The sequence below is a fragment of the Streptomyces sp. NPDC002490 genome (genome assembly GCF_040296045.1).
Classification (GTDB): Bacteria; Actinomycetota; Actinomycetes; order Streptomycetales; family Streptomycetaceae; genus Streptomyces.
Map to the genome: position 1 here is coordinate 1 of NZ_JBEOWM010000010.1, position 57,012 is coordinate 57,012.

General features: G+C 72.6%; 48 protein-coding genes, 1 tRNA gene and 1 pseudogene (1 of these 50 only partly in view). 24 read left to right on the forward strand and 26 right to left on the reverse strand.

The window, feature by feature from the left end:
• Nucleotides 1-104 precede the first annotated feature (104 nt).
• Together ABT092_RS08660 and ABT092_RS08665 are read right to left on the reverse strand one after the other, a co-directional pair.
• Nucleotides 105-2,537 carry a peptidoglycan recognition protein family protein gene (locus ABT092_RS08660; protein WP_351241300.1) on the reverse strand — a complete coding sequence of 811 codons (2,433 nt, stop codon included), beginning with the start codon at nt 2,535-2,537 and terminating at the stop codon, nt 105-107.
• 283 nt (nt 2,538-2,820) lie between these two features.
• On the reverse strand, nt 2,821-4,104 hold the full coding sequence (locus ABT092_RS08665) for a M6 family metalloprotease domain-containing protein (protein ID WP_351241302.1): 1,284 nt from the start codon (nt 4,102-4,104) through the stop codon (nt 2,821-2,823).
• 359 nt (nt 4,105-4,463) lie between these two features.
• On the opposite strand from ABT092_RS08665, the gene ABT092_RS08670 reads away from it, so the two are divergent.
• Together ABT092_RS08670 and ABT092_RS08675 are read left to right on the forward strand one after the other, a co-directional pair.
• Nucleotides 4,464-5,144: a TetR/AcrR family transcriptional regulator gene (locus ABT092_RS08670; protein ID WP_351241304.1), complete on the forward strand. Its 681-nt coding sequence runs from the start codon at nt 4,464-4,466 to the stop codon at nt 5,142-5,144.
• 297 nt (nt 5,145-5,441) lie between these two features.
• A complete protein-coding gene (locus ABT092_RS08675) occupies nt 5,442-6,995 on the forward strand; it encodes an MFS transporter (RefSeq protein ID WP_351241306.1) in 1,554 nt (517 codons plus the stop codon).
• 120 nt (nt 6,996-7,115) lie between these two features.
• Here the strand turns inward: ABT092_RS08675 and ABT092_RS08680 are convergent, their stop codons facing one another.
• Nucleotides 7,116-7,712 (reverse strand): MarR family winged helix-turn-helix transcriptional regulator, encoded by a 597-nt coding sequence (locus tag ABT092_RS08680; RefSeq protein WP_451363993.1) that lies wholly within the window; start codon nt 7,710-7,712, stop codon nt 7,116-7,118.
• Between the two features lie 195 nt (nt 7,713-7,907).
• On the opposite strand from ABT092_RS08680, the gene ABT092_RS08685 reads away from it, so the two are divergent.
• Nucleotides 7,908-8,717, forward strand: a complete 810-nt coding sequence (locus tag ABT092_RS08685; RefSeq protein ID WP_351241310.1) for a dioxygenase family protein — start codon at nt 7,908-7,910, stop codon at nt 8,715-8,717.
• Between the two features lie 768 nt (nt 8,718-9,485).
• Nucleotides 9,486-10,496 (forward strand): sigma-70 family RNA polymerase sigma factor, encoded by a 1,011-nt coding sequence (locus ABT092_RS08690; protein WP_351241312.1) that lies wholly within the window; start codon nt 9,486-9,488, stop codon nt 10,494-10,496.
• 131 nt (nt 10,497-10,627) lie between these two features.
• Here ABT092_RS08690 and ABT092_RS08695 read toward each other — a convergent pair whose 3' ends face one another.
• On the reverse strand, nt 10,628-11,662 hold the full coding sequence (locus ABT092_RS08695) for a helix-turn-helix transcriptional regulator (protein WP_351241314.1): 1,035 nt from the start codon (nt 11,660-11,662) through the stop codon (nt 10,628-10,630).
• A gap of 94 nt (nt 11,663-11,756) precedes the next feature.
• On the opposite strand from ABT092_RS08695, the gene ABT092_RS08700 reads away from it, so the two are divergent.
• From ABT092_RS08700 to ABT092_RS08710, 3 genes are all read left to right on the forward strand, one after another.
• Nucleotides 11,757-12,203 carry a hypothetical protein gene (locus ABT092_RS08700; protein WP_351241316.1) on the forward strand — a complete coding sequence of 149 codons (447 nt, stop codon included), beginning with the start codon at nt 11,757-11,759 and terminating at the stop codon, nt 12,201-12,203.
• Between the two features lie 114 nt (nt 12,204-12,317).
• Complete coding sequence (locus ABT092_RS08705; protein ID WP_351241318.1) at nt 12,318-12,647, forward strand: hypothetical protein; 330 nt, start codon at nt 12,318-12,320, stop codon at nt 12,645-12,647.
• A 36-nt stretch (nt 12,648-12,683) separates the two neighbouring features.
• The gene (locus ABT092_RS08710) at nt 12,684-12,962 is read left to right on the forward strand and encodes a hypothetical protein (RefSeq protein WP_351241320.1); all 279 of its coding nucleotides are present in this window, start codon (nt 12,684-12,686) and stop codon (nt 12,960-12,962) included.
• An 803-nt stretch (nt 12,963-13,765) separates the two neighbouring features.
• Here ABT092_RS08710 and ABT092_RS08715 read toward each other — a convergent pair.
• The 3 genes from ABT092_RS08715 to ABT092_RS08725 form a co-directional block, all read right to left on the reverse strand.
• Entirely contained in the window at nt 13,766-14,512 is a 747-nt protein-coding gene (locus ABT092_RS08715) for a DUF6227 family protein (protein ID WP_351241322.1), read from the reverse strand.
• A gap of 842 nt (nt 14,513-15,354) precedes the next feature.
• On the reverse strand, nt 15,355-16,458 hold the full coding sequence (locus ABT092_RS08720) for a P1 family peptidase (RefSeq protein ID WP_351241324.1): 1,104 nt from the start codon (nt 16,456-16,458) through the stop codon (nt 15,355-15,357).
• 327 nt (nt 16,459-16,785) lie between these two features.
• Complete coding sequence (locus ABT092_RS08725; protein ID WP_351241326.1) at nt 16,786-17,985, reverse strand: low temperature requirement protein A; 1,200 nt, start codon at nt 17,983-17,985, stop codon at nt 16,786-16,788.
• 302 nt (nt 17,986-18,287) lie between these two features.
• On the opposite strand from ABT092_RS08725, the gene ABT092_RS08730 reads away from it, so the two are divergent.
• Nucleotides 18,288-18,470: a hypothetical protein gene (locus tag ABT092_RS08730; protein WP_351241328.1), complete on the forward strand. Its 183-nt coding sequence runs from the start codon at nt 18,288-18,290 to the stop codon at nt 18,468-18,470.
• 154 nt (nt 18,471-18,624) lie between these two features.
• On the opposite strand, the gene ABT092_RS08735 is transcribed toward ABT092_RS08730, so the two are convergent.
• The 6 genes from ABT092_RS08735 to ABT092_RS08760 all read right to left on the reverse strand — a co-directional run bounded on the left by ABT092_RS08735 (nt 18,625) and on the right by ABT092_RS08760 (nt 24,713).
• A complete protein-coding gene (locus ABT092_RS08735) occupies nt 18,625-19,128 on the reverse strand; it encodes a large conductance mechanosensitive channel protein MscL (RefSeq protein ID WP_351241330.1) in 504 nt (167 codons plus the stop codon).
• A gap of 162 nt (nt 19,129-19,290) precedes the next feature.
• Entirely contained in the window at nt 19,291-19,995 is a 705-nt protein-coding gene (locus ABT092_RS08740) for a hypothetical protein (RefSeq protein ID WP_351241332.1), read from the reverse strand.
• Between the two features lie 219 nt (nt 19,996-20,214).
• A complete protein-coding gene (locus ABT092_RS08745) occupies nt 20,215-21,093 on the reverse strand; it encodes an S-methyl-5'-thioadenosine phosphorylase (RefSeq protein WP_351241334.1) in 879 nt (292 codons plus the stop codon).
• Nucleotides 21,094-21,183: 90 nt separating this feature from the next.
• Entirely contained in the window at nt 21,184-21,507 is a 324-nt protein-coding gene (locus tag ABT092_RS08750) for an FmdB family zinc ribbon protein (protein ID WP_351241336.1), read from the reverse strand.
• Nucleotides 21,508-21,574: 67 nt separating this feature from the next.
• Nucleotides 21,575-22,870 carry an MFS transporter gene (locus ABT092_RS08755; protein WP_351241338.1) on the reverse strand — a complete coding sequence of 432 codons (1,296 nt, stop codon included), beginning with the start codon at nt 22,868-22,870 and terminating at the stop codon, nt 21,575-21,577.
• A gap of 319 nt (nt 22,871-23,189) precedes the next feature.
• Complete coding sequence (locus ABT092_RS08760; RefSeq protein WP_351241570.1) at nt 23,190-24,713, reverse strand: potassium/proton antiporter; 1,524 nt, start codon at nt 24,711-24,713, stop codon at nt 23,190-23,192.
• Between the two features lie 201 nt (nt 24,714-24,914).
• On the opposite strand from ABT092_RS08760, the gene ABT092_RS08765 reads away from it, so the two are divergent.
• Complete coding sequence (locus tag ABT092_RS08765) at nt 24,915-27,710, forward strand: penicillin acylase family protein (protein ID WP_351241340.1); 2,796 nt, start codon at nt 24,915-24,917, stop codon at nt 27,708-27,710.
• A 151-nt stretch (nt 27,711-27,861) separates the two neighbouring features.
• Here ABT092_RS08765 and ABT092_RS08770 read toward each other — a convergent pair whose 3' ends face one another.
• Nucleotides 27,862-28,098, reverse strand: coding sequence for a hypothetical protein (locus ABT092_RS08770; protein WP_351241342.1), 237 nt, complete (start codon nt 28,096-28,098; stop codon nt 27,862-27,864).
• 99 nt (nt 28,099-28,197) lie between these two features.
• Nucleotides 28,198-28,839, reverse strand: a complete 642-nt coding sequence (locus ABT092_RS08775; RefSeq protein WP_351241344.1) for a 5-formyltetrahydrofolate cyclo-ligase — start codon at nt 28,837-28,839, stop codon at nt 28,198-28,200.
• A 92-nt stretch (nt 28,840-28,931) separates the two neighbouring features.
• Between ABT092_RS08775 and galU the strand changes: the two genes are divergently transcribed.
• The 7 genes from galU to ABT092_RS08810 all read left to right on the forward strand — a co-directional run bounded on the left by galU (nt 28,932) and on the right by ABT092_RS08810 (nt 34,677).
• On the forward strand, nt 28,932-29,834 hold the full coding sequence (gene galU, locus ABT092_RS08780; RefSeq protein WP_351241346.1) for a UTP--glucose-1-phosphate uridylyltransferase GalU: 903 nt from the start codon (nt 28,932-28,934) through the stop codon (nt 29,832-29,834).
• The gene (glp, locus tag ABT092_RS08785; protein ID WP_502968406.1) at nt 29,716-31,164 is read left to right on the forward strand and encodes a molybdotransferase-like divisome protein Glp; all 1,449 of its coding nucleotides are present in this window, start codon (nt 29,716-29,718) and stop codon (nt 31,162-31,164) included. Before galU ends, glp begins: the two co-directional genes overlap by 119 nt.
• Nucleotides 31,165-31,311: 147 nt before the next feature.
• The gene (gene moaC, locus ABT092_RS08790) at nt 31,312-31,824 is read left to right on the forward strand and encodes a cyclic pyranopterin monophosphate synthase MoaC (RefSeq protein ID WP_351241350.1); all 513 of its coding nucleotides are present in this window, start codon (nt 31,312-31,314) and stop codon (nt 31,822-31,824) included.
• On the forward strand, nt 31,821-32,411 hold the full coding sequence (locus ABT092_RS08795) for a MogA/MoaB family molybdenum cofactor biosynthesis protein (RefSeq protein WP_502968407.1): 591 nt from the start codon (nt 31,821-31,823) through the stop codon (nt 32,409-32,411). Before moaC ends, ABT092_RS08795 begins: the two co-directional genes overlap by 4 nt.
• A gap of 26 nt (nt 32,412-32,437) precedes the next feature.
• A complete protein-coding gene (locus ABT092_RS08800; RefSeq protein ID WP_351241352.1) occupies nt 32,438-33,088 on the forward strand; it encodes a GNAT family N-acetyltransferase in 651 nt (216 codons plus the stop codon).
• Nucleotides 33,089-33,287: 199 nt separating this feature from the next.
• Nucleotides 33,288-34,499 (forward strand): SepX/GlpR family protein, encoded by a 1,212-nt coding sequence (locus ABT092_RS08805; RefSeq protein WP_351241354.1) that lies wholly within the window; start codon nt 33,288-33,290, stop codon nt 34,497-34,499.
• Nucleotides 34,500-34,603: 104 nt separating this feature from the next.
• A tRNA-Ala gene (locus ABT092_RS08810) sits at nt 34,604-34,677 on the forward strand.
• 145 nt (nt 34,678-34,822) lie between these two features.
• On the opposite strand, the gene ABT092_RS08815 is transcribed toward ABT092_RS08810, so the two are convergent.
• From ABT092_RS08815 to ABT092_RS08830, 4 genes are all read right to left on the reverse strand, one after another.
• Nucleotides 34,823-35,281: a Fic family protein gene (locus ABT092_RS08815; RefSeq protein ID WP_351241356.1), complete on the reverse strand. Its 459-nt coding sequence runs from the start codon at nt 35,279-35,281 to the stop codon at nt 34,823-34,825.
• 193 nt (nt 35,282-35,474) lie between these two features.
• Nucleotides 35,475-36,119: a hypothetical protein gene (locus ABT092_RS08820; protein WP_351241358.1), complete on the reverse strand. Its 645-nt coding sequence runs from the start codon at nt 36,117-36,119 to the stop codon at nt 35,475-35,477.
• Nucleotides 36,120-36,416: 297 nt separating this feature from the next.
• Nucleotides 36,417-37,493, reverse strand: coding sequence for a polyprenyl synthetase family protein (locus ABT092_RS08825; RefSeq protein ID WP_351241360.1), 1,077 nt, complete (start codon nt 37,491-37,493; stop codon nt 36,417-36,419).
• Between the two features lie 218 nt (nt 37,494-37,711).
• Complete coding sequence (locus ABT092_RS08830; protein WP_351241362.1) at nt 37,712-38,164, reverse strand: Lrp/AsnC family transcriptional regulator; 453 nt, start codon at nt 38,162-38,164, stop codon at nt 37,712-37,714.
• A gap of 142 nt (nt 38,165-38,306) precedes the next feature.
• Here ABT092_RS08830 and ABT092_RS08835 point away from each other — a divergent pair.
• Nucleotides 38,307-39,110: pseudogene (locus tag ABT092_RS08835) on the forward strand (DMT family transporter); the annotation flags it as partial.
• A 165-nt stretch (nt 39,111-39,275) separates the two neighbouring features.
• On the opposite strand, the gene ABT092_RS08840 reads toward ABT092_RS08835, so the two are convergent.
• The gene (locus ABT092_RS08840) at nt 39,276-39,758 is read right to left on the reverse strand and encodes a GNAT family N-acetyltransferase (protein WP_351241574.1); all 483 of its coding nucleotides are present in this window, start codon (nt 39,756-39,758) and stop codon (nt 39,276-39,278) included.
• Between the two features lie 81 nt (nt 39,759-39,839).
• On the opposite strand from ABT092_RS08840, the gene ABT092_RS08845 reads away from it, so the two are divergent.
• Nucleotides 39,840-40,643: an exodeoxyribonuclease III gene (locus ABT092_RS08845; protein WP_351241364.1), complete on the forward strand. Its 804-nt coding sequence runs from the start codon at nt 39,840-39,842 to the stop codon at nt 40,641-40,643.
• Here the strand turns inward: ABT092_RS08845 and ABT092_RS08850 are convergent.
• Both ABT092_RS08850 and ABT092_RS08855 read right to left on the reverse strand, forming a co-directional pair.
• The gene (locus tag ABT092_RS08850; protein WP_351241366.1) at nt 40,631-42,184 is read right to left on the reverse strand and encodes a flavin-containing monooxygenase; all 1,554 of its coding nucleotides are present in this window, start codon (nt 42,182-42,184) and stop codon (nt 40,631-40,633) included. The two genes, ABT092_RS08845 and ABT092_RS08850, sit on opposite strands and share 13 nt — an antisense overlap.
• Nucleotides 42,185-42,358: 174 nt before the next feature.
• Nucleotides 42,359-45,766: a S41 family peptidase gene (locus ABT092_RS08855; RefSeq protein ID WP_351241576.1), complete on the reverse strand. Its 3,408-nt coding sequence runs from the start codon at nt 45,764-45,766 to the stop codon at nt 42,359-42,361.
• A 346-nt stretch (nt 45,767-46,112) separates the two neighbouring features.
• Here ABT092_RS08855 and ABT092_RS08860 point away from each other — a divergent pair, with 346 nt between their 5' ends.
• The 3 genes from ABT092_RS08860 (at nt 46,113) to ABT092_RS08870 (ending at nt 49,963) form a co-directional block, all read left to right on the forward strand.
• The gene (locus tag ABT092_RS08860) at nt 46,113-46,703 is read left to right on the forward strand and encodes a TetR/AcrR family transcriptional regulator (RefSeq protein WP_351241368.1); all 591 of its coding nucleotides are present in this window, start codon (nt 46,113-46,115) and stop codon (nt 46,701-46,703) included.
• A gap of 188 nt (nt 46,704-46,891) precedes the next feature.
• Nucleotides 46,892-49,135, forward strand: coding sequence for an MMPL family transporter (locus ABT092_RS08865; protein WP_351241370.1), 2,244 nt, complete (start codon nt 46,892-46,894; stop codon nt 49,133-49,135).
• A gap of 243 nt (nt 49,136-49,378) precedes the next feature.
• Nucleotides 49,379-49,963: a hypothetical protein gene (locus ABT092_RS08870; RefSeq protein WP_351241372.1), complete on the forward strand. Its 585-nt coding sequence runs from the start codon at nt 49,379-49,381 to the stop codon at nt 49,961-49,963.
• A 37-nt stretch (nt 49,964-50,000) separates the two neighbouring features.
• Here the strand turns inward: ABT092_RS08870 and ABT092_RS08875 are convergent, their stop codons facing one another.
• Complete coding sequence (locus tag ABT092_RS08875) at nt 50,001-50,378, reverse strand: SsgA family sporulation/cell division regulator (protein ID WP_351241374.1); 378 nt, start codon at nt 50,376-50,378, stop codon at nt 50,001-50,003.
• A gap of 278 nt (nt 50,379-50,656) precedes the next feature.
• Between ABT092_RS08875 and ABT092_RS08880 the strand changes: the two genes are divergently transcribed.
• Complete coding sequence (locus tag ABT092_RS08880; protein WP_351241376.1) at nt 50,657-51,877, forward strand: serine hydrolase domain-containing protein; 1,221 nt, start codon at nt 50,657-50,659, stop codon at nt 51,875-51,877.
• Between the two features lie 77 nt (nt 51,878-51,954).
• Nucleotides 51,955-52,737, forward strand: a complete 783-nt coding sequence (locus tag ABT092_RS08885) for an SDR family NAD(P)-dependent oxidoreductase (protein WP_351241378.1) — start codon at nt 51,955-51,957, stop codon at nt 52,735-52,737.
• Nucleotides 52,738-52,906: 169 nt separating this feature from the next.
• On the opposite strand, the gene dapF is transcribed toward ABT092_RS08885, so the two are convergent.
• The 3 genes from dapF to ABT092_RS08900 all read right to left on the reverse strand — a co-directional run bounded on the left by dapF (nt 52,907) and on the right by ABT092_RS08900 (nt 56,701).
• On the reverse strand, nt 52,907-53,938 hold the full coding sequence (gene dapF, locus ABT092_RS08890; RefSeq protein ID WP_351241380.1) for a diaminopimelate epimerase: 1,032 nt from the start codon (nt 53,936-53,938) through the stop codon (nt 52,907-52,909).
• 114 nt (nt 53,939-54,052) lie between these two features.
• Nucleotides 54,053-55,381, reverse strand: coding sequence for an MFS transporter (locus ABT092_RS08895; RefSeq protein ID WP_502968411.1), 1,329 nt, complete (start codon nt 55,379-55,381; stop codon nt 54,053-54,055).
• Nucleotides 55,382-55,516: 135 nt separating this feature from the next.
• Complete coding sequence (locus ABT092_RS08900) at nt 55,517-56,701, reverse strand: macrolide family glycosyltransferase (protein WP_351241384.1); 1,185 nt, start codon at nt 56,699-56,701, stop codon at nt 55,517-55,519.
• 296 nt (nt 56,702-56,997) lie between these two features.
• Between ABT092_RS08900 and ABT092_RS08905 the strand changes: the two genes are divergently transcribed.
• On the forward strand, nt 56,998-57,012 hold the 5' end (the start) of the coding sequence (locus ABT092_RS08905; RefSeq protein ID WP_351241386.1) for a GlxA family transcriptional regulator. It continues 1,032 nt past the right edge of the window; the window shows 15 of its 1,047 coding nt (coding positions 1-15); the start codon lies at nt 56,998-57,000; its stop codon lies beyond the right edge, outside the window.

The window sequence follows — 57,012 nt, forward strand, 5'->3', positions numbered from 1 at the left end:
TTTTGCTGCAGAATCCTCACAATTATAAAAACTAGGGGGGGGGGGGCGGGGGGGCCGGGGGGGGGGGGGCGGGGCCCGCCCCCCCCCCCGCCCGCCACCGGGGCTCACTTCAGGTACACCAGGCCGTCCGTGGTGATGGCGGGGCGGCCCCGGGTGCCCTTCACCACGATCTTGACCGTGTGCCGTGCGGCGGACGACCAGTTCTGGGTCCAGATCGCGTCGCGGTACTTGGTGGCGGAGGACTTGAGGTCGACCGTCTTGGCGAGACGGCCGTCCACGAAGACGTCGATCTGGCCGGAGGTCGCCGCGCGGGAGACCACCAGGGCGGCGGAGCGGCCGGTGAACGTCCAGGTCAGCGAGGCGTTCTTGGTCGCGGAGGAGAGTGACTTGCCGCCGAGGTAGCTACCGGAGGACTTGGTGGACCAGGTGCCGGTCCGCTTGGCGGAGGACTCCTGGAGGATCATCGGGGTCCCGGCGAGGGAGGCGGCCGCGGTGTTGCCGGCCTGGTCGTGCGCGGTCATGGACCAGGTGGTCGCCGTGCCCGACTTCGCGGTGTGCGCGGCGCTGGTGGTCGTCGGGGCGTAGGTCCGGGCGCTGGGCGAGGTCAGGCGGACCTCCTTGAGGGCCGCCGTGTCGGTGGCCTTCCAGGACAGGGTCAGCGGTACGGCGGCCGTGTTCACGGTGCCGCCGCGCAGCGCCAGCTTCGGCTTGGTGGTGAAGGAGGGGGCCGTGGTGTCGACGGTCACGGTCGCCGTCGCGGAGGTGGTCGTCTGCCCGGAGATGTGGGTGGCCCGGACCTGCACCTTGTGGGAGCCGCGGGCCAGCGTCGCCTTCGCCGAGGTGGCGGTGCCCGTGGTGGTGGCGACGACCTTGCCGTTCACCAGCAGCTCGTGGCGACGGACGAACGCGGTCGGCGTGGACACCGACCAACGCACCGTCACCGCACCCTTGGTGTAGTGGGTCGAGCCGGCCTTGCCGGCGCCCGTCACCGAGGTGATGGCGAGTCCGCCGACCTTGCCGCCCGCGTAGCTGCGGATGGCGGGCAGCTGTGCGTACAGCTGCCCGCCGGGGCAGACGGTGTTGAAGCCGTCGCGGTGGCCCGAGATCCGGGGGAAGGAGTACGACCGGCCTGAGACGAACGCGGTGCCGGCGTGGCTGCGGCCGCCTGCCCCGGCCTTGAGCTGGACGGTGCCGGTCGGGTCGGCCCGGTACTGGCCGAGCTTCCACGCGGCCACGCGGGCGACGGAGGTGACGGCCGCGGCGGGGGCGGCCTGCCGGTCGTAGCTGCCGATGACGGCGATGCCGGCGGCCTCCCGGTTGAAGCCGTAGGTGTGCGCGCCGAGCACCGGCAGGTCGACGCCGCCCTTGCGGCCCTCGAACACGGTGCCGCACCGGTCGACCACGAAGTTGTAGCCGAGGTCCTTCCAGCCCTGGCTCTTCACGTGGTACGCGTGCAGGCCCCGCATGATCTTGGGGGAGTCGGCACAGGAGTAGTCGCTGGTCTGCGCGGTGTGGTGGACGAAGACGGCCTTCACGTCCGGGTTGTACTCGGGCCCCTCGGTGCTGAGGGTCTCGTCGGCGCCCCAGGTGGCACGTGTCATCACCGAAGGCTTGGGCGCGCTGGACGGCGGGGCCGGCGGAGCGGACGGTCCACTGCTCGGCGGGGGCGAGGCCGGGGCGGAGGTCGAGGACCGCGGGGCGGGGGCGGAGGACGTCGGCGCCGACGGGGTGGTGCCGGTGGTCGGCGGCGCGCTGGTCGGCGCGTCCGCGCCGGGGTCGTTCGGGGTGGGCTCGACGGTCGGCGGGGTGGCTGCCGGGGCCGAGGACTCCGCACCGGGCGCGGGTGGCACGGCCGGGTCGCCCGGCGGGGTCTCGGGAGCCACGGAGGCGGACGTCTCGGGCGCGCCCGGCTCGGTGGCCGGGGGCGACGCGGGTTCACCGGTCACTGCGAACGCCGCGGGTTCCAGCTCGGTCACCACGGTGCCGTCCGAGGCCGCCCGCGCGTTGGTCACCCGGGCGTCGCCCGGCCCCTCGCCCGGGTCGACCATGTCCAGTCGGAGCCCTTCGGGCAGGCCGGTGCGGGTGGTGCCGGCCCGGGTCAACCGCACCTCCACCCCGTCGGACGGGCCGACCCAGCGGGGCTCGCTGGCGCCGCGCAGCCCCGGCCGGCCGCCTCCGTCGTTGCGGGTCTCGGCCTCGGTGTCGACGCCGACCCACGGGGTCCACCGGCCGGTGGCGGTGGTGCGGGTGCGCACCTCGATGGTGCCGTCGAGTCGGACGTCGGGATCGGTCCAGGTGACGCCGAGCAGGCTGAACGGCTCGGTGGTGCGCTGGGCGAGGGCGGCGGAGCGCCCATCGGAGGAACGTTTCAGCGCGGCCCGGTGCACATCCGTCTCGACCGGGCCCCGCGCGGTCCTCCCGCGGTCGTCGCCCGGATCGGCAGGGGCCTCGCCGCCCAGGCCCTGGACGGTGAGCACTCCGGCCACCGTCGCGGTCGCCACGGCTGCGGCGATCCAGAGCGTGCGTTGCGGTTTCACGTCGTTCCCCCCGGTGAGAAGGCGTCCGACCCGGGTGTGGGACGGACGGAATCCAGCGGACGGCACACGGTGTCCGACGCGCTGTCGCCCACCGGGCGCGCCGCGGACGGCTCCCGGGAGGTGCCCGGGTGCGCACTGACGGTGGCGATGACGGGTCGATGGTGACGAATCGGTGAAATCGGTGGAGATCGTGCGCCGTGGTGCGAAGCGATACTCTCAGACTGTTGATCGTCTTTGCCACAGGGGTCACACAGGCGATCGAACGGGGCGGCAACACGTCAGTTCAGGGACGGGTCACCCGGACCGTGTAGTCGCCGGAGGCGTCGATGCCGCCGACCGCCACCCGCACCCCCGACTCCGGGTCGTGGAAGGTCTCCCCGGGGGCGAAGGGGGCGTCCGACAGTTCGGCGTGCACATTGGGCGACCGGGTGCAGCCACCGCTGTCGCGGGCCGCGTCGTACACGGTCACCGGCCCGCGCCCGGTGTCGACGGAGGCGTCCACCCGGTACACGAGCACGCCCGCCTTGCAGACGGCCTCGTCGTTGCCCTCGCCCGTGCGCACCTCGACCGCGATGCCGGAGGCGTCGCCCAAGGGGACGAACACCAGCTTCTCGCCGCCGGTGCGGGCCAGCGGGGACAGGACGTACTCCAGGGTGCCCCGGCCCGAGACGCAGTTGACCTGGTCGTCGTCCAGCCACCTCAGCTTCCACTTGTGCCAGCCCAGGAAGTCGTTGTTGGCGCCCCAGTCCTCGCTCATGATGTCCCAGTGGCCGACCGCGCCGCCGCCCTCCTGGGTGTAGAGGTCGGGCAGCCCGAAGACGTGCCCGTTCTCGTGCGGCAGCACCCGGAAGCCGGTCTCCCCGTACGAGCCCGAACCGTCGTCCTGCCGGCTGTACACGAACGACGCGTTCGCGACCGGCACGCCGTCCGCGACCGGCGCCTCGTGGTTGCCCGCGAACGTCACCGACAGGACGGTCTCCAGCGCGGACGGCCCGGCGTTCGGCGTCGTCAACACGTTCACCAGGTCGTACTCCCCGAAGTCCACCTCCGGGTCCGAGGCCGTCACGATGTCGTCCACCAGTTGGCGGTAGCCGGGCTCGAACGGGGCCCCGCGCTCTATCCCGTACTCGGCGAACGACCGCGGCATCCGCAGCCAGTCCTTCACCGGCGCTTCGGGGCGGTACTCCAGCCGTCCGTACGAACTGGTCGCGAACCACTCCCGGGTCTGCGGGAAGAACTCCGCGAGCCGCTGCGCCGCCGTCCCCTCGCCCGGCGCGTCCGGGAAGTCGACCATCAGGTTCAGCGCCCGGACCGTCCCCGTGGACCGCGCGTACCCGGACGGGGTGGGCACCCCCTCCGACAGTTGGACGTCGAGCGCGCCACTGATCATGCAGGGGCCGATCGTGGCGCCGCGCGAGGACTGGGCGCTCGGCCCGGAGGCGGTCGGCGAGCCGGGGGAGAGCCGTCCGGTGCTCGCCGAGGTGGTGACCGCGAGCGTGAGCGCCGTGACCGAGGCGAGGAACGCCGCGCGGCGCGGGCCGCGTATCCGGCGGCAGGACGGCTGCATACGTGGGCCTTCCCCTCGCGGCAGCCGTTCGGTCCGAGGCTGCGCCCTCTGCCCACCCTGTGCCGCGGGGACCGGGCGCGCGCGCTGGGCGGGCCCGATCGTGGGTTCCGCGCCCGCGGCACCCTCCCTCCCCCCGGTGTGGTGCAGGTCACGTTCCGTCGAGAAATAAGTGGGGAGCGACTCCCCGTTTGAGCTAGTGTTCCGGCGAAGCGGGGAGAAAGCCCCCGTTTCACGGGGTTGCGCGGAGGACCGCGGACGCCCCGGAACGGCCCGACCGGTCGACGTGGACCGGACGGCAGCCCACGGGCGGTCCGCACCGCCCCCGCACCAGCCCGCCGAGCGCGTGAAGGAGTACGCAAGTGGCCGTCACGACCCGTGCGCCCCGCTCCACCTCCCGCCCGCGGGCCGACGCCCTGCGCAACCGCGAGCGCATCGTCATCGCCGCCCGGGAACTCTTCGTCGAGAAGGGTCCCCAGGTCCGCTTCGACGAGATCGCCCGCCGTGCCGGCGTCGGCAACGCCACGGTGTACCGGCACTTCCCCGACCAGGGGGCGCTGGTCCACGGCGTGATGTGCCACGTCTTCGACAGCATCTCCGCCCTCGCCGAAACCGCCCTCGCCGACGACCGCGACCCCTTCGAGGCGCTGCGCACCTTCGTGCACGAATCCGCGGTCGTCCGGACCAGCGCCCTGTGCCCCATGCTGGTCGACGGCTTCGACCACGAGCACCCCACCCTCGTCGGCGCGCGCACCCGCGTCGAGGAACTCCTCGGCGCACTCCTCGACCGGGCCAAGGCGAGCGGCCAACTCCGGCCCGACATCGCGGTCAGCGACGTCCTGCTCGCCGTCTCCCAGCTCACCCGTCCGCTCCCCGGCCGCGACGCCGCCAGCAGCCACGGGTTCGCCCGCCGGCAACTCCAGGTGTTCCTCGACGGGTTGATGGCTCCTGCACGTTCCGAACTCCCCGGCACCCCGATCACCCTGGAGGACCTACGCACCCAGCCCTGCATGCTCGGCACGACGCCCCCGAAGGACCGGTGACCGCGGCGGCCACGGCCCCACGATCGACGGCGCACCCGCGACGACGTCCTCACCGATGACGACGCCCCGCCCGGTGCCCGCACCGCCTCCCGGAGTTCCGCGCCACCCTTCCGGAGTTCCGCGCCACCCTTCCGCCGACCGGTGACCGGTCGGCGCTCCGACCCGGCCGCACGGCCGGCCTCAGGCGCGCCAGCCCCGGACCGTCCGTCCGCCTCCTGCTTCCGCCCGTCCCGTTCACCACGCCCGTCCGGCTCTCCTGCTCCGTTCGCTCTTCGAAGTCCCTAGGTGGCTACCTCCATGTCCAGAACCGCCCCGTCGCGCCCCGCGGATCCGGGTCACCCGACCCCCGACCCGATGCGGTGGAAGGCCCTCGTCTTCATCGCCCTGGCCCAGTTGATGGTCGTCCTCGACGCGACCATCGTGAACATCGCCCTGCCCTCCGCCCAACAGGACCTCGGCATATCCGACGGCAACCGCCAGTGGGTCATCACCGCCTACGCGCTCGCCTTCGGCGGTCTGCTGCTGTTCGGCGGTCGCATCGCCGACCTGTGGGGCCGCAAGAACACTTTCCTCACCGGACTCGTCGGCTTCGCCGCCGCCTCCGCCATCGGCGGCGCCGCGCAGAACGAGGCCATGCTGCTCGCCTCCCGCGCCCTCCAGGGCGTGTTCGGCGCCCTGCTCGCGCCCGCCGCGCTGTCGCTGCTCGCGGTGATGTTCACCGACGGCAAGGAGCGCGCCAAGGCCTTCGGCATCTACGGCGCCATCGCCGGTGGCGGCGGTGCCGTGGGCCTGATCCTCGGCGGTGTCCTCACCGAGTACCTGGACTGGCGCTGGACCTTCTACGTCAACATCCCGTTCGCCGTGGCCGCCGCGGTCGGCGCCTACCTCGTCATCCACGAGCCCGCGGGCGCCCGCAACCGGTCCCCGCTGGACGTCCCCGGCGTGGTGCTGTCTACGCTCGGACTCGTCGCGCTGGTGTACGGCTTCACCCGGGCCGAGTCCTCGGACTGGTCCGACCCGCTGACCGTGACCATGTTCGTCTCGGCCGCCGTGCTGCTCCTCGCCTTCGTCCTGGTCGAGGCGAAGGTGAAGGCGCCGCTGCTGCCGCTGCGGGTGCTGACCGACCGCAACCGCGGTGGCGTGTACCTGGCGCTCGGGCTCGCGGTCATCTCGATGTTCGGCCTCTTCCTGTTCCTGACCTACTACCTCCAGATCGTGAAGGGCTACTCGCCGGTCAGCACCGGCTTCGCCTTCATGCCCATGATCGTCGGCATGATCACCGGCTCCACCCAGATCGGTGCCCGACTGATGACCCGCGTGCCGGCCCGTCTGCTGATGGGCCCCGGCTTCCTGGTCGCCGCGGTCGGCATGCTGCTGCTCACCCAGCTGGACATCGACTCGTCCTACGCGGCGCTGCTGCTGCCGGCGATGCTGCTGCTCGGCCTGGGCATGGGCACGGCGTTCATGCCCGCCATGTCGCTGGCCACGCACGGGGTCGAGGCCCGGGACGCCGGTGTCGCCTCCGCGATGGTCAACACCTCGCAGCAGGTCGGCGGTGCCATCGGCACGGCGCTGCTGAACACCATCGCCGCCTCCGCCACCACCGCCTACCTCAAGGACCACGCCGCTTCGGCCACCACGCGCTCCGCGCAGGAACTCGTCGGCCTGAAGGCCATGGTCGAGGGGTACACCAGCGCGATCTGGTTCGCGGTGGGCATCCTGGTCGCCTCGGCGGTCATCTCGCTGACGATGATCAACGCCGGGCGGCCCGAGGAGGGCGGCCCGGGCGCCCCCGCCGGTGCGGGCGAGGACGCCGGGGAAGAGCTGAAGGTGCCGGTGATCGCCCACTGAGTCCGGTCGGGGACGGGCCCCGGGACGGTCGGAGCACCGGCAGTCCGGGACCCGTCCCCCAGCACGGGGGAGGGCCCGGGTGCGGGAGGAATCCGCACCCGGGCGCTCGTGCGTGCGGGGTCACCGCAGCCAGGGCAGGTCCGCTCCGGCGTCCTTCGGCTGGAGTCCCTCGGCGACGATCTCCATGATCTCGCCGAGGGACTTCTGCTGGCCGGGGGTGAGTCGGTCGAACAGGGCCTGCTGGACCGCCTCGACGTGCCCCGGCGCGGTCCGCCGCAGCACCTCGTACCCCTGGTCGGTCAGGACCGCGAACTGGCCGCGCCGGTCGGACGGACAGTCCTCACGGGTCACCCAGCCGCTCTTCTCCAGTCGGGCCACCGCATGGGACAACCGGGACCGGGTGATCTTGGCGTTCCGGGCCATCTCGGTCATGCGCAGCCTCCGCCGGGGGGCTTCGGAGAGTTGGACGAGGAAGCCGTAGTAGAGGTGCGGCATCCCGGCGTCGCGCTGGAGTTGCCGGTCGAGGTGGTCGTCGAGCAGGGTCGTCGCGCTCAGGTAGGCCTGCCAGACGCGTTGCTGCTCGTCGTCCAGCCAACGGGGTCCGTGCCCGCGTTGCGTCGGGGGTTCCGTCGACGGGCGATCGGTCGGTGGAGGAGTCGGGGCGGGGGCGTCGGGGGCGGATCGGTCCGGGAGGGCTCCGGCGGGCGCTGATCGCACGGACGGAGCGGATGCCGGTGAGGGTGCCGTGGTCATGTGTCCCACTGTACGAGCTCCTTCTTGAACGTTAAACAAAATCGTCGTACTCTCGGAGAGGAAAGCTTGAGACTTCAAATACATCGCCTCGCCGAGCCGCCCGAGACCGGGGGGCGACGAGCGCCGTCCGCCCCCGGTCCACCCCTCCGGAGTCCCGCCATGGCCACCGCCGAAACCCGCCCCGCACCCCGCTCCACGGACCGCATGCCCGCGCTCTACCTCAGCCACGGGGCGCCCCCGCTCGCCGACGACGCCGTATGGCCCGGCCAACTCGCCGCCTGGTCCGCCGACCTGCCGAAGCCCCGGGCGATCCTGATCGTCTCCGCCCACTGGGAGGAAGCCCCGCTGGCGCTCGGCGCCGTCGATCCCGTCCCGCTCGTCCACGACTTCTGGGGCTTCCCCGAGCACTACTACGCCGTGCGCTACGACGCCCCCGGCGCACCGCAGCTCGCCGCATCGGTCCGCGCTCTGCTGCGCGCCCCCGGCGTCCCGGTCCAGGACGTACCGGACCGGGGCCTCGACCACGGCGCGTACGTCCCCCTCGTGGAGATGTACCCGGACGCCGACGTTCCGGTGCTCCAGGTCTCCATGCCGACCCTCGACCCGCGCCGGCTGATGGACCTCGGACGCAAGCTCGCCCCACTGCGCGACGAGGGCGTGCTGATCGTCGGCAGCGGCTTCTTCACCCACAACCTGGCCGCACTCCGTCATGCGGGCGGGGTGCCGGGATGGTCCGTCGAGTTCGACGACTGGGGGCACCGCGCGCTCGACGCCGGGGACGTCGACGGACTCCTCGACTTCACCGCCAAGTCCCCCGCGGGAGCCCTGGCCCACCCGCGCACGGAACACTTCGCCCCTCTCTTCGTGACGATGGGTGCCGCCGACGCGGTGGGCGACCTCGACGTGCAGCACAGCGTGATCGACGGCTTCTGGATGGGACTCGCGAAGCGGTCGGTGCAGTTCGGCTGAGTCGTCCGACCCTGCCTGCGTCGGCCCCGTGACCTCCCCTCCCCTCCGGGGCCGGCCGGCGCCGGGCGCCCGACCGTGCCGTCGCCGCCTTGCGGGCCGGGCCCGCGCGAGACCCGGGACTCCTGTCGGCTGCCCCTTGCGGACGGGCGGACCATGTCCGGCACCGTAGGGCAGGCCGTCGCGGACCGTAACGGACCGTGGACGTAGGTCCACGGGAGGAGGCGGCCGGGGAGGGCCGCCGCTCCTGTCCGGAGCCGGAGAGCTGGTGTCGTCGGCACGCGGTGGTCGAGGGTCCGGTCGCCCCGGTGGGGCGCCGCGCCCGCCTCGGGGCGCCGTGTTCTCCGCTCCGTGGCGGCATCGCGACAGCCGAACGGGCAGGTGGGCAGGGAGGCAACTAATCCGGGGCCCGGTTCGTCTTGAGGTGTGGAGGGCGGGAACCGGCGGCTGCTCCCGGAAGCGATCCGCCCGAGGGTGCTCCGCCAGGGGCGTTCCGCCTGGGGGCGTGAGAGGGGTCGCACCTCACGGCCCATGAGGCTCGACGGGCTCGGTAGCTTCCTCCGTCACCACGCCTGACCTGCGTTTCCGCCGGGGTCGGGGCCTACTGCGCCCGTGCGGCGAAGCAGGATACTGCATGATCAGAGAATTCGACGAGCCGATGGGGAATTCTGTCCCGATTCCAGTCGTTGTTTCCTTCGGAAGCTGGGCACCCGCAAGGGTGAGCAGACGTCCGCACAAGGACCCGTACCACTCGCTAGCAAGGGAGCACGCATGGCAACCCGTGCCGTCGCCCGTCGTCAGTCCGCCACCGGCGGGACCGACGCGGGGAGCAGTGTTCGCGCCGTAGGCGGCGAGATCGCCGATCGCGACCTGGTCGGCATGTACCTGGACGAGATCGCGCGTACGCCCCTGCTGGACGCTGCCAAGGAAGTCGAGCTGTCGCAGACGATCGAAGCCGGCGTGTACGCCCGGCAGATCCTCGACGGCGAGGTGGAGAGCGACACCGCGAAGAAGCAGGACGGCCCCTCCACGGAGGAACTGGAAGACCTGGTCGCCGCCGGCGAACGGGCCAAGGACGTCTTCATCCGGTCGAACCTCAGGCTGGTCGTCGCCGTGGCCCGTCGCTACCCGCGCAGCGGTCTACCGCTGCTCGACCTGATCCAGGAGGGCAACGCGGGCCTGGTCCGCGCGGTGGAGAAGTTCGACTACCGTAAGGGCTTCAAGTTCTCCACGTACGCCACCTGGTGGATCCGTCAGGCGATCACCCGCTCGATAGCCGACCAGTCCCGCACCATCCGGCTGCCCGTCCACCTGGTGGAGGAACTGGGCCGCATCCGCCGGGTCCAGCGGGAGTTCAACCGGGAGAAGGGTCGCGAGCCGGAGCCGCAGGAGATCGCCGAGGAACTGGGATCGACCCCCGAGCGGGTCACCGACGTCCTCGACTGGGCCCGTGACCCCGTCTCCCTGAACATGTCGGTGGACGACGAGGGCGAGACCCAGTTCGGTGACCTGCTGGAGGACACCTCCGCGGTGTCCCCCGAGCAGTCGGTGCTCACCCTGCTCCGCAGTGAAGAGCTCGACGACCTCATCGGCCGTCTGGACCAGCGCACCGCCTCCATCATCAAGATGCGGTACGGCATCGACGACGGGCGCGAACGCACCCTCACCGAAGTCGGCAAGGAGCACGGACTCACCCGGGAACGCATCCGGCAGATCGAGAAGCACGCCCTGCTGGAACTGAAGCGGCTCGCCCGGGACACCGGCTTCGACGCCGTCGCCTGACCGACCCCGCGGCGCACCCGTTCCCTGCCCCGGGTCGCCCCACGAACGAGCCTCGGCGCCCACCCCCCCGGCGCCGGGGCTCCCCTCTTCCCGCCCTCCCGCCTCCGGTCGTTCCCAGCCCCTTCTCCGGGTCAGGGACTCTGCCCGTCGCCCCCGTCCTCCCCACCCACCCGGTCCGCCCGGTCCGTTTCCCGAGGCTCGTCCCCTCCGGCCCGTACGAGCCTTCCGCCCAACTCCCTCACCGCCGTCACCAACGCCGGCGGACCCTCGACGTGGAAGTCACACCCCACCCACGCCAGCCGGAACGCCAGCCACTCCGGAGGATCCCCGGTGTTCCCGTGGAGCACGCACTGCTGCGGGCCCCGCGGCTCGGGCCGCCCGAACAGCTGTGGCAGTCGGTCCGCCACCACCTCGGCAGAGGCCGCGAACCGCACGGAGAACGCGTACGTCCCACGCCCCCGCTGCATGCGGTCCCGAAGGAACTCGGCAGCATCTCCCCGGGGCAGCTCCCGCGGAGCGAAACGGGCGCCGGTGGCGAACGGCTCCCCGGACACCCGGTCCACCCGGAAAGTGCGCCAGTCGTCCCGCTCCACGTCGTACGCCACCAGGTACCAACGGCGTCCCGTGGACACCAGCCGGTACGGTTCGGCCAATCGGCGGGACTCGGCACCCTCGCCGGACCGGTAGCCGAAGCGCAGTCGCTCCTGCCCCGCGATGGCCGCCGCGATCACCGTGAGGGTCTCGGTCGGGATGGAGGGGCCATCCCCGCTCGTCAACGGCACGGTGGCCGACTGGAGCACGCTCACCCGGCGCCGCAGCCGGGCGGGAAGCACCTGCTCCAACTTGGCCAAGGCGCGTACGGACGCCTCCTCGATGCCCTCCACCGCATGGCCCGCTCCGGCCCGCAGCCCCACGGCGATCGCCACGGCCTCCTCGTCGTCCACGACCAGCGGGGGCAGCGCCTTGCCGGCCACCAGCCGGTAGCCGCCGTCCGAACCCCGAGCGGCCTGCACCGGATACCCGAGTTCGCGGAGTCGGTCGATGTCCCGCCGAACGGTGCGGCGGGAAACCCTGAGCCGTTCGGCCAGCTCGCCGCCCGGCCATTCCCGGGGGGTCTGGAGCAGGGACAGGAGCTGAAGCAGCCGTGCCGGCGTGTCTGTGGTCATGTCTCACAGGCTGCCCCATGAAGAGGACATGATCTGACCTAATGGGTTCCTGGCTGCGTCCCTCGACCGCACCGACACCCTCCCCGCGTCACGGGTGCCCACGTCGACGTCCCGCACCGCCCCCGGGAACCGGGCCCCGGCCGACCTGCTGGTGACGGGCCCGGCTCCTGCGCCGGCGGCCGTCGCGGACCCCGCGGCGGCGGGGACCGGGGACGGAGCCTCCGCAGTGGGCGATCCCGCAGTGGGAGGGCCCGGTGCGGACCGGCGTCGCTGGATCGCTCGGGCGGTCGTCACGACCGCGGCCTTGAAGAACCTGGTCGACGTCACCATCGTCAACGTCGCGATCCCCACGGGCCGGGAAGGCCGGGGAGCCACCTTCGGCCACATCCAGTGGATCGCGGTCGGCCACGCCCTCGCCGCAGGGCTCATCACCGGCGGACGGCTCGGCGACATCCGCGGCCGCGAGCGGGTCCTCCTCACTCCGGTCGGGCTCGCCGGACTCCTGCTCGGTGCGTTCATCGTCGAACCGAAGGAACCGTGAGCTCTCGGGCCCGACCTGGTCGGCGTCGCGCTCGTCACCGGAGGGCTGTTGTTGCCGCTGTACCCCCTGCCCCGGGGGCGGGGACTCGGCTGGCCGCCGCGGGGCCGCGCAACGATGGTTGCTTCCGTCCTGGTCTCCGCGGTCCTGTCGGCCTCCTGCGCGGGTTCGTTGGCCGCCGGAGTGTCGGTCCAGGTCCTCGTGTCGCACTTCGGCCGCCGGGTGCTCCAGACCGAGGCTCCGACCACGGCGGCAGCCGGGCGCCCGTCCGTCCGGGCGTCCGACCGCTACGGCATGGCCATCAGGCCCCGACGGATGGTGCCTCCGCTCGTCCTGATGGGTGTCGGCAGGGGACTGGTCGTCGCCCCGTTGACCGAGGCGATCCTGTCCGAAGTGCCGTGCAGACCCGCCGGATCGGCGTCGGCACTGATCAACACCGTGCTGTAGACGGGCAATGCGCTCGGGCACGGGCCGGTCTCCGTCGTGCTCTTCGGAGCCGTCGACGGGCACGCCTCGCCCGACGCCCTGCGGGGAGAGCTCGTGCAGGGCTCCGCGGGCGCGCTGGGCTACGTGGCGTTCGTCCTGCTGGTCCTCGGCCTGATGTCCCTGCTGCCGTGCCGGCCCCACACCCACCTCGAAGGAGGAGAAACGGCCGAGGACGCTGCCGTCGACGACCGGCCCGCTCCGACACCGGCAGCGGCCCAGGCGGATGCCCCGACGGTCCAGCGGGGCGCCAACAGCCACCAGATCCCTGGCGGTTGAACCCGTCAGCCGCATTGCCGAGGCCGATCGGCAGGCTCGGCGCATCCGGTCGCCTGGTGGACGCCGCTCCCGCGTCCACCAGGCGACGCTACGACACGAGGGTGGCACGGGATCGCTCTGCACGACGGCCCGGTTCCGCCCCGACAGTCGCACACGCAACTGCTCGGTGAACCTGCGCCACACCCATCCGAACATTCGGTTGGCAGCTGTGGTGGTGATTCTGCACTTCATCGAGATTCCCCCGTGGTGGACGTGCGGAGCTGTCTGCGCGAGCGGTTTCGCGCCCTGGCTCCGATCCTCTGTGGCAACGGTAGCCCGGATCGTCCCTGCCCCGCAGAGCCTGTGGATAACTCCGAAGAGCCACCCTTTCCACCCTTCCGGTGACAGGTTCCGCACGGCGCCACCAGCCCATCGACATAGGGGGCTTGGGCGTGAGGGGCCGGCCGATCTGGGTGGCGCCGTGGGATCGCCTTGCGGGCCTTCCGGTGCGCACGGTGCTCTCCGGTCCGGCCCGTGTCGTCGTCCCTTTCGGCTCGTTGCCCTCGGCTGTGCGGGGACTCGCCCACCGCCCTTCGAGCAGTGTCCCGGGCGGACTTGTTGAGCAGGGCGGCGGCCCGGGACGTACGTGGCCACTTGCTGGTTGCACGTCCAGGGCGGCGAACAGGCCGGACGCGGCCGGTTGCCGGATCCCGTCGTACCGATGCTGTGCCCAGGCCGCGCGGTCGCGCGGATCCGAGGCGTCGTGGCGATACCCTCGGGGCACCGCCCGCAGGCAGGCGCGGGTGGTGCCCGCGAGGGCTGAGCTAAGCGGTTGCCCGTCGCTCCACTGCGGTCCGGGCCGCCGCCTCGCTGATGTACACCTCGCACATGTGCCGACCATCAGGCGTGTCCGTGTGCTCGACCTCCCAAAGACTCACTTCGAGCCCGTCGTTCAGGAGGAACGCGTGCTCGTAGAGCGAGAACGTGAACGCCGTGGCGCCTTCGGCGCTCGGCAGCGGTCGACCGAACGCCTGAGTGATCTGGTGGGCACAGGCGTTCCGCAGAAGCAGGGCCACGTCGTTGCCCGGTCGATCCGCGTTCTCGGCGCGGCGCAGTAAGCGCCGTGCGTGATCTGCGGAGTCATCGGTCATGTACTCCTGCCGCGGCGGCGGAGCGGGGGCCAGATGAATCACCACGGGCAGCTCGAAGTCCGGTGTCTCCGAGGGGAGGGGCAGCCGGGCTGTCGCGGTTCGCGCGTCCTCCTCGTCCGTGTACAGCTCGTGCACCAGTTGGTCGTGCCTGCCGGGGCTCGTGTTGTGCACGAGTTCCCACAAAGTGAGCGCGCTCCCGTCCGTGAGCAACCACGTATGCCGGTACGTCTCGCGGTGGAGACCTCCGCTGTGGTGGGCGGAGTGCAGAGAGCCGTTGTAGGCGAGCGCGCAGTCGAGACGACTCACGGTCTCGTCCGGCAACTCGAAGGAGTTGAGAGCGCGTCTGAGGAGCCGAAGGAGTTGCTCCTCGGGGGAATCGGACCCGGGTGGCTGGTGTGCCGGCTGGTGCGGACTGCTCAAGGCACCTCCCCGCGTTAGCTGCTAGTCACTTTGTGGGTGCATACCGTAGCCCCTCCGCGGGACGTCATGTCCAGGAACCCGTAAAACGTCCACGCCCCACGAGAAGTTCCTGCGTGATGTGCAACGTTGCTCGACTCCCGGGCGATGTCGCATCTAGGGGCCAGTCATTCCCACGTGTCACCGTCGTCCATACCTGGATGCGGCGGTCCGACGGTTTCAACGACGGTTATCGGACAAGGGTCTTCGGTGACCAACTGACTGCTCGGACGGGGGCCGTTCGCGTGCCGCTTACTTGGTCAGCGGCGGAATCGGATGACGTTGGGCTCTGGATGACCGGAAGTCATCCCCGGCTGGTGTGGGCACTGCTCAGCGCTTGGGGCGGCTGATGACGAAGCGGCGCCGCTCCGAGTGGCGATCAGGGTCATGCGGGGCTGCTCTTCCCGCGGCAACGCAACTCGGGGCGGGGAGGCCAGGGGTTGGACCCTGCACGGGAGCCGACTGACGGAGAGCGGCCTCGGTGACGGCCCTGACGATCATGGACTTGCCGTAGGAGCGCCCGGAGCGAAGGGATGCGATCGAACGACTCTCCGTTCCGTGCGGGCTGCCATCACATGCGCCTTCGCGTCCACCGGGGACACCGGCGAGTGGCTGAGGGCAATAGGCCCGCGGATGTCCCGAACTCCGTAGACAGTTCAACCTTTCAGGGTTCAGCCGCGGGACATGGCGATTCGCCGCCCGGTGGCTTCCGCACCTCGTAGGCAACCGTGGGCGCGGGGCCGTGCATGTCCGGGTGACGTAGTCGATGGCCTTCCCGATCGCTCGTCGTCCAGCGGATCGCCCCGTCAGCCTCCGTACAACTCCGAGTACGACGGACAGTCGCCCGCGGCTCCGCGGAAGGACTCGACGACACGAACTGCTTGGACGATCGCCCGGGTGACGACATCAGCGCTCGCGGCGAGCACGTCGTTCAGCGCCAGAGGGTCGTCCCCCGGGAGTGACCGACCGCCGGTGGCCAGTGCAAAGACGGTGTCACCGTCGTTCAACAGGTGCACAGGACGCACCGCCCGCGCGATCCCGTCGTGTGCCGTGCCGGCGAGCTTCTGCGCCTGCGCTCGCGACAGGGCCGCGTCGGTCGCCACCACGGCCAGTGTGGTGTTCAAGGGGGGTGAAGCAGGGCGCAGAGGAGCGAACCCACCTCGGCCGTCCGCCTCCTCACCGGACGCCTCGGCGAGCAACTGCTGGGCCCGCTCGTGCAATGCCCGGTCCGGATAGGCAACCCTGCCCTCGAAGTACTCCCCGTACAGCACGCCGGTCCGGGGGTCCACGGCCGACCCGGCCGCATTCACCACCACCAGAGCGGCGACGACCGGTCCCGAGGGCAACCGCAGGCTCGCCGTGCCCACGCCTCCCCTCAACCGCCCCACCACACAGCCCGTCCCGGCACCCACGTTCCCCACGGGAACGGGAGCGTGCAGCGGAGTGGCCGCCGCGGCCTCGACCGCGGTGCGACCCGTCGAGGCCCCCGGCCGAGCACGGAAGTCGCCACCACGGCCCAGGTCGAAAACGCAGGCGGCGGGGACGACGGGAACGACGTGCAACGGGTCGGCACCGACCCGTACGCCCCGCCCCCGTTCCTCCAGCCACGCCATCACACCGGCCGCCGAGTCCAACCCGTAGGCGCTGCCCCCGGTGAGCACCACGGCGTCGATCCGCCGCACCGCGTTGCGCGGATCGAGCGCGTCCGTCTCCTTGGTGCCGGGTCCGCCGCCGCGGACGTCAACGGCAGCGGTCACACCGCCCTCGGGAGCGAGGACGACCGTCGTCCCCGTCAGGTACCCCTTCCCCTCCAGGGTCGCGTGGCCGACGCGCAGGCCCGGTACGTCGGTGAGCGCGTCGGCCAACGGCCGTGTGGCAGTCGGGTCCATGTCCGTCCTGTGCTCGGTCATGCCCCCTGCCTACCACGCGGCGTGGCCAGCACGATCGGAGAGCCGACAGGACATGCTTCCCGCCCTGGTAGGTGAGTCGGGCGAGTGTGCCGATCGAGGACGCCGCGCCGCGGAGCAGGGCCAGGAGGGAGAGCGGCGGCGGGGTGCGAGCCGCGGTCGAAAGGGCCTCTTCGGCCGGCGAGTGCGCCTCCGCCGGGCCCGCCGGCGTGCCCGGCGCGGTCGGGGGACGGTCGGAGCGGTGTTTGCGGGGAGTCCCCTTCCGCGCGGCAGGCGACGCGTCGTCGAGAGCGGTCGGGGCACGTCCGGAACGGTCTGACTCCGCCCGCCTCAGCGCGCCGCACCGGGCTCCCGACGCGCTGCGCGGGCTGCCAGCGTCACCCCCGCCGCGACGGCCGTGGCCAGGGCGAGCCCCGCTGTCGGCACCGACCACCGGCCGGCGAGCGTGCACACCAGGACCACCAGGGTCGTCACCGGCAACACCAACTGCTGCGCGACCCCCGACTTGTAGTGGCGGGACACCAGGAGCCACACCGTCACCAGATACACCGCGGTGGGGACCGTCACCGAGGCGCTGGCGGCCAGCTGACTGATGTGTGCCTGGCCGGTGACGTGCTCCACGAAGATCTCGGCGCCCGCTCCGATCGCCGCTGCCGACCCGAGGATCAGATAGTGGCCGTACCCCCACAGGAACGCCTGACGATTGCCCTTCAAACGTCCGTGGGTCGGGACTGCAAAGTAGATCCACCACGCGCCGAACACGATCAGCAGCGTGCCGATCGAGGCGGGGATCAATTGGCCCAATTCGTCGTGCTCGTCGGCGGCCGACTTCACGGCGACCGTGGCGGCTGCGATCGACTCGCCCAACACGATGATGGTGAACAGGCCGTACCGTTCCGAGATGTGGTGCGGGTGCCAGGTCGTCGGGTGCTTCCGTTCGGCGAGCACCGGTACGCACAGCTCCGCCAGGGCCATGACCGCGAACGCCCACGGGCGCTGCCCCTCCGTCAGCAGCAGGACCGACAGCCACCCCACCTGGCACAGGGCGATGCCGATCGCGTACCGCAGCGCCATGGCGCGCTCGGCCCCGGTGCATCCACGAGCGGCCCTCAACCACTGGCTGACCATGGCGAGGCGCATGATCAGGTACCCGAGCCACAGGACGAAGAAGTGGTGCTGGAACGCCTCCGACACCCCGGCCGCGAGCACGAGCACACCGGCCATCTGAATCAACGTGACGACCCTGAAGAGGGCGTCGTCGTTGTCGTAGGCCGAGGCGAACCAACTGAAGTTCACCCAGGCCCAGTAGACGGCGAAGAAGACCATCGCGTAGTAGAGGACGCCTTGCCCCGCATGCCCCTCGACCACCGAGTGCACCAAGGACGCGCCGGCCTGTGCGACGGCCACCACGAAGCACAGGTCGAAGAAGAGCTCCAAGGGTGATGCCACCCGGTGTGCTTCGCCCCGCCGGCGGGCCGTCATGGGGCGCAGCGGCGCCCCGGCCGCCGATGCGGAAGGGGAGGAGGTCATGCCAGCAGCACAGCAGACCGGCCCGGCTCGCTCGGCCCGTCCGGGCCCCGTGTCGCCTCGGATACCGCCTTCCGGGTACGCCCGGGGCGTCGTCGCCCCGGGCCGTGTCCGGAGGGGGAGACGTGCGGGACGGAACGGTGGGGGCCGCTTCGGGGCGGTGTGCCTGCCCGCCGTAGCGGGCGACGCCGGGAACGGGGCGGGCACGGTGTGGGCCGGGGACGGAAGCGGGGTTCCCTGGAGTTGCGCCGGGCGTCGGGAGGCGGTGCCCACCCGGGTGGCGGTGGCATGCGTACGCTGGAGGCATGAGCACAGGCCCCGTTTCCCCGCCGCCCGAGTCCGGACACGGACTGATCTTCGAGGACCCGCTGGCGCAGCAGTCCTCGGACGACACGGACCGTGGCTGGGGAGAGCAGTCGACGGCCGTGGGGGAGGGCGCGTCGGACCTGGCGCGCTTCCTCGACGAGAAGCCACCGCACCACCTGTGATCCCCTGCCCGGGTGCCCCGTCCGCGGAGGCATCCGGGCGCGGCTCGGCCCGCCCCCACGCCCGGCAGGGGCCGGCCGGACGGGCGAGGGCCCCGCGAACACGGTCCGGCGAGGACGCCGACCGGGCCGCGGGGGGCTCGCCCCCGTCGCCCCGCTACTCCCGATCGGGACGCGGAGCGTTCCCCGGGCCCGTTCCCGGAGTCCGCTGCGCCACCAGGGCGTCGCGGATCTCCTTGAGGACCTCCAGCTCGGACACCTCGATCACTTCCTGCGTTCCCTCCTTGGCCGCCTTTCGGTCGGCCTGGCGCGCGAGGTACTTCGACATCGGCAGCACCATCAGGAAGTACACGACCGCCGCCGTGATCAGGAACGTGAGCGTGGCGCTCAGAACCGTTCCCCACATGATCGGAATGCCGCTGGTGGCCGTTCCGGTCTTGGCGTCGTAACTGCACGGGCCCTTCAGGCAGGAACTGTAGGCATCCAGGTTCTTCGTGCCGAACGCCCCGACGAGCGGGTTGATCACGCCCTTCACCACCGCGTTCACGATGTTCGTGAACGCGGCGCCGATGACCACGGCAACCGCCAGGTCGATCACGTTTCCCCGCATGAGGAACGCTTTGAAGCCTTCCAAGACGTTCGGCTTCTTCTTCTCGCTCACCAGGAGGCCCTTCTTCGCACATACAGCTTGTGGAACAAACAACTCCGCAAACTACGACAGGGCTCCGCCATGCTGTCCAATCCGTTGACGCGATGGAGTGACGTGACGGTGAAGGAGTGGCGCCGATCGGCCCGAAGGGCCACGGGGACGGCCGGTCCGCGCTCATCGGCCCATGACCACGGTCAGGCGGGACGAGACGCTCGCCCCCGCGAGCCGTACCGCCGTGGAGCGGGGCGCGGAGAGGATCACCAGTGCCCCCGCTTCCACCGCGTCGTCCGTGGGATCGGGGACGTGCACCACCCGGGCGCCCGCCGCCACCAACCGTTGGGCGGGGCCGGCCGCGTCGGCCGGGGCGGCGGGCGCGGCGACGACGTCCACCCGGTCCCCGGGTTCGAGGAACCGGGCCACCGCGGGATCCGCGATGCGCACCGGCGCGTGGACCAGGGGCGCCCCGGCGGGCTTCTGCCGGGGCGCGGACACGGGGTCGCGCCCAGGGGGCGAGGCACCGGCCCGTTCGCCGGCGGGGTGCTGCGTCCACGGGCTCGTGACCAGGGCCACCACCACGCCCGCCGCACACACCAGGGCCGCCCGGCGGCCGTGACGGGCGGCGCGGTGCCACGACGGAACCCCGCCCCGCACCCGAACCGGGGCGAAGGCCGGGATCCGGTGCGTGGGCGGCACGTCGCTGCGCATCCGCACGGCGTCCGCGGCCTGCGGCGACGAGGGGGCCGCGGACCGGCGCGGCGCGACACCGGACCGGCCCGCGGCGAGGTGCGCGTCCGGGGTCGTGGCGCGGGTGTCGTAGTTGTAGCGGGGCGCTGCGGGAAGGCGGGGCGCCGGACGGTCGGGGGAGGGGTGAGGAGGCATGGGTTTCACCACCGTGGAAGGAGACGGATCGCCTTCCACCATGCGGGACTTCGAAGTTCCCCGTTGCGACCTGTGGACAGGGGCGGGGCTGTGGACAACTTCGTCCCTCGTACCGGTGACTTCCGGCGCCGGAGCGGTTGTGCCCCTCCGCTCGGGGAAGCCAACGCTCGGGGAAGCGCACGGTCGGGCGCACGGAAGAGGGCGCCCGACCGGCGATGACTACGGCAGTGCCAACCCGGTGTCGAGGCCGTCCAGGGCCGACGTGCACAGGCACTTCCGGTCGTCGGTCTCCGGGAGGCCGACGACCGTGTCGAACAGGACGGAACGCAGCCGGTCGACGTTGGACGCGAAGACTTCGAGGACCTCCTCGTGGGAGACGCCCTCCCCGGTCTCCGCGCCCGCGTCCAGATCGGTCACCAGGGTCAGGGAGGTGTAGCAGAGGGACAACTCGCGAGCGAGCACGGCCTCGGGGTGTCCGGTCATCCCCACCACGGACCAGCCCTGCGCGGCGTGCCACCGCGATTCCGCTCGGGTGGAGAACCGCGGGCCCTCGATCACCACCAGCGTCCCGCCGTCCACGGGCTCCCAGGCGCGGCCCCGGGCGGCTGCCACCGCGATGCGCCGGCCGACGGGGCAGTACGGGTCGGCGAAGGAGAGGTGGACGACACGGGGAACGGTCCCGTCCGGCCCCGGCAGGCCGTCGAAGAAGGTCTGGGTGCGCGACTTCGTGCGGTCGACCAACTGGTCGGGGACCAGGAGGGTCCCCGGGCCGTGCTCGGGGCGGAGCCCTCCGACCGCGCAGGGCCCCAGCACCTGCCGCACCCCCACGGAGCGCAGGGCCCACAGGTTGGCCCGGTAGTTGATGCGGTGCGGGGGCAGGTGGTGGCTCCGACCGTGACGGGGGAGGAAGGCCACGCGACGACCGGCGACGTCGCCGAGGAACAGCGTGTCGCTGGGCGCGCCGTAGGGGGTGTCGACGTGCACCTCGGTGACGTCGTCGAGGAAGGAGTAGAAACCGGATCCGCCGATGACGCCGATCTCCGCCCCCAGCTCCTGCGGCACGTCGCCCGGCTCGGTCACGTTCACCATGTCTGCCATGCTCCGCACAGTAGTCGCGTCGGTACACGAGGAGGACCCCGCGTCCGGGACGGCGGGGTCCTCCTCGTGCGGCGGCCTGCCGCGGTGTGGTCAGGCGGCGGACGTGCTGGTGCTCGACGGGGTGGACGCCGACTTCGACGCGGCGGCCGGCGTGCTGCTCGACCCGGACGAGTCGGAACCCGAGGAGTCCGAAGAGGACGTCGACTTCGACGCGGCGGGCGAGCTGCTCGACGAGGAGCCCCGGCTGTCGTTGCGGTAGAAGCCGGATCCCTTGAAGACGATGCCGACGGCGGAGAACACCTTCTTGAGGCGGCCACCGCAGTTGGGGCACTCGGTCAGGGCGTCATCGGTGAACTTCTGCACCGCTTCGAGGCCCTCACCGCACTCGGTGCACTGGTACTGGTACGTCGGCACTTGCTTCCTCCTGGCACTCTCACTCGATGAGTGCTAACGACGTTCCATAGTGACGTATTCCGCGGGATCAGTCCACCGACACCGGCACGCGGTGACCGACGCCACGCGCCGCGCCCCGCTCGTCGGTGGGCGGCGCGAGCCGGTTCCTGAGGGTCACCAGGACGAGCAGGGCCAAGGTGGTTCCCGCGAGCGGCACCAGGAATCCGGCACCCTCCCAGGCCCGGTCCTCCAACTGCCCGGCGAGGGTGACCGCGGCCGCCTGCCCCAGCGCCACGGCACCGGTCAGCAGGGTGAACGCCTCGGTGCGGGCGGTGGGGGCGACGAGCTGTTCGACGAGCGTGTAGCCGGTCACCAGCCCCGGTGCGATGCTCATGCCGACCAGGAGCCCGAGCCCGGCGAGCAGCACGGGGGACTGCGCCGCCCACAGCCCGGAGGCGGTGATCGCCAGGGCGAGGTAGCCGATCACGAGACGGTGGTGAGGAGCGGACTTCCAGGCCACGGCACCGCAGACGGTGCCGGCGATCATGTTGCCCGCGGCGAAGACGCCGTAGATGACGCCGGTGAGACCCGGTTCGCCGATCGACTCGGTGTAGGCGGCGAGGGAGACCTGTAGGCCGCCGAAGACCGTTCCGATCCCCACGAAGGCGATGGCCAGCACCCGCACGCCGGGCACCCGCAGCGCGGACGGGTGCGCCGTGCCGGCCCGGGAGGCGGTGGCGCCGGGCCGGGCGGCCGCGCGCGTGGGCACGGGCTGGGTGCTCCGCCGGGCGGCGAACAGCAGGCCGCCGATCAGGGTGAGTCCCGCTTCGGTGAGCAGGCCGGCGGCGGGGTGGACCGAGGTGCACAGCGCGGTCGCGATCAGCGGGCCCAGGACGAAGGTCAGCTCGTCGGTGACCGACTCGAACGCCGCCGCCGTGGTCATGAGGGGGGACCCGTGCAGTTTCGTCCCCCAGCGGGCGCGCACCATGGGGCCTATCTGGGGAACCGTCGCACCCGTGGGGACGGCGGCGACGAACAGGGCCCAGACGGGGGCGTCGAACCAGGCGAGTGCCGTGAGCGTGACCACCGAGGCCGTGTGTGCCAGCACGACGGGCACGAGGACCGCGCGCTGACCGAACCGGTCCGCGTACGTGCCGCTCAGCGGGGCGAACAGCGCCATGGAGACGCCGGTGACCGCGGACACCGCGCCCGCGAGGCCGTAGGAGTCCGTGGTGTGCTGGACCAGCAGGACGATCGAGATGATCAGCATCGCGAACGGCAGGCGCGCGGCGAAACCGGGGAGGAGGAACGTCCAGGCACCCGGGGTGCGCAGGAGCTGTCGGTAGCCCGGGCGGGCGGGCTCCGAGGTGACCGTGGTTGCCACGGCCCGTGCCTTTCTGCCGCCTGGTAACGCCCCGCAGTCGGGTGTCGAGAGCTGTCCTCTTGCGCAGAACTGCGGTAGATACCGGGGCCCGCCCACAGCGGGGGCGTCGTGGCGGCCGGCCGCCATACGGTCGCGCCAGCCCTGCATCAGGCAGAGTTGGTTCGATCAGAAGTCTTCCAGCATGGTACAGGCAGCCGGCGGGGACAAGCGGGCGAGCGGAGGACGAGGAGCCGATCCCCCGCTCGCGGCCCGCCGTCCCCGTTCCCGTACCGCTGCCGGGGCGCGGCCGGCGGCGGCCGGAACGCCCCCGTGCCCGGGGCTACGGTTTCGTCGCCCCGGTGCCGAGCCAACCGGCCAGTTTTCCGCCCTGTCCCACGGCGCGCAGGCGTGCCTCCGCGGCGTCCCGGACCGGGTCGGTCGCGACCACCAGGAGGTCGTCCCCGTGCCGGAGCACGGTGCTCGGGAGCGGCACGAAGGACTTGCCGTCCCGGACGACGAGGGTGACCGCCGAGCCGGCCGGGAGCCGTAGCTCGCTCACCTCGACCCCGTTCATACGGGACCCCTTGACGATCTTCAGGGACAGCAGGTGGCCGCGCAGTTGCTCCAGGGGCGCGGATTCCACGCCGAGGTCGGCGGCCTCGGTGCCCTCGCCCAGCCGGAGCTTCCGTGCCAACCAGGGCAGGGTGGGGCCCTGGATCAGGGTGTAGACGACGACGAGCACGAAGACGATGTTGAAGATCCGGCGGCTGTCCTCCACTCCGTTCACCATGGGGATGGTGGCCAGGATGATGGGCACGGCGCCGCGGAGTCCGGCCCAGGACATCAGGGCCTTCTCCTGCCACGGCATCCGGAACGGCAGCAGGCTGACCACGACCTCCAGCGGGCGGGCGACCGCGGTCAGCGCCAGTCCGATGACCAGGGCGGGCACGATGTCGTCGGCGAGGTCGTGCGGGGTGACGAGGAGGCCGAGCAGGACGAACATGCCGATCTGGGCGATCCACCCCAGTCCCTCGGCGAAGCCGCGGGTGGCCGGCCAGTGCGGCAGTCGTGCGTTGCCGAGCACCATGGCCGCCAGGTAGACGGCGAGGAAGCCGCTGCCGTGTGCGAGGGCGCCCGCCGCGTAGGCGGTGACGGCGATCGCCATGACCGCGATCGGGTAGAGCCCGGACGCGGGCAGCGCGACGTGACGCAGGGCGTAGGCGCCCATGACGCCGACGGCGAGTCCGATGGCGGCGCCGATGGCGAGTTCCAGGCCGATCTCCCCGAGGAGGACGTACCACTCCTCGATGGGGCCCGCGGTGGAGAAGGCGACGACGAGGATCACCACGGGGGCGTCGTTGAATCCGGACTCGGCTTCCAGGACGCCGTTCACCCGGGACGGCAGGGGCACCCTGCGCAGCACCGAGAAGACGGCCGCCGCGTCCGTGGAGGACACCACCGCACCGATGATGAGGGCCTGCCGCCACTCCAACCCGACCAGGTAGTGCGCCGCCGCGGCGGTGATGCCGACGCTCACCGCGACACCGACGGTCGACAGCACGGCCGCCGCGGGGAGTGCGGGTTTGATCTCCTTCCACTTCGTTCCCAGGCCGCCCTCGGCGAGGATCACGACCAGGGCCGCGTAGCCGATGACCTGGGTCAACTCTGCGTTGTTGAAGCTGACGTTGCCGATGCCGTCCTGGCCGATGGCGACACCGATGCCGAGGTAGACGAGCAGGCTCGGCAGCCCGCTGCGGGAGGAGATCCGGACTGCCGCCACTGCGATCAGCAGGACCAGTGAGCAGACGAGCAGGAGCTGGTTGAGGTGGTGGACGGTCAGGGGCCGAATCCTTTCTGCGCACAGCGAGTACTTCGTTACCTTACCTAATCGTTAACGCTCTCTTGACGCGCGCGGACCTCCGTCCCGCGCTCACCGCCCTGACTCCGTGTCCGGTCCGCAGGTGCCCTGCGCCTATGGTTGCTTCAGCGTTCTCGTGAACGCCTCCTGAGACCGCACCGCCCGGATTGACCGCCCTGACGCTCGCGAAGGACAGCAAGGACAGCGATGCCCGCCAACACCACCGCCTCCTCCGGCCAGCAGGCCGACAGGTCCGTCAGGAAGAAAAGCCGCAAAGGCCGTTTGTTCGTCATCGTGCTGGTGCTGGCCGTCGTCGCCGGTGTGGGCTTCGGCGCGTACTGGAGCGTGAGCACGGTCCGCGCCTCCTTCCCGCAGACCAAGGGCTCCATCAAGCTCGCCGGTCTCGCCGGCCCGGTCGACGTGAAGCGCGACGGCAACGGCATTCCGCAGATCTACGCCTCGTCCGACGAGGACCTGTTCATGGCCCAGGGCTACGTGCAGGCGCAGGACCGCTTCTGGGAGATGGACGTCCGTCGCCACACGACGTCGGGGCGGCTCTCCGAGATGTTCGGCGAGAGCCAGGTCGAGACGGACGAGTTCCTGCGCACCCTCGGCTGGCACCGGGTCGCGCAGGAGGAGTACGACAAGAAGCTCGCGCCCAGCACCAAGAAGTACCTCCAGGCGTACGCGAAGGGGGTCAACGCCTACCTCGCCGGCAAGGAGGGCGAGGAGCTCTCCCTGGAGTACGCCGCCCTCGACTTCCGCAACGACTACAAGCCGAAGCCCTGGACCCCCGTGGACTCGGTGGCCTGGCTGAAGGCGATGGCCTGGGACCTGCGCGGCAACATGCAGGACGAGATCGACCGCTCCCTGATGACCAGCCGCCTCGGCCCCTCGCAGATCAAGGACCTGTACCCCGGTTACCCCTACGGGCGGAACAAGCCGATCGTCCAGGAGGGCGGCCACTCCGCGACCACCGGGACCTTCGGTCCGCAGGGCGCGGACCAGGGCCAGCAGCAGGCGGGTCAGCCGGGTCAGCAGTCCGGTCAGGGGGGACAGACCGGGTCGGGCACGGGCCTCGCCGGCGACACCCGGGCCCCCGACGGCCTCCAGAGCCAACTCGGCGGCCTCTCCGACGTGCTCGACGGGATCCCGGCCGTGTTCGGGCCCAGCGGCAACGGCATCGGCTCCAACTCGTGGGTGGTTTCCGGTCAGCACACCATCACCGGCAAGCCACTGCTCGCCAACGACCCGCACCTGTCGCCCCAGCTGCCCTCCGTCTGGTACCAGATGGGCCTGCACTGCCGTGACGTCTCCGAGAGCTGCAACTTCGACGTCTCCGGGTTCACCTTCGCGGGCATGCCCGGCGTGGTCATCGGGCACAACCAGGACATCTCCTGGGGCATGACCAACCTGGGCGCCGACGTGACCGACCTCTACCTGGAGAAGTTCACCGGCGACGGGTACCAGTACGACGGCAAGGTGGTGCCCTTCAAGACGCGCAAGGAGACCATCCGCGTCGCCGGGGGGGAGTCGAAGTCGATCACCGTCAGGGAGACCGCGAACGGCCCCCTGCTGTCCGACCGCAGCGACGAACTGGTGTCGGTCGGCAAGAAGGCCGGCGTCGCCAGCGTCGCCCCCGACCGCGGGGACGGCTACGGCGTCTCGCTGCGCTGGACGGCGCTGACCCCGGGCACGTCCATGGACGCGCTCTTCGCCCTGAACACCGCGGGGAACTGGGAGGACTTCCGCAAGGCCGCCGCCGACTTCGACGTGCCCTCGCAGAACCTCGTCTACGCGGACACCGAGAACAACATCGGTTACCAGGCGCCCGGGCGGATCCCCACCCGCGCCGAGGGCCACGACGGTTCGCTGCCCGCGCCCGGCTGGGACCCCGACTTCCGCTGGAAGGGCTACGTCGACCAGGCCGCGCTGCCCTACGAGTACAACCCGAAGCGCGGGTACATCGTGACGGCCAACCAGGCGGTCGTCGGCCCGGACGCCTCCCCGCACCAGCTCACCACCGACTGGGGCTACGGAGCGCGCAGCCAGCGCATCTACGACCTGATCGAGTCGAAGACCAAGGGCGGGGGGAAGATCTCCACCGAGGACATGCGGCAGATGCAGACCGACAACAGCAGCGAGATCGCGGAACTGCTGACGCCGATGCTGCTCAAGATCAACGTTTCCGACAAGCACGTCCGCGAGGCGCAGCAGCTGTTGGAGGGCTGGAACTACACCCAGAGCCCCGACTCCGCCGCCGCCGCCTACTTCAACGCGGTGTGGCGCAACGTCCTCAAGCTCGGCTTCGGCGACAAGCTGCCGAAGGAACTGCGCGTGAAGGGCGACTGCCTGAGCGTCGAGCCCGCCGAGAACACCGGTCCTGCCGACGAGGACGTCAAGGTGCTGGAGTGCGGTGAGCGGGACGCGGACTCGGCGCAGCCGGACGGCGGCGACCGCTGGTTCGAGGTGGTCCGCGGGATCGTCGAGGACGGGGACGACGACTGGTGGAAGACGCCGAAGACGGACCCCGAGAGCAAGGCCAACGCCCGTGACCAGTTGTTCGCGCGGGCCCTGGAGGACGCGCGCTGGGAGCTGACCGAGGAACTCGGCAAGGACATCGACAGCTGGAGCTGGGGGCGGTTGCACCAGCTGGAGCTGAAGAACCAGACCCTGGGCACCGAGGGGCCCGGCTTCCTCAAGTTCGCGCTCAACCGGGGACCCTGGAACCTGGGCGGCGGCGAGGCGGCGGTCAACGCCACCGGATGGAACGCGGCGGGCGGCTTCGACGTCATCTGGGTGCCGTCGATGCGCATGGTGGTCAACCTCGACGACCTGGACAAATCCAAGTGGATCAACCTGACGGGCGCCTCGGGCCACGCCTACAGCGGTCACTACAGCGACCAGACCGACAAGTGGGCCAGGGGGGAACTGCTCGACTGGGCGTTCTCCGAGAAGGCAGTGGAGGCGGCCACCCAGGACACCTTGTCGCTGCGGCCGTGAGGCGGCCGGCCCGCTGAGGCCGCGGCGGACGGGCCACGACCGGGCCCCGCGCCGCGGCCGGGGGCGGACCGGAGACAGGGACGTGGCCCTGCACCCTCGGGTGCAGGGCCACCGTGCGTCCGCCGGGGAAGGGGGGCCGGCGGAACGGGCATCAGCGGGCGAGGGAGCCGTCGGTGCAGTTCCGGACCAGGTCACCGGGTTCGGCGACGGTGGGCAGCCCGCAGGTCCTGAGCACTTCCAGACCGGTCTGTGCGGCGCTCGCCACGCGGTCGGAGGTGACGGGGCCGGCGCCGACCGCACCCTCCGCCACCGCGGCGGGTGCACCCGCCAGCACGGCGCCGACGGCGAGCACCGCGGCGGTCGAGAAGGCCCTGAGCGTGTTCGTCATACCGGGCCAACCGTCGAGGGCCGCCCGGGGGCACGCGATCTCATCCGTCCGGGCGGCGCGGGTCAACCGGATGACCGTCGGCGGTGGCCGGACGGGGTGTCAGACGACGGGCGGCGGGGTGGGCGGGGTGCGGAACCGGCGCACTCCGGAGGGGGTCACCACGGCGTGCACCGGTCGGTCGTGCGCCTCCTCCGGTACCCGCGGCACGATCTCGTCGTCGTACAACAGGACGACCAGGAACGGACGGACGTCCGCGCGCGCCAGACGGGCGAGGACGCGGTCGTACGAGCCCCCGCCGCGCCCCAGGCGCATGCCGCGGTCGTCGACCGCGAGGCCGGGCAGGAGGACGGCGCCGGCGTCCAGCACGGCGTCGGGGCCCAGCCGCGGGCCGTGCGGTTCGCGCAGGGTCATCCGTCCGGGACGGCGCACCTCGGCGAGGGACCCCGGTCCCCGGTAGGCGCCCCAGTCGAGGTCGTTGTCGTCCAACAGGACGGGCAGGAGAACGCGCACCCCGCGCGCGTGGAGGGCGTCGAGGAGGGGGAGGGTGCCCGGTTCGTCACCGACGGAGACGTAGGCGGCCACGGTGCGTGCACCGGAGAGCTCGCCGAGCTCCTGTGCGCGGGCGGCGAGAACCGCGGCCGCCCGTTGCACGTCATCCTCCGGAAACCCGTTCCTTCCGGCGAGGACGCGTCGTCGCAATCCGCGCTTGTCAGGCTCGGCACCGCTCCCGGTCAGGCTCATGCGGACGCCCACCTTCCTTGTCCTTTCATATGCGGATCATTTATATGCAGAGCTACAGAATCCCTGCAATGCCACCGGTTAGGGTGACGCCCATGACTCAGTCGAACTCCAGAATCACCAAGGCCGTCATCCCCGCCGCCGGCCTCGGTACCCGCTTCCTGCCCGCCACCAAGGCCACTCCCAAGGAGATGCTGCCGGTGGTGGACAAGCCGGCCATCCAGTACGTGGTCGAGGAAGCCGTGGCCGCCGGACTGGACGACGTCCTGATGGTCACCGGGCGGAACAAGCGCCCGCTGGAGGACCACTTCGACCGCAACTACGAGTTGGAGGAAGCCCTCACCAAGAAGGGCGACCGGGCACGACTGGCCAAGGTCCAGGAGTCCAGCGACCTGGCCACCATGCACTACGTACGCCAGGGCGACCCCAAGGGCCTCGGCCACGCCGTCCTCTGCGCGGCCCCGCACGTCGGCGACGAGCCCTTCGCGGTGCTGCTCGGCGACGACCTCATCGACCCCCGCGACCCGCTGCTGGCCCGCATGGTCGACATCCAGGAACAGCACGGCGGCAGCGTCATCGCCCTGATGGAGGTCGCGCCCGAGCAGGTCCACCTCTACGGGTGCGCCGCCGTCGAGGCCACCGCGGACGCCGACGTCGTCCGGGTGACCGGTCTGGTGGAGAAGCCCGATCCCGCGGACGCGCCCAGCAACTTCGCCGTCATCGGCCGCTACGTCCTGAACCCGCACATCTTCGAGATACTCCGCACCACCGAGCCCGGCCGCGGTGGCGAGATCCAGCTCACCGACGCCCTCCAGCAGCTCGCCTCGGACGAGAAGGTCGGCGGCCCGGTGCACGGCGTCGTCTTCACGGGCCGCCGCTATGACACCGGCGACCGCGGCGACTACCTCCGTGCCATCGTCCGGCTCGCGTGCGAACGTGAGGACCTGGGCCCGGAGTTCCGGACCTGGCTGCGCGGGTACGTCACCGAGGAGATGTAGCGACGTGAGCGGGACGAACACCGACACCACCGGTCGCGACCACGTCTGGACGGTGGCCGAGCACCTGGAGGACGTCCTGGGGACCGTCCGTCCCCTGGACCCCATCGAACTCCAGCTCCTCGACGCCCAGGGCTGCGTCCTGGTCGACGACGTGGTGGTGCCCGTCTCGCTCCCGCCGTTCGACAACAGCTCCATGGACGGGTACGCGGTCCGCGCGGCCGATGTCGCCGGCGCCGACGACGCGTTCCCGGCAGTGCTCACCGTGATCGGCGACATCGCCGCCGGTCGCGGCGGTCCCCCCGCGGTCGGGCCCGGACAGGCCGCCCGGATCATGACCGGCGCCCCGCTCCCGGCGGGGGCCGAAGCCGTCGTCCCGGTGGAGTGGACGGACGGGGGCCTCGGGGCCGGACGGGTCACCGGGATGCGCGCCCGCAGCACGGCTCCCGAAGGGGCGCACGGTCAGGTGCGCGTCTTCCGGGGGGCGGCGCCCGGAGCGCACGTCCGGGTACAGGGCAGCGACGTGCGCGCCGGCGAGCTGGCGCTCGCGGCCGGCACCGTGCTCCGTGCACCGCAGATCGCCCTGCTCGCGGCGATCGGACGGGGCACCGTGCGGGTGCGCCCCCGACCGCGGGTGGTGGTCCTCTCCACCGGCAGCGAACTCGTGCAGCCCGGGGAGGCCCTGGGCGAGGGGCAGATCTTCGACTCCAACAGCTACGTCCTGACGGCCGCAGCCCGGGAAGCGGGGGCGCTCGCCTACCGGGTGGGTGCCGTCACCGACGACGCGGAGACGCTGCGGACGGCCATCGAGGACCAGCTCATCCGCGCGGACCTGGTCGTCACCTCGGGCGGGGTCAGCGTCGGCGCCTACGACGTGGTCAAGGAGGCCCTCGCGACCCTCGGCGAGGACGGCGGCACGGGCGGTGTCGACTTCCGGGTGCTCGCCATGCAGCCGGGCAAACCCCAGGGCTTCGGTGCGGTCGGCCCCGACCACACCCCCCTGCTGGCCCTGCCGGGCAACCCCGTCTCCTCGTACGTGTCCTTCGAGCTGTTCGTCCGCCCCGCCATCCGGACGCTCGCCGGATTCGACGACGTGCACCGGCCCACCACCCGGGCGGTGCTGCGCGCGGACGGTCCGGTCCCCTCGCCCGCGGGACGGACCCAGTACCTCCGCGGTCGCCACGACCCGACCACCGGTGAGGTGGCCCCCGTGGGCGGCGCCGGCTCGCACCTCGTGGCCGCCCTCGCGCACGCCGACGCGCTGATCGTGATCCCCCGCGAGGTCACCGCGGTGGAACCCGGCACCGAACTGGACGTCGTCCTGCTCTCCTGAGCCCCCCACCTGCCCCGGCCCGGTCCGGGTCCCCTGTGGTCCGGCCGGGTCCTGGGGCGTGACGCGCTCCCCGCGCGCGGTACGGTAGCGCGCACACAGGCTCCGCACGCCGCGTCGCGCGGGCCCGGACCGGGAGCGTCACAGCACATGACCGCGAATCCCCGGGGGGACACCCCCGGCACCTCCGCAGAGGGTCACCTCACCCACCTCGACGCCACCGGCGCGGCCCGGATGGTCGACGTCTCGGCGAAGGAGGTCACCGCCCGCACCGCCCGAGCCAGCGGACGGGTCCTGGTGAACCCGCAGGTCATCGCCCTGTTGCGTGGTACGGGCCTGCCCAAGGGCGATGCGCTCGCCACGGCGCGCATCGCCGGCATCATGGGCGCCAAGCGCACCCCCGAACTGATTCCGCTCTGCCACCCGCTCGCCCTGTCCGGGGTGGAGGTGGACCTGTCCGTCGCCGACGACGCGGTGGAGATCGCCGCCACGGTGCGCACCACCGACCGGACGGGCGTCGAGATGGAGGCGCTCACCGCGGTCACCGCGGCCGCGCTCACCGTCGTCGACATGGTGAAGGCGGTCGACAAGGGCGCCGTGATCACCCGGGTCCGGGTGGAGGAGAAGACCGGCGGCGCCTCGGGCGACTGGAGCCGGGCGTGAGCGCCGGGGAGCACGCGCCCTCCGGCGCCGCTCCCGCAGGGCCGGACGGCACGGCATCCGGTCCGGCGCCCGGGGGGCACCGGGCCCTGGTCGTGACCGCCTCCGGGCGGGCCGCCGCGGGCGTCTACGAGGACCGCGGCGGACCCCTGCTCGCCGCGGGCCTGAGCGCCCTCGGCTTCGCCGTCGCCGGGCCCCGGGTGGTACCGGACGGCGACCCGGTGGAAACGGCGCTGAGGGAGGGCGTGGCAGCCGGTTTCGACGTGATCGTCACCACCGGCGGTACGGGCGTCTCGCCGACCGACCGCACCCCCGAGGCGACCGCGCGGGTCGTCGACCGGGTGGTGCCGGGCATCGCCGAGGCCCTGCGCGCCGACGGCCGCCGCACGGTGCCGACCGCGGCGCTGTCCCGGGGGATCGCGGGGGTGGCCGGCCGCACGCTGATCGTGAACCTGCCGGGGTCCACCGGCGGGGTCCGGGACGGACTGGCCGTACTGGAACCGCTCCTGACGCACGCCGTCGACCAACTGCGCGGTGGGGACCACCCCTCGGCGGCGACGGACGCCGGATCGACCGGGGGCCCACGCTGAACGGCTCCTCCTGGCCCGTCGAACTGGTGGACGGCGAGCTCACCCTCCGTCCCATCAAGCTGCGTGATCAGCGCGCCTGGCGCGAGGTCAACCGGCGCAACCGCGACTGGCTGCGCCCGTGGGAGGCGACCATCCCGCCGCCCACCCCCAGCGGTCCGATCGCCCATCGCCCCACCTACCGGCAGATGGTCCGTCATCTGCGGGCGGAGGCCAACGCGGGACGGATGCTGCCGTTCGTCATCGAGTACCAGGGGCGGTTGGCCGGGCAGTTGACGGTGGCCGGCATCACCTGGGGGTCGATGTGCTCGGGACACGTGGGCTACTGGGTCGACGAGGCCGTCGCCGGGAGGGGCGTGATGCCGACCTCGCTGGCCCTCGCCGTCGACCACTGCTTCCGTACGGTGGGGCTGCACCGCGTCGAGGTCTGCATCCGCCCGGAGAACGTGCCCAGTCGCCGGGTCGTCGAGAAGCTCGGATTCCGGTCGGAGGGGCTGCGTCCGAGGTTCCTCCACATCGACGGCGGCTGGCGGGACCACCTGGTCTTCGCCCTCACCGCCGAAGAGGTGCCGGAAGGGCTGCTGCCCCGGTGGCACCGGGCGCGGGCCCGCCGGGCGGAGCACGCCCCGCAGGGCACCGCCGCGCCGTCGACTGCCGAGCCACCCCAGGGTGACGAATGAGTGTTCGATTTTGAGTCCTATGGAGTGAGTGGATCACCTTCCCTTGATCGGCAAATGGTGCATATATGGATAATTGCCCCTACTTGCCGAGTCGCTGATCGCATCAGTCGCAAAAAAAGTTCGGAATATGAGCCAGATCGTGCGACACACCGCCCCAATTGGCGGATGCCCCCGCGCAAACACCTCTACGGTGTGAGACGTGAGCAGCAGCGGCCTCATCTACGCAGTCATCGTCGGGGCCTGGGCCGCCTACTTGGTGCCGATGTGGCTCCGTAGGCAGGACGAGCTGAACGAGGCCCGGCCGACCGAGCGCTTCAGCACGGCCATCCGACTCCTGTCCGGCCGGGCGGGCATGGAACGCCGGTACGCCAAGGACCTCCTGCGGGCGCGCTCGGGCGAGGACGAGACCTCGTCCCCCGGGGCCGCCCCGGACGGCGCCACCGACTCGGTGGACGTCCGGGCGTTCGCCGTCCCCCCGGGGCCCTCCCGGCAGGAGGTGGCGGCAGCCCGTGAGGAGGCCGCCGCCCGTCAGGAGGCGGCCCGCCTGGAGGCGGAGCGCGAAGAGGCCGCCCGGGCGGAGGAACTCGCCCGTGCGGAAGCGGAGCGCCAAGAGGCCGCGCGCTCCGCGCGCACGGCCGCGCCGCCCCCCCGCCGCGCCACCGCCGAGGCCACCGCGCGCGCCCGGCGCTCGAAGGTGCTGGCCCGGCGCCGGCGCACCACCGTCGTGCTCTTCCTGACGTTCACCGCGGGCGCCCTCGTCGCCGCGGTCGGCGGTCTCGGTTTCCTCTGGGTGCCCGCCGCCCCCGGTGTGCTGTTGAGCGCGTACATCGTGTACCTGCGGCGCCAGGAGCGGCGTCGGTTCGCCTACGTCATGGACCGTCAGCGCGCGGAGCTCGCCGCCCAGCGGCTCCGCGAACGGCAGCCCCGCCGCCCCCGCCCCGACGCGGCCGAAGCCCCGGACCGCCCGGTCGCACCGTCGACGGGAGCGCCGGTCGCCTCCGAGCTGTCGGCCCTGGCGGCGGACCGCCGGGCGCTCGTGGAACAGACCGACCACGCCGAGTGGGTCGACCAGCAGCGGGAGCGCCAACGGGGGCCGGTGCGCGGCGACAGCTGGGACCCGGTTCCGGTGCCGCTGCCCACCTACGTGACCGCACCGGTCGCGCCCCGTGCCACCGGCGGCGTGGACCTCGGCGCCCCGGACACCTGGAGCCCCGCCCGGTCCTCGGCCGCGGAGCCGACCGCGCAGCGGGCGACCACCGACGTCCCCGCGGACGGCACGGGAGAGGACGAGGGCGGGGAGCGGACCGACGCACGGCGCGCCGCCTCCGCCCGACGCTCGCGGGAACGGGGTCGCACCCCGCTCTTCGACCAGTACGAGGACCAGGAGCGCCCCCGCGCCGCCAACGAGTAGGGCGCGGGCGAGGTCGCCCTCGGCGGCACAGGTCCGCTGGTCATGGTCGGCCGAGCGGATTTCCGGGCACCGCCGCGGGAGTGCTAGAGTTCCACTCGTTGCAAGGGCCTGTGGCGCAGTCCGGTAGCGCACCTCGTTCGCATCGAGGGGGTCAGGGGTTCGAATCCCCTCAGGTCCACAGAAGCAGAAGGAAAGACCCTTCTTGAGCGAGCTCAGGAAGGGGAGGAGATCCCGTCCGATCGGAAAGATCGGGTGGGGTCTTCGTCGTTTCCGGGGTCCGCTCGATGCCTGCTCCGGGTGGTGGCGCGACGACCACGGGACCGTCAGGGGGCGGATGCCCCCGGGGCAGAACCAGCACGTGGACGTGGATCTCCTCGGCCGGTCCCACTCAGGTCTTCCACGCCCTCGGCGTCGTCGGCCCATCTGGTGGTCTGCACCGGACGAACCCGGTCGAGCAGGACGCCTTCCCTCGCCAGGACGAAGGCCAATGCCAGCATGGCCGCACGTGCGTTGCCGTCCGCGAACGGATGGAAGAAGAGGACGTCCAGGTAGGTGCGGGCAGCGCGGGACGGGAGGGGCGGATCCGGTCGAGCGCTCTCGGCCAGACAGCGCTCGAACCGGGCCCGTGTGCCGGGGCGAGGCCGTAGCGCTCCCGTCCGCCCTTTCGCGAGGGCCGGCATCTGACGGAAGCCGACGGGGCCGCGGCCCAGCACGGCACGCTGCCACTTCGCCATGAGCGCGAAGGTCAGCGGTCTGCCCCGCTCGGCGTCGGCGAAGGCCATGTCGAGGGCGGTCAGGACCTGTGCGGTCCCCTCGCGGTCCCGGCCGCCTCGCGTCGCCCTGAAGAAGTTCCGGAAGCCGTCGCGGGCCGGTGCTCCGGAGACGAGACCCGAGCCGTGCCAGGATGGCCACGCGACTTCCGGCCGGACGAGCAGCCAGTCGGCAAGGCCTCCTCCGGTGGGCCGGGCGCGGACGTCATCCGATGCCGCCCACGCCTCCGGCGAACCGCGAGCTCACCGCGTCGACCACCGCAGCTTCAGGCGCGATCCAACTGCCGAACCGGCCGCCGACCGCGTTCTCGACGATCTCCCGGGCCTGGCCCTCGTCGACGCCCTTGCCGGCGAGGAACCATCGGAGGACTTGCACGCAGTGCCCGTACCAGCCGCTCTCGGCCCGGGTGCGGTCGGCCACCGTGGTGACCAGACGGGTGCATGCCCGCTCCCCGGGCCCATGGTCCGTCGACGCCACCGGAGTGCCTTCCGGCGGAGCCAGGTCTGCGAACCGTTCCGCCAGGTCCTCCAGCCAGCCGCGCCATTCCCGAAGGGCCCCGACGACCAGCGGGGCGGTTTCCTCCGGGGTCGTCACGGAGTCGGAGGCGCAGCACCGGGCCTCGACGACGCCTCCGTCGACGTCGCCCTCACCGAGCGACCAGTTCCATCCGCAGGCCCATCGGCCGTACCGGTCCGTCAGGAACTCGGTGACGGGATCCAGCGATCGCCGGCGATCCTCCCGAGCGGCTTCGGAGTCGGGCAGCAGAGGCGCGACCAGGATCGTCAACTCCTCCGCCGCGTCCTCGTCCAGTGTGAAGGGATGATGAGCCGGATCCACTTCTGCCCACATCAGGGTGTGTGGCCATGGTTCACCCACCGCCCCACCCTGCCCCGTGCGGCCGTCCTGACTCCACTCCATTTCGCGTGGCCGCCCCTCGGGGGAAACGGCATTCGGTGATCGGGGAAGCGATCTCCCACTGCTTCCGTCGCCGCCTGGTCCAAGGCGTGGGTGAACACCCTCCGGAGCGCATGTCCTTGAGCTCGCTCAAGGGCTTCTGGTGCCGGTCGTAAGCCGCTCGTCGTTCCGGGACGCCCGCCGCGGGTGCCCGGCCCGGACGTCGTCCGCCCCGCCCGAGGCGGACCCGCGTCACAGGGTGCGCTCCGCGCCCCACAGCGGCAACTGCGCGAAGAAGTCCACGGCTTCGCCCCGCCAGCGCGGACGCCAGGTCGCCGCGAGTGCGGACGCCTCCCGGGCGGACCGGCGGATGTCCTCGCGCAGTCGTTCGTCGACGCCGTGGCGGCGGGCGGTCTCCTGGACCCGTTCGACGGTCTCCGGAGCGCAAACGGGGTCGGACAGCGCGGCCTCCACCACCTCCCGGTCCCGGCCGCTCGTCGCTGCCAGGAGGGCGCACACGGCGTAGCTCAGACGGCCCGCGCGCAGATCGGCGCCGGCCGGCTTGCCCGTCGTGCCGGGGTCGGCGAAGAGGTCGAGGTAGTCGTCGCGCAGTTGACCGCTCACCCCGACCAGCCGGGCGTACCGGGCCAGTTCGTCGTGGTGGCTGGCCGGGTCCTCGCCGGCGGCGAGCAGGCCCAGCCGCAAGGGGGCCAGCACCGAGTACCGGGCGCTCTTGTAGTCGGACACCAGGTCCAGCCGTTCCCGGTCGGGCACGGGCCCGAAGTCGCGCTCCAGGTCGAGGAACTGACCGACGACCGTGTCCGCGCCCGTCGTCGCCTGCACGGCGGCCATGGCCTGGCGCAGGTCCCGGGGGAGGGGCGCGTCCAACAGCACCTGTAGGGACAGGAAGGCGGCCAGGTCCCCGGCCAGGACGGCGAGGCCCAGCGCCGTCTGCGGACGGTCGGGGAACCGCTCCCGGTAGGCGTAGTACACGGACGGTGCGCCGCGGCGCACCGGTGAGTCGTCGACGATGTCGTCGTGGATGAGTCCGTGCGTCTGGAGCAACTCGATGCTGAGCGCGGCCTCGTCCAGCCCGGGCACGGGATCGGGAGTGACCAGTCGTGCCGCCTCGTGCACCAGTGCCACCCGCAGCCGTTTTCCGCCGCGCAGCGACATGTCCCGCACCAGGTCCAGCGCTTCGACCGCGAACGAACCGTGGGCGAGGGGCCGTCGGGCGAGCGCGTCGAAGTACTCCGCGAACAGCGCGTCGAAGCGGTTGCGGTACTCGGCGAGCCGCTCGTGGACACGGGCCGCGTTCTCGACGGACATGAAGGGCACTCCCTGGCGGACACCGGTCGACGCGGACGGGGTCGGGTGCGGCCGACCGGTGCCGACGGACCCCTCTCAGTATCACCGGGTCGGGCGGAGCCCCGGCCCCGGGAAGCCGCACGCCGAGCGGGGGCGGGCGGTCGACGCGGCGGGCCGGGTGGTCGCTGCCGTTCCGGCGGGACGAACTGCCGGGACGCGGCAGCGGAGCGGCGGTCGGGTCACAGCGGGGTGATGACCTTCTGACGCAGGTGTCCGTAGACCACCGAGGTGCGGACGTCTGCGAGTTCGGGTCGCTTTGTCAACTTGTCGAGGACCAGGGCGTGCAGATGGTCCGTGTCGCGTACGGCGACGTGCACGAGGAAGTCGTCGTTGCCTGTGAGGACGAAGATCGAGACGACCTCGGGCATGTCCTCCAGGAACGCCTGGAACGCCTCGATCACGGAGCGGGTGGGTGGCCGGACCCGCACGGCGATCACCGCTTGGAGTCCGCGGCCCAGTGAGGCGAGGTCCACGTCCGCGTGATAGCCGGTGAGCACCCCGCGCTGACGCAGTGACCGCACTCGTTCGAGGCAGGTGGACGGGGCGATGCCGAGGGCCTCGGCCATCTCCCGGTTGGTCCGCCGGCCGTCCTCCTGGAGCATCCGCACCAGCGCCGAATCTAGTTCGTCCATGCTCGATTCACCTTTGCAGAATCCGAATGTTATTCGGATTCTATCGAGTTTCATCGGCTTCTTTGCTGGATGAACGGGAAGATGCTTATTCTTTATTCGGTTTTCCAGGGCTTCGATGGTGTGTGAGGGGTGTGGACTTCGAATGCGGGAGCGATGGCCTGACCCGCGTGCGGTGCTCGCGGTGGCGGTGGCTGCACTGCTGTGGAGCAGTTCGTACGCCGTCACCAAACGGGTGCTGGACGACGTCGGCCCCCTCACGATCGGCGCCGTCAGGTTCACCCTCGCGGCGCTGCTGCTGGGCGTGGTGATGTGGCTGCGCCGCAACCGCCCGGCCCGACCGGACGTCCGGCAGCGGCGACGGCTCTACCTGAGCGGGCTGTTGGGCATCACCGTCTACTTCGTGCTGGAGAACGTCGGCGTCGACCTCTCCACCGCGTCCGACGCCTCGCTGATCGTGGCCACCTACCCGTTGATGACGATGTTGTGGGAACGGGTCGCCCTCGGTACGCGGATGTCACCCCTTCGGGTGGCCGGCGTGCTGCTGGCCACCTTCGGCGCCTTCCTCGTGGTGCGCAACGGGGCCGAGGTCGGCGGTGGTTCGCGCTGGGCGGGTGACCTCCTGCTGCTGCTCGGCGGGGTGGCCTGGGCCGGTTACAACGTGCTCGGCAAGCGGGCGAACGAGGGCCAGGACGCCCTCGGCGTCACCTATCACCAGACGGTGGCGGGCGCTGCCGGATTCCTGGTGGCCTCCCTGTGGGAGGTCGGCGAGTGGCGGATGCCCGGCGCGGTCTCCGGGACCTTGTTGGCCTACCTGGCCGTGGCCTGCTCGGTCGGCGCCTTCCTGCTCTACAACCACGGCCTGAGCCGCCTGCCGTCGAGCGTCGCGGTGAACGTGCTGAACCTGGTGCCGATCTTCGGCGTTCTGGGGGCCGTGCTGATCAACGGGGAGTCGATCCGGCTCGCCCAGGCGGTCGGCGGTGCGGTCATCATCGCCGGGGTGGTGGTCGGCATGGTGGAACGGCCGGCCGCGGCCGGGCGTGAGGCGACCGCCAAAGGCGCGTCCGGTGCGGTGACCGCCCCGACCGGGGGCGGCCTGAGCCGCCGCCCGGGCTCAGGCCGTCAGGGCCTTGGCGTAGCAGAGGGTCAGCGGGCTCTCGCGGTAGTGGCCGAACTTCGCGCACGGCAGGTAGCCGCTGGACTCGTAGAGGGCGACGGCCTCGGGCTGGGCGGTGCCCGTCTCCAGGACCATGCGGATGCGGCCGGCAGTGCGGGCGTCGGACTCCAGTCGGGCGAGCAGGCGCCGGGCCAGGCCGCGGCCCCGGGCCTCCGGCGTGACGTACATGCGCTTGATCTCGGCGTCGCCGTCCGTGTACCCCTCGGGGCCGGTGCTCTGGCTGCGCCAGCCGGCGGTGGCGATCGGGGTGCCGTCCGCCTCGTACGCGATCAGGTACAGCCCGCGGGGCGGATCGAACATGGTGGGGTTCAGCGGGGTCGCGTCGCCGTCGCCGCCGTACCGCTCGGCGTACTCCAGCTGGACGCGGTCGTTCAGCCGCACGGCGTCCGGGTGGGCGAAGGAGGCGATGCGTATATTCATGCTATCCATCGTACTTCTATGCAGTGGTCGGGGTGGAGCGCCCGCACGGGCCATCTGCCAGTGTGCCGGTAGGCTGCCCCGATGCTCACTGTGACCTCCGTCAACGTCAACGGATTGCGGGCCGCCGCCAAGAAGGGCTTCGTGGAGTGGCTCGCGCGGACGTCCGCCGATGTGGTGTGCCTCCAGGAGGTCCGCGCCGAGCCGGCGCAGCTGCCCGAGGCCGTCCGGGCGCCCGAGGGGTGGCACGGCTTCCACGCGCCGGCCGCCGCGAAGGGCCGGGCGGGCGTGTCGCTGCTCACCCGCCGGGAGCCGGACGCGGTGCGGACCGGGTTCGGGGTGGCGGAGTTCGACGACAGCGGACGCTATCTGGAGGCCGACCTGCCGGGCGTCACCGTGGCCAGCCTCTACCTGCCCTCCGGGGAGGTCGGCACCGAGCGCCAGGAGGAGAAGTTCCGGTTCATGGACGCCTTCCTGCCCCACCTGGTGGACCTGCGGGCCCGGGCCGCGGCGGACGGGCGCGAGGTCGTGGTGTGCGGCGACTGGAACATCGCCCACCGCGAGGCCGACCTGAAGAACTGGCGGAGCAACCGCAAGAACGCCGGCTTCCTTCCCGAGGAGCGGGCCTGGCTGGACCGGGTACTCGACCCGGCGGACGGCGGCTACGTGGACGTGGTGCGTGCCCTGCACCCCGACGTGGACGGGCCCTACTCCTGGTGGTCCTACCGCGGCCGCGCCTTCGACAACGACAGCGGATGGCGGATCGACTACCAGATCGCCACCCCCGGCCTCGCCGAGCGGGCGCTGAAGGGCACCGTCGAGCGCGCCGACAGCCACGAGCTGCGCTGGTCGGACCACGCACCGGTGACCGTCGTCTACGGCAGCTGACCGGCGGCGGGCCGGGCCGGACGCAGCACCTCGTACTCGCGCAGGTCGACGCGTCGCGTCGCGGTCCGGAACTCGGTGGTGGTGCCCGGCCAGACGGTGGTGTTGCGGCCCCCCGCGTCGAGGTACCAACTGCGGCAGCCGCCGGTGTGCCACACGGTGCGCGCCAGTCGGCGCTGGACCATCGCGTTCCAGGCGTGCACGGCGCTCGCGCGGGGCATGAGCGCGACCGGAGCGCCGGCGCCGCCGAGGGCGTCGAGTCGGCGCAGGTAGTCGGCGAGGTAGGCGAGTTGTGCCTCGATGACGAGGGTCATCGAGGAACTGCCGAGGCCGGTGTTGGGGCCGATGATGGTGAGCCAGTTGGGGAAGCCGTGGATGGTGGTGCCCCGCAGCGCGTGCATGCCGTGCTGCCAGTGCTCGGCGAGGGTGCGTCCGTCGATGCCGGTGACCCGCTCGGCGACCGGCGGTTCGGTGACGCGGAAGCCGGTGCCGAAGACGATGACGTCGGCCCGCGCCTCGGTGCCGTCCGCGGCGACCAGGGTGTCGCCGCGGACCTCGGCGAGGCCGGCGCCGATCACCTCGACGTTGGGGCGGGCGAGCGCCGGGTAGTAGGTGTTGGAGAGCAGGATGCGCTTGCAGCCCAGACGGTAGTCGGGGGTGAGCGCGGCCCGCAGGACCGGATCGGCGACCGCGTCGGCCAGGTGCCGGCGGGCGGCCCGCTCGACCACTTGGAGCAGCCGGGTCTGCCGGGTGAACGCATAGGTCTGGAGTTCGCGCACGCCCCAGAGCGCGCTCCGGCGCATCTGGATGGTGAGCGGAAGCAGTCGGTGCAGTCGGCGTTCGAGACCGCTGGTGGCACGGTCACGGCGCGGCAGGACCCAGGGCGGGGTGCGCTGGAAGAGGGTGAGCCGGGCCGCGTCCGGTTGGATCTCCGGGACGAACTGGACTGCGGAGGCGCCGGTGCCGACGACCGCGATCCGGGCGCCCCGCAGGTCGTGGTCGTGGTTCCAGCGGGCGGAGTGGAACACCTTGCCGGGGAACGAGTCGAGGCCGGGCACCTCGGGGACCTTCGGGTCGGACAGCGGTCCGGTTGCGCTGACGACGAGATCGGCGGTTAGGGAACCGCCGGTGGTCGTCAGCTCCCACCGCAGGAGGGCGGGGTCCCAGCGGGCCCGGGTCAGCTCGTGGTGCAGCCGTAGGCGGGGGCGGATCCGGTGGGCGTCGGTGAGGTGCTCCAGATAGCCGCGGATGTGCTCCTGACCGGAGAAGGTGCGCGGCCAGTGGGGGTGCGGGGCGAAGGAGAAGGAGTACAGGTGGGAGGGGATGTCGCAGGCGCAGCCCGGGTAGTCGTTGTCGCGCCAGGCCCCGCCGACCGAGCCCGCGCGCTCCAGCACGACGAAGTCCTCGACGCCCTCGCGGCGCAGGCGGATCGCGGCGCCGAGTCCGCCGAAGCCGCTGCCGATCACCGCGACCCGTACGTGGGGGTGCGTTCGCGTGGCGGGGGCGGAGTCGTTCCGCTCGGGGCCGCGGTGCTGCTCGGGCATGGCGTGGTGCCTCCGTGAACCTGGTCCGCGATCGGTGCCCGGGGCGTGGCGACACTGCCGACGATCACGGGCGCCGTCTGCTCACGGGAGCGTAGGCGGCGGTTCCCTTGATCGTCCACGGCGGTCGGCCCCGGCCCGGCCCGGGGCGCGGCGGACGGGCGACAGGCGGCCGGTTCAGTCGGGGCGGGGCGGCAACGGGGGTCGGGTGCGGTCCGGCACGCAGGAGTAGTCGGGGGGCGAGGCCGCCGGGTGCCGGGCGAGCAGTTCCAGGGCCAGGGTCACCGCGTCGTCGAGGACGGCGTACCGGCCCTCGGCCCAGTCCAGGGGGGTGCGCAGGGCGGGCAGATCGGGCTCGACGCCGTGGTTCTCCACGGACCATCCGTAGGCGTCGAACCAGGCGGCGTTCATCGGGACCGTGATCACCGTGCCGTCGCCGAGCTGATGGCGGCCCGTCATGCCGACGACGCCGCCCCAGGTGCGCTGGCCGACCACCGGGCCGATTTCCAGCAGCTTGAACGCGGCCGTGATCATGTCGCCGTCCGAGGAGGTGGCCTCGTCGGCGAGGGCGACGATGGGGCCGCGCGGGGCGTGGGAGGCGTACGAGACGGGTTGGGCGTCCCGGGTGAGGTCCCAGCCGAGGATGGTGCGGGTCAGCTTCTCGACGACGAGTTCGCTGATGTGACCGCCGGCGTTGCCGCGCACGTCCACGATGAGCGCCGGTCGGGCCACCTCGCCGCGCAGGTCCCGGTTGAACTGGGCCCACCCGGAGCCGCCGAGGTCGGGGATGTGCAGGTAGCCGCACTTGCCGCCGCTGAGCCGGCGGACCACCTCGCGCCGTTTGGCCACCCAGTGCTGGTAGCGCAGCGGTCGGTCGTCGACGAGCGGGACCACGGCCACCCGGCGGGGCGGCCCGGTGCCCCCGGCCGGGGTGAAGGTCAGTTCGACGGTGGTGCCGCCGGCCGCGGCGAGCAGCGGGAACGGCCCCGCGACCGGGTCGACGGGGCGGCCGTCGACATGGGTGAGCGCGGCTCCCTCGCGGATGCCGGTGCCGGCGAGCGGCGAGCGGGCCTTGGAGTCGGAGGAGTCGCCGGGCAGGATCCGTTCGACGAGCCAGCCCTCGGGGCGTCGGACGAGGTCGGCGCCGAGCATCCCCTGGGGGCGCTCGTAGTGCGGCGGACCCTCGTTGCGCCGGGCGGGCGTCACGTACGCGTGGGAGGTGCCGAGTTCGCCGAGCACTTCGCGCAGCAGGTCGGCGAACTCGTCGGGGGAGGCGACCGCGTCGACCAGCGGCCGGTACTGGTCCAGGACGGCGTCCCAGTCGATGCCGCCCATGCCGGGTTCCCAGTAGTGGGCGCGGATGATCCGCCCGGCCTCCTCGTACGCGCCCCGCCACTCGGCGGGCGGATCGACGTCGTGGAGGATGCGGCGCAGGTCGATCCAGACGGTGGAGTCGCCGTCGCCGGAGTCGGCGGCCGGCTGGGCGCGCAGCTCGTCCTCGTCCATCACGACCAGGCGGGTGCCGTCCCCGCTCACGGCGAACCAGTCGAGGTGGTCGACCAGTTCGGTGCGCTTGGCCTTGGTGATGTCGAAGTGTTCGAGGGTGGGGCGGCCCGAGGTGTCGGCGGGGTTGGCGAAGGTCTCGCCGAGCGCCCCGGAGATGGGCCAGCGCAGCCAGACCAGCCCGCCGCCGGCGACCGGGCTCAGGGCGGAGTACTTGGAGGCGGGCACCGGGAAGGGGGTGACCCGTGGTTCCAGTCCCTCCGCCTCGATGGTCACGGCGCCGGCGTCGGAGCCCGGCGGCTCGCCCTCCTCCGCCGGGTCCAGGCCGCCCGCGGCGGGGCGTCCGTCCGGGAGCAGCGCGAACGGGGACGGGGTAGCGGAGGAGAGCGGGACGAGGTAGGGGCGGCAGCCCAGCGGGAACGACAGGTCACCGGTGTGCACGTCGTAGACCGGGTCGAAGCCGCGCCAGGAGAGGAAGGCGAGGTAGCGGCCGTCGCTGGTGAAGACCGGGTTCTCGTCCTCGAAGCGGCCCTGGGTGACGTCGATGACGGTGCCCGCGCCGGGGCCGGTGATCCGGGCCAGCTTGATGGAGCGCAGGCTCCGCCCGATTCCGGGGTGCGACCAGGTGAGCCAGGCGCCGTCGGGGGAGAACGCGAGGTCGGTGACCGGGCCGTTGAGCGAGCGGATCAGCTCCGTCGGGCCGCCGGCGCGGGCGCCGGGGCGCGGCGGGTCGAGGTCCGCAGGTCCGTCCTCGGCGGTCCCGGTGTCCGGAAGGGCCGCGTCCGGCGCCGCTCCGGTGTCCGTGGTGACCACGGCGCCCGTGACGACCGGGTCCGCGGGGTCCTCGGTGGTGTCGAGGAGGAGCAACCGTCCGTCGTTGGCGGCGATGGCGAGCCGGTCGCCGTCCGGATCGGGGACGAGTTCGAGGACGTGGCCCAGTTCGCCCGGGGCGCCGGCGGTGAGCCGGCGCGGCGGGCGGTCGCCGGAGGCGCGCGGCAGGTAGGCGATCTCGACGGCGTCGGCGCCGTCGGCGTCGCTGACGTAGGCGACCCGCCCGCCGCCCGAGCCGAGCAGCACGGGGAGCCGCACCCGTACTCCGGGGGTGTCGGCGAGGGTGCGGGCGGGGCCGTCGCGGTGGGTGAGCCAGTAGAGGCTGCCGCGCACCACGATCGCGCTGGCCCGCCCGGTCTCGTCCACCGAGAGCCCGTCCACGTGGCGGGCGGCGGCCACCTGGTAGGGGCGGCGCCCGGCGCGGGGGCCGCCGAGGCGCACGTCCAGCCGGCGGGGGCGGGCGTGCGGGGAGAGGTCGTCGACGAGCCACAGCCCGCCCGCGCACTGGTAGACGATCCGCTCGCCGTCGCTGGCGGCGTTGCGGGCGTAGAAGGCGTCGTGGTCGGTGTGGCGGCGCAGGTCGGTGCCGTCCGGGCGGCAGGAGTACAGGTTGCCGACGCCCTCGTGGTCGGAGAGGAACGCGATCCGCCCGGCGACGATCATCGGGGACTCCAGGTGTCCGCCGAGCCCTTCGAGCAGCCGTTCGCCGTGCAGCCACAGTCGGCCGGTGGCCCCGCCGCGGTACCGCTTCCAGGAGGCGGGTTCGTGCGGTGGCTTCCCGGTGAGGAGGAGGGTGCGGGGTTCGCCGTCGAGCGGGGCGACGGCGAGGTCGCTGACCGGGCCCCAGGGGAGACGGCCGCCGGGGGAACCGTCGAGGGGCAGCCGGTGGGCCCAGGCGAAGTAGGTGAAGGGCTGGCCGTGCGAGGCGACGGCCAGGACGTCGCAGTGGCCGTCCTCGTCGGGCGGCGCCCAACCGCAGACCCGGGTGTCGGGGGCGCCCCAGTAGGTGAGCCGCCGGGCGGGGCCGCCGGCGACGGGCACGAGGTGCACCTCCGGGTCGAGGCTGCGCCAGCTCGTGTACGCGATCCGGGTGCCGTCGGGGGAGAAGCGGGGGTGACCGACGCGGGTGCGGTCCACGGTGAGTCGCCAGGCGCGCGGCGGGGTCGCGCCGGCGGGGTGCAGCGGCGCGACCCACAGGTCGTCCTCGGCGACGAAGGCGAGCAGGTCACCGTGGAGGTGGGGGAAGCGCAGGTATCCGGGGTCGGTGTGCGGGGCGTCGGTGACGTGGTCGACGCCGGCGGCAGCGGCGGTGGGTCGGGTGTCCGCGGGGGGTGGCTGGCCTGTGGGGTCGGTCACCCTTCCATGGTTTTCCCGGGGCGCGGGGGCGGCAACTCAGGCGGGAGCGTCGACGTCGCGCGGCTGTGGCGCAGAACACGTACGAAACGGTTTCGTTTCGTTTGGCGGGTCGGGTAACGTGACATCCGTACGAAACGGTTTCGTACCGATCAGGTTGGCTGCCGTGCGTGTGGTGCCCGTCAGGGGTGCGACACGGTCAGTAGCCGTTAAACTGCCGCGCGATACGAAGGGGGATGAGGGCATGGCCGAGGTGACGATGACGCGCCGCAGTCGCATCACCCCCGAACGCGAGGCGGAGCTGTACGCCGCCGTACTCGACCTCTTGCGTGAGGTCGGTTACGACGGGTTGACGATGGACGCCGTCGCGGCGCGCACCCGGTCCAGCAAGGCCACCCTCTACCGTCAGTGGGGCAGCAAGCCCCGCCTGATCGTCGAGGCGCTGCGCGGGCACAAGCACGCCAGTGTCGACGACGTCGACACGGGCACGCTGCACGGTGATTTCCACGCCCTGGTGATGCGGGCCGACGACTGCCAGTTGGAGCAGGAATCGGCGTTGATCCGCGGTCTCGCGATGGCCATCCAAGCCGAGCCGGACCTCCTCCGGGTCTTCCGGGAAGAGGTCATCGAGCCGGAGCTGGCCGAGTTGGAGGTCCTGTTGCAACGGGGCGTCGAGCGCGGCGAGGTCAGTGCGGACCATCCCGCCCTGGGATACGTCCTGCACATGCTGTTGGGCGCTTTCGTCACCCGGACCCTGATCGATGACCGGCCGCCCACGCAGGAGTTCCTGCACGACTACGTCGATGCCGTGATCGTCCCCGCCCTCGGCCTCTGACCCCCGGTCCGCGTTCCGGGCACCCCACCCGGTCGCGCTCCGTCCGTCACCTTCTCGTTCCTCCGCACCACCGGGCCGTCCCCCACCCATGGGCCGCGCCCCGCTCCACCTGACGCGACCGCTCACGTCGTCGGGCTGGTGATCCCTGCCCTCTGTACGCACACGACCTGACCGGGAGTACCTCTGTCGTGGCCACGTTCCTCTACAAAGTCGGTCGGCTGGCCTTCCGCCGCCGCCACTTCGCCGCCCTCATCTGGGTGGCGCTGCTGACCCTCGCGGGGGTCGGCGCCGCCAGCGCGCCGGCACCGGGGGCCGGCTCCTTCTCCATTCCCGGCACGGAGGCCCAGCGCGCCTTCGACCTCCTGGAAGAGCGCTTCCCGGGCTCCGCCGCCGACGGTGCCACGGCCCGCGTCGTCTTCAAGGCCCCCGAGGGCCAGACGATGAACGACGCCGCGCACAAGGCGGTCGTGCAGGACGCCGTCGAGAAGCTCGGCGAGGACAAGCAGGTGGCCAACGTCACCGACCCCTACGTCACCGAGTCCGTCAGCAAGAGCGGTGAGATCGCGTACGCGCAGGTCACGTACGAGGTCAACAGCATGGAGCTGAAGGACGACTCCCGGGACGCCCTGGAGAAGACGGTCGAGGACGCCCGCACCGGCGGACTGACCGTCGAGGTCGGCGGTGACGCCCTCCAGGTCATGCCGCACACCGGCACCGCCGAGATCATCGGCATCGCCATCGCCGCGGTCGTCCTGGTCATCACCCTCGGCTCGCTGGTCGCGGCCGGGCTCCCGCTGCTCACCGCCCTGATCGGGGTGGGCATCGGCATCTCGACGATCACCGCCCTGGCCAAGGTCCTGGACCTCGGCACCACCACCGGCACCCTCGCCATGATGATCGGCCTCGCGGTCGGCATCGACTACGCCCTGTTCATCGTCTCCCGCTACCGCGCGGAACTGGACGAGGGCCGGGAGCGCGAGGAGGCCGCCGGGCGGGCGGTCGGCACCGCCGGCTCCGCCGTGGTGTTCGCCGGTCTGACCGTGGTGATCGCCCTGGTCGGCCTCGCCGTCGTCAACATCCCGATGCTCACCAAGATGGGCGTGGCCGCGGCCGGCACCGTCGCCATCGCCGTGCTGATCGCCCTCACCATGATCCCGGCGCTGCTCGGCTACGCCGGCCGCAAGATCCGCCCGGCGAGCGCCAAGGGCAAGCTGCGCGGCGGCAAGAAGGGCGCCGCTCCGGCGACCGACGCCGCCGCCGAGCCCGTCGAGGCCAAGGTCAACATGGGCACCAAGTGGGCCCGGTTCGTCATCCGCCGCCCCGTCGCGGTGCTGCTGGTCGGCGTGCTCGGCCTGGGCGCCGCCGCGCTGCCCGCCGGTTCGCTGGCCCTCGGCCTGCCCGACGACGGCGTCCAGCCCACCGACACCACCCAGCGCAAGGCGTACGACCTGCTCTCGGAGGGCTTCGGACCCGGCTTCAACGGTCCGCTGGTCGTTCCCACCGACCTCCGCGGCACCGACGACCCGAAGGCCGTCGCCCAGGACGTGGTCGAGACCATCAGCAAGGTCGACGGGGTCGTCTTCGCCTCCCCGGCCACCTTCAACAAGGCCGGTGACACGGCGCTGATCAGCGTCATCGCCGAGTTCAAGCCGAGCAGCACCGAGACCGAGGACGTCGTCCACGACATCCGGGCCGCGGGCGCCGAGCTGAAGAAGGAGCACGGCGCGGACATCACCGTCACCGGTGCCACCGCGATGAACATCGACGTCTCGGAGAAGCTCAACGACGCGCTGTTGCCCTACCTGGCACTGGTCGTCGGCCTCGCCTTCCTGCTGCTGATCATCGTCTTCCGCTCGGTGCTGGTGCCGCTGAAGGCCGCCCTCGGCTTCCTGCTGTCGGTGCTCGCCGCGCTCGGCGCCGTCGTCGCGGTCTTCCAGTGGGGCTGGCTCGGCGGGCTGTTCGGGGTCGAGGAGACCGGTCCCATCATGTCGATGATGCCGATCTTCATGGTGGGCGTGGTGTTCGGCCTGGCCATGGACTACGAGGTGTTCCTGGTCACCCGGATGCGCGAGGCGTACGTGCACGGGGAGCGGCCCGGTCAGGCGATCGTCACCGGGTTCCGGCACGGCGCGCGGGTGGTGACCGCCGCGGCCGTCATCATGATCGCGGTGTTCGCCGGGTTCATCGGATCCAGCGACCAGATGATCAAGATGATCGGCTTCGGGCTCGCGGTCGCCGTCCTCTTCGACGCCTTCCTGGTGCGCATGGTGATCGTGCCCGCGGTGCTGGCCCTGCTCGGTGACAAGGCGTGGTGGCTGCCGAAGTGGCTGGACCGGGCGCTGCCCAACGTGGACGTGGAGGGCGAGGGGCTCAAGGACCTCGGCACCTCCGCCGGTCCCCGGGACGAGGACCGGGAGCTGGCGCGGGTCTGACCCGTCCGAGCACCGCACCGGGGCCCCGGGGAGCAGCCGCTCCCCGGGGCCCCGGCCGTTGTCCGAGGTGCCGGGACCTTTGACCTAGTGCCGGGCGACCGGGCCGTCTCCGTCCAGGGCCGGTGGGGCGTGCGCCGGCGGATCGGTAGCGTTCGAGTGCCACCGGCTGCCCGGTCGGTGCCCGCCCCACGGGGAGCCGGTGGCGTACGCGTTCCGCACGGGGGAGGGCACGAGAGGTCGTCCATGAACGTCGCCGAACCGGTCTCCGCACTCTTCCCCGGTGCATCGGGGCGGATCGTCAGCGCCCTGGCCCGGCACCGCCGGGCCGGTGGGGACCGGCTGACCCTCGCCGAACTGACCCGTGCCTCCTCGGTGGTGGCCTCCCAGACGGAGGCGGTGCTGTTCCGCCTGGGACTGTTGGGACTGCTGGCACCTCGTGCCCGTGGGGAGGACGTGCACCTGGTCCCCGGTCACCTGGTATGGGACGCCCTCGACGGCCTCCTCGACCTCGGCCCCGCGCTCCGCGCCCGGGTGCGCGCCCGCGCACTCGCCGAGCTCGACCCGCCGCCCCCACACCTCGGGATCAGCGGCGCGGTCGTCGACGGCACCGCCACCGGGCCCTCGGACACCCTGCACCTGACGGTCACCGCCCCCGCCCCGCTGCCGGAAGGCTGGGTGCGCGGGGTGGAACGCCTGGCGGAACGGCTCGCGGCGGACCTCGGCAACATCGTCACCCACGCCCTGGTGGACGGCCCGGCACCGGGAGCGGTGCCCGTGCTCCGCGAGGAGCCGGGCACCCCGCCGGACCGGTCCTGGTCCCCGGCCTGAGTCGCCCACGGCCCTGAGGCGGGCCCCGGGGTCCGCCTCAGCGCAGTCGGCCGGCGCGGGCGGCGGCCACCGCCGCATAGGTCCGCCCCAGGAAGCGGATCAGCGCCCGGGAGTCGAACTGGACCAGGGACACGCCCGTCGCCGAGTGCAGTTCCACCACGGCCTGGGCCCGCCCGCACGGCCAGATGCTGACCGGGCCGTGCGCCACCGGAGCGGTCAGGCCCCGCTCCAGCAGGTCACGGGTGAAGACCCAGTCACCGGACTCCTCGGCCCCGGTCACGCTGGCCGGAAGGGTCAGATGGACGGCGCCCGGGTCGAGGTCGGGGTCGTACGACAGGGAGACGGGGACGGCGGGGCGCTCGCCCGCGGTGTCCGTCACGACATGGGCCCGAGCGCGCTCCTGGACGGCGGTCATCGGACGACTCCTCACGCTCGCTCTGCATGCGGTGTATACACCAATGTTCCATATCTTCTGATATGCGGGCCAGGGGATGTCGGCCTCCGGTGGTGGATCACCTGCCCGCGCCCGCGCACACCATGCGCACTCGTCCGCCGTCACGGGCGTCCCGCACGCGGGAGCGCGGACCCGGTGTGCACTCCGGAAGCACCCCGGGCGGCGCCGGGGAATCCCGCCAAGCCGATGGGTGTTACACGTTCCGTCGAAGACCGCACACCGTACGGGGGGACGGACAGATGACCACCGAAGCGAGCACGGGCGCACGCCCCGCGCACCCGACCCCGGTCCAGGTGCACGGCACCGTCGCCCCGGGCTTCGAGGGCGTACGGTCCGCCTTCACCCGGAACTTCACCGAGCGCGGCGAGCACGGTGCGGCGCTCGTGGTCCACCGGGACGGAGACCCGGTCGTCGACCTGTGGGCCGGCGCCCGCGACCTCGACGCCCCCGACGGCGCGCCCTGGCAGCAGGACACCGCGCAGATCGTGCGCTCCGTCACCAAGGGCGTGGCCGCCGCCGCCCTGCTCCTGCTCCACCAGCGCGGCGAACTCGACCTGGACGCCCCCGTCGCCGACCACTGGCCGCAGTACAAGGCCGAGGGCAAGGACGCCACCCTGGTCCGGCACGTGCTCGGGCACCGGGCCGGGGTCCCCGCCCTCGACCGACCGCTGACCCCCGCCGAGGCCGCCGACCCGGAGCTGACCGCCGCCGCGCTCGCCGCGCAGCGTCCGTTCTGGACCCCCGGCACCGACCACGGCTACCACGCCCACACCTACGGCTGGCTGGCCGCCGAACTCGTCCGCCGGGTCACCGGCACCCCCTTCGGGCAGTGGGTCGACACCCACCTCGCCCGCCCCCTCGGACTCGACCTGTGGGTCGGGCTCCCCGCGGAACAGGCACACCGGGTCGGTCGGGTCGGCTCCAGCCGGGCACCCGCCGGGCCGGCGGCCGGGCCCGTGCTGCGCGCCCGGCGCAACGTCGCCGCGGCCTACCAGGACCCCGACTCGCTCACCCGCCGCACCTTCGGCGCGATCACCCCGTCGCCCGACGAGAACGACCCCGCGTACCGGGCCGCCGTGCTGCCCGCCTCCAACGGGATCATGACCGCACGGGCCCTGTCCCGCTTCTACGCCGCGCTGATCGGCCCGGTGTCCGGCGCGCCGGCGCTGTTCACCCCCGGGACCCTGGCCGCGGCCAGGGCCGAGGAGTCCGCCGGGCCCGACCGGGTCCTCGTCGTCAACACCCGCTTCGGCGCCGGGTACATGCTGCACGGCCCCGCCTCCCCGCTGCTCGGCCCCGGTTCCTTCGGCCACCCCGGCCGGGGCGGCCCGCTCGGCTTCGCCGATCCGGAGAGCGGCATCGCCTTCGGCTACCTCACCAACGGCCTGCGCACCTCGGTCACCTCGGACCCCCGCGCCCAGGCGCTGGTCCGGGCGGTCCGGGAGGCGGTCGCCGCCTGAAACCCTGTGGGGCGGGAGGGGTTTCTGTGGCGTCAGAGGTCTCGATCCCGAGTGATTTCGGCAGGTAGGTTCTGGCCATGACACAGAGGTTCGAGGGATACGGAGTCATGGTCACCGGCGCCGGCCGGGGCATCGGAGCGGCGACGGCCCGCCGGTTCGCGGCGGAGGGGGCCCGGGTCCTCGTCACGGACGTCGACCCGGAGGCCGCCGAGCGGCTCGCCGCCGCCCTGCGGGAGGCCGGCGGCACCGCCGAGGGAGCGCGGTGCGACGTGCGGCGCCCGGAGGACGCCCGGGCCGCGGTCGACCGGGCGGTGGCCGCCTTCGGGTCGCTGGACGTCCTCGTCAACAACGCCTACGCGGCCCGCGACGAACCCGAACGACCGGAGGACCTGCCCGACGAGGACTGGGCGTTCGCCCTGGACGTCACCCTGGTCGGCGCCTTCCGCTGTGCCCGGGCCGCGCTGGAGGCGCTGGCCGCCTCCGGCCGCGGGGCGATCGTCAACATCGGCTCGGTGAACGGCATCCAGAACTTCGGCGGGCACGCGTACAGCGCCGCCAAGGCCGGGCTCGGCTCGCTGACCCGTACGCTCGCGGGCCAGGCGGCCGAGCGCGGGGTGCGGGTCAACCTGGTCGCCCCCGGCACGGTGCGCACCCCCGCCTGGTCCGAACGGGGCCAGGACGTGGACCGGCTCCGCCACCTGTACCCGCTGGGCCGGGTGGGCGAGCCGGAGGACGTCGCGGCGGCGGTGGCCTTCCTGGCCTCCCCGGACGCGGCGTGGATCACCGGGGTCACCCTGCCCGTGGACGGCGGCATCCTCGCCGTCAACAGTGCCTTCCGGACCGCCTTCGCGCCCGAGTGAAGGGGGGTGGTGGGGGGGGGCCCCCCCCCCCCCCGCACAAGGCCCCGCCCCCGCCCGCGGGGGGCGGGGGGGCCCCCCCCGCCCGGCGCGGCCGCGCCGCCCCGCCCCCGCCCCCCCCCCCCCCGGCCGCGCCCCGCCGGCCCGTGGCCACCCGAGGCGCGCCCGGCGCTCAGACGCCGGACGGGGGCTGGAGCGTCGTCTCCACGCCCGCCGCCTTCAGCTCCGCGAGGTTCTCCGCGTTGAAGGCGGCGAAGGCGCGGTTCTCCTCGGCGAACGGGGTGCTCTCGTAGCGGACCGGCCCCTCGCCGAGCAGCTCCGCCGGGTCCAGCTCGGCCACGTACGCCTTGGTCGCGTTGCCCTCCAGCACCGGCTGCCAGCGGTCGCCGTCCACCTGCATCCAGCTGCGGGCGACCCCGCCCGGGTTGCGCACCACCACCGGCTGCTCCGGGTCCACCAGCCCGAGCCGCGACAGCACCGCCCGGGAGGCGGCCACCCCGGAACCGCAGGACGGGGTGAGCCCGGCCCCGCGCTCGAAGGTCCGCACGAACACCTCGGTCGGGGCCAGCGGGCGCACGAAGGACACGTTCGCACCGATCGGGAACGCCTCCGGGTCCTCGGCCACCCGGGTGCCCGTGGCGACCAGCTCCGCCTCGTCGTAGGCGTCCCCGTCGCCGGGCGCCCCGCCGAGCACGGTGATCAGGTGCGAGTTGGGCACCGCCACCGCGGAGACCCGGCGGCTCGGGTGGTAGGCGGCCAGCGCCGCGTCCACCACCGGACGACCGGCGGCGCCCGCCACGATCGGCTCCGCCGGGCCGAAGTCCACCGGCGGCAGCTCCACCGACACCCGCCGCACCCCGTGCCCGGTGGTGCCGGCGTCCCGGACGGTGAAGGCGTACGGCCCGGTGCGCAGCACCACCGACTCCGCCCCGTACCGGTCCAGCAGCAGCCGGCCCGCGCCGCGCATCCCGTTGCCGCACAACAGCGACGCCGAACCGTCCGGGTTGTGGAAGTACGCGCGGGCGGTGCCGTCGCCCTCGTCGGCGACGAAGTAGACGCCGTCCGCGCCCAGGCCCCGCTCCCGGTCGCACAGCATCCGCACGGCCCGGGCGAGGTCCGCCTCGGCGAAGTGGTCCGTGGGCGCGCCGTCGACGACCAGGATGTCGTTGAGGCTGCCGTGCGTCTTGGTGATCGACAGGACCATGGTGTTCCGTTCGTCGTTCGTGTGCCGTACCGGACGGCGGTCCCCCGGGAGGGCCCGACCACCCCGTGCGGCAAGTCTAGGTCGGCCCGCCGGGGAGCGGCGCCGGCGGACCCGTCAGACGGACGCCGGCGCACCGGCCCTCGTCGGTCGCAGCACCAGCACCATCAGGGTCGCCGCCGCGCACAGCGCCCCCGAGGCGTACCAGACCACGTCGTACGAGCCGAAGGCGTCGCGCGCCAGCCCGCCGAGGAAGGCGGTCAGCGCCGCGCCGATCTGGTGCGAGGCGAGCACCCAGCCGAACACGATCGACGCGTCCGCCCCGTAGTGCTCCCGGCACAGCGCGATGGTCGGCGGCACCGTGGCCACCCAGTCCAGGCCGTAGAAGACGATGAAGAACACCATCGGCGGACGCACCTCGGGCGCCAGCAGCATCGGCAGGAACAGCAGCGACAGGCCGCGCAGCGCGTAGTACACGGCGAGCAGCCGACGGGCCTCGTAGCGGTCGGTGAGCCACCCCGAGGCGATCGTGCCGATCACGTCGAAGACCCCGACCAGGGCGAGCAACGAACCCGCCGCGGTGATCGACATGCCGTGGTCGTGGGCGGCCGGCACGAAATGCGTCTTGATCAGGCCGTTGGTGGACGCCCCGCAGATCGCGAAGGACCCGGCGAGCAGCCAGAACGGTCCGGTGCGGGCGGCCGACAGCAGGGCCTTCACCGTGCGTCGCGCGGCTCCCGTCACGGGCGGCGGCTTGGGGACGAACTCCTTCGCCCCGTACGGGGCCAACCCCAGGTCGGCGGGGTGGTCGCGCAGCAGCAGCCACACCAGCGGCACCACGGCGAACGCGGCGAAGGCCACCGTCAGCGCCGCCTGGCGCCAGGCGTGGTGCTCCACGATCCAGGACAGCAGCGGCAGGAAGACCAGTTGCCCGGAGGCCGCGGCGGCGGTGAGGACGCCGGTGACCAGCCCCTGCCGCGCGGTGAACCAGCGGCCCACGACGGTGGTGGCGAAGGCCAGCGCCATGGCCCCCGCGCCCAGCCCGGCCAGGAACCCCCAGCCGAGGACGAGCTGCCACGGCGCGGTCATCCGCACCGTGGAGAGGGCGCCGACCCCGATCACGGTCAGCGCCAGCGCGACCACCCGGCGGATGCCGAAGCGGTCCATGAGCGCCGCCGCGAACGGTGCCGTGATCCCGACCAGCGCGAGGTTCACCGAGACCGCGAAGCCGACCGTCCCCCGCGACCAGCCGAACTCCTCCTCCAGCGGGTCGAACAGCAACCCCGGCAGGGAGGCGAACGCCGCCGCGCCGACCACCGTCACGAAGGTCACCGCGACGACGATCCACGCCCGGTGGATCCGCCCGGCGTCCCGGCGGCCGGCGTCCGGGGGACGGCGGCCCGTGGGGTCCGGGTCCCGGCCCGTCGCGGGGGTGGCTCGCTGCATCATGCGGATCAGCTTCCGCGGCGGTGCACCGGCCGGACGAGTGGCCCGCGGGACAGCGTGCACCAGGATCGGGCCACGGGCCGTCGCCGGAGCCGTGACCCGCGGTCCGCCGCTACGGTCCCACCTCCGACCGGATCAGCGGCCGGAGGTCAGGAACCCCTCGATCGCGTCGGCGGCGACGGTCGGCCCGTCGACCCGGTGCATCCGGGCGCGCAGGGCGTCCACCCGGTCCTTGACCCCCTGGTCGGCGTGGACCCCGGCGACGTTCTCGCGCAGGGACTCCACGGTGGTGTCGGCGACGGACAGCAGCCGTCCCAGGCCCAGTTCCTCGACGCGCAGACCGTTGGCGCGCTGCTCGTTCATCTGCGGGACGACGACCATCGGCACCCCGTGGTGGAGGGCTTCCATGGTGCTGTTCATGCCGCCGTGGGTGAGGAAGACGCCGGCGTGCCGCAGCACGTCGAGCTGGGGCACGCGCCGGAATATCCGGACGTGGTCGGGCAGGTCGCCGAAGGCGTCCGGGTCGACGTGGTCGCCGACCGCCATGACCACCTCGTACGCGGAGTCGCGGAACGCCTCGACCGCCATCGGGAAGAACTCCGGCCAGCCGGTGGCGACGGTGCCCAGCGAGATCAGCAGCACCGGCCGGTCGGTCCGGGGCTGCCAGGTGCCCTGGAAGGCGGAGCGGTCGCCCAGGCACGGCCCGGCGAAGACGAAGCGCTCGTCGAAGGTGTCGCCCTCGTACTGGAACTCGCGCGGCAGGAAGACGATGCCGAGGTCCTCGATCTCGGTGAGGAACTCCATCGCGGTCTTCTCCGACAGGCCCACGCTCGGCAGGTGCGCCTGCAATTGCGTCAGCATGTCCATCACCAGCGGGTCGGTCATCTCGGCGACCGGGAACCTCTCGTGGATGGCGAAGGTCTCGTTGGCGCCGTAGGAGGGGAACAAGCGGATCGCGGGCAGCCGGTGCCGGGCGGCGAAGAACCGGCCGCCCCAGGCCAGGAAGTCGTAGACGACGAGGTCGGGCAGGTCGTCGGCGTAGCGCTCCTCGGCGGACCCGGCGAGCGCGATCGCCTCCCGGAGGCTGCGCAGGGCCTCGCCCCTGAGGGTCTCCGGGGTGTACGGGCTGGTGTAGTAGTCCCCGAAGACGGAGGCGTAGCGCACCGGTTCGGCGCCGCTGGCCTCGATGGCCGGGGCGAGGTGGTCGGTGGTGGTGCAGGTGACCCGGTGGCCACGCCGGACCAGTTCCCGGACGACCGCCAGGTTCGGGTTGACGTGGCCGTAGGCCGGGAAGTTGAAGAAGGCGATGTGCTTGCTCATGCATGCCACCTGTGCTTCTGCGTGACGGGGGGCGGCGCCCCCCACTGCGGGCGACGGCCCGGGGCCGGGCCGTCGGACCGGGCGGGGCTCCGCCCGCCGGGCGGCCTCGCGGGCCTCGGCGGGCTTCACCTCCCCCTCGGCGAAGGGCCGCGGCCGGGTCGTGCCGGCGACGGCTCTCACGAACGTCTGGATCATGTCAGCGGCCGGTCTCCGAGCGTCGGGTACCAGCCACGCGTGGGAAGCCGGCACCCGGCGGGACGGATGGCCGGGAGGGCGGTGTTCCCTAGGATCGGGCCATGGCCGCTTCCGGG

Coding starts and splice junctions, on each gene's coding strand:
- ABT092_RS08665 (WP_351241302.1), bottom strand. CDS start 4,104: ATGCAGCCGTCCTGCCGCCGGATACGCGGCCCGCGCCGCGCGGCGTTC.
- ABT092_RS08675 (WP_351241306.1), top strand. CDS start 5,442: ATGTCCAGAACCGCCCCGTCGCGCCCCGCGGATCCGGGTCACCCGACC.
- ABT092_RS08685 (WP_351241310.1), top strand. CDS start 7,908: ATGGCCACCGCCGAAACCCGCCCCGCACCCCGCTCCACGGACCGCATG.
- ABT092_RS08690 (WP_351241312.1), top strand. CDS start 9,486: ATGGCAACCCGTGCCGTCGCCCGTCGTCAGTCCGCCACCGGCGGGACC.
- ABT092_RS08695 (WP_351241314.1), bottom strand. CDS start 11,662: ATGACCACAGACACGCCGGCACGGCTGCTTCAGCTCCTGTCCCTGCTC.
- ABT092_RS08705 (WP_351241318.1), top strand. CDS start 12,318: ATGGTTGCTTCCGTCCTGGTCTCCGCGGTCCTGTCGGCCTCCTGCGCG.
- ABT092_RS08720 (WP_351241324.1), bottom strand. CDS start 16,458: ATGACCGAGCACAGGACGGACATGGACCCGACTGCCACACGGCCGTTG.
- ABT092_RS08725 (WP_351241326.1), bottom strand. CDS start 17,985: ATGACCTCCTCCCCTTCCGCATCGGCGGCCGGGGCGCCGCTGCGCCCC.
- ABT092_RS08730 (WP_351241328.1), top strand. CDS start 18,288: ATGAGCACAGGCCCCGTTTCCCCGCCGCCCGAGTCCGGACACGGACTG.
- ABT092_RS08740 (WP_351241332.1), bottom strand. CDS start 19,995: ATGCCTCCTCACCCCTCCCCCGACCGTCCGGCGCCCCGCCTTCCCGCA.
- ABT092_RS08745 (WP_351241334.1), bottom strand. CDS start 21,093: ATGGCAGACATGGTGAACGTGACCGAGCCGGGCGACGTGCCGCAGGAG.
- ABT092_RS08765 (WP_351241340.1), top strand. CDS start 24,915: ATGCCCGCCAACACCACCGCCTCCTCCGGCCAGCAGGCCGACAGGTCC.
- ABT092_RS08770 (WP_351241342.1), bottom strand. CDS start 28,098: ATGACGAACACGCTCAGGGCCTTCTCGACCGCCGCGGTGCTCGCCGTC.
- ABT092_RS08775 (WP_351241344.1), bottom strand. CDS start 28,839: ATGAGCCTGACCGGGAGCGGTGCCGAGCCTGACAAGCGCGGATTGCGA.
- galU (WP_351241346.1), top strand. CDS start 28,932: ATGACTCAGTCGAACTCCAGAATCACCAAGGCCGTCATCCCCGCCGCC.
- glp (WP_502968406.1), top strand. CDS start 29,716: ATGACACCGGCGACCGCGGCGACTACCTCCGTGCCATCGTCCGGCTCG.
- moaC (WP_351241350.1), top strand. CDS start 31,312: ATGACCGCGAATCCCCGGGGGGACACCCCCGGCACCTCCGCAGAGGGT.
- ABT092_RS08815 (WP_351241356.1), bottom strand. CDS start 35,281: ATGGCCTTCGCCGACGCCGAGCGGGGCAGACCGCTGACCTTCGCGCTC.
- ABT092_RS08820 (WP_351241358.1), bottom strand. CDS start 36,119: ATGTGGGCAGAAGTGGATCCGGCTCATCATCCCTTCACACTGGACGAG.
- ABT092_RS08825 (WP_351241360.1), bottom strand. CDS start 37,493: ATGTCCGTCGAGAACGCGGCCCGTGTCCACGAGCGGCTCGCCGAGTAC.
- ABT092_RS08830 (WP_351241362.1), bottom strand. CDS start 38,164: ATGGACGAACTAGATTCGGCGCTGGTGCGGATGCTCCAGGAGGACGGC.
- ABT092_RS08840 (WP_351241574.1), bottom strand. CDS start 39,758: ATGAATATACGCATCGCCTCCTTCGCCCACCCGGACGCCGTGCGGCTG.
- ABT092_RS08845 (WP_351241364.1), top strand. CDS start 39,840: ATGCTCACTGTGACCTCCGTCAACGTCAACGGATTGCGGGCCGCCGCC.
- ABT092_RS08850 (WP_351241366.1), bottom strand. CDS start 42,184: ATGCCCGAGCAGCACCGCGGCCCCGAGCGGAACGACTCCGCCCCCGCC.
- ABT092_RS08860 (WP_351241368.1), top strand. CDS start 46,113: ATGGCCGAGGTGACGATGACGCGCCGCAGTCGCATCACCCCCGAACGC.
- ABT092_RS08870 (WP_351241372.1), top strand. CDS start 49,379: ATGAACGTCGCCGAACCGGTCTCCGCACTCTTCCCCGGTGCATCGGGG.
- ABT092_RS08875 (WP_351241374.1), bottom strand. CDS start 50,378: ATGACCGCCGTCCAGGAGCGCGCTCGGGCCCATGTCGTGACGGACACC.
- ABT092_RS08880 (WP_351241376.1), top strand. CDS start 50,657: ATGACCACCGAAGCGAGCACGGGCGCACGCCCCGCGCACCCGACCCCG.
- ABT092_RS08885 (WP_351241378.1), top strand. CDS start 51,955: ATGACACAGAGGTTCGAGGGATACGGAGTCATGGTCACCGGCGCCGGC.
- dapF (WP_351241380.1), bottom strand. CDS start 53,938: ATGGTCCTGTCGATCACCAAGACGCACGGCAGCCTCAACGACATCCTG.
- ABT092_RS08895 (WP_502968411.1), bottom strand. CDS start 55,381: ATGCAGCGAGCCACCCCCGCGACGGGCCGGGACCCGGACCCCACGGGC.
- ABT092_RS08900 (WP_351241384.1), bottom strand. CDS start 56,701: ATGAGCAAGCACATCGCCTTCTTCAACTTCCCGGCCTACGGCCACGTC.